We start from the raw sequence: 44676 nt of genomic DNA on the forward strand, positions 1-44676 counted from the left end.
CCGCCCCTCCGCCCCTCCGCCCCTCCGCCCCTCCGCCCCTCCGCCCCTCCGCCCCATCCTTCCTTTGGGGCAATCACGACCTCTGCTTGGTCGGGCTTATCTGCCTTCATCTGGAGGTGAAATGATACTATAAAAACAGTTTAAATTTAAGCTGAAAAATAAAACCAAACCTAATAGCAAACTGATTGGGTGTTTATAAGCGCGTGTTTTTTACCAAATTCTCATGTACAACCCATCCAAAAGCACACCCGGATCGGTTGGGTTAGGAGTTTATAATCAGTCCCAATCATTATTTATCCCCATCCCCTTGATTTTGTATAATCTGCCATGCTAAAGACTTTGTTGGGCGACCCCAACGCTCGTAAACTTAAGAAATATCAACCTTTCATTACAGAAATTAATCTTCTAGAGGAAGACATAAAAGCGCTTTCAGACGAAGAACTAAAGGGCAAAACGGCAGAGTTGAAACAGCGTCTGAAGAAAGGCGAAACTCTGGATGATATTTTGCCAGAAGCTTTTGCAGTTGTGCGGGAAGCAGGACAACGAGTATTAGGGTTGCGGCACTTTGATGTTCAACTTTTAGGCGGTGCTATCCTGCATAAAGGGCAAATTGCCGAAATGAAAACTGGTGAGGGCAAAACTTTGGTTGCTACCTTGCCAAGTTATTTGAATGCCCTGAGTGGAAAAGGTGTACACGTCATCACTGTAAACGATTACCTGGCTCGTCGGGACGCAGAATGGATGGGACAGCTGCATCGCTTCTTGGGATTGAGCGTAGGGCTGATTCAGCAGAGCATGACGCCATCTGAGCGCAAGAAAAACTACGACTGTGATATAACCTATGTTACTAACAGCGAGATAGGGTTTGATTACCTGCGCGATAACATGGCGACAGATATCAAAGATGTTGTGCAGCGCTCATTTAACTACTGTGTGATTGACGAGGTAGATTCTATCTTAGTTGATGAGGCGCGGACTCCACTAATTATTTCTGGGCAAGTAGAAAGACCTACAGAAAAATACTTAAAAGCAGCCGAAATCGCAATAGCGCTGCAGAAAGAAGAACATTATGAAGTGGATGAAAAAGCTCGTAACGTTCTGCTCACCGATGAAGGTTTTGCTCAAGCAGAAGAACTTTTAGGCGTAAAAGATTTATTTGACCCTGAAGATCCTTGGGCACACTTCGTTTTCAACGCGATTAAGGCAAAAGAACTGTTTCTGCTGGACGTCAACTATATTGTCCGCAACGAAGAAGTTGTCATCGTAGACGAATTTACTGGTAGAGTCTTACCAGGACGACGTTGGAGTGATGGACTGCACCAGGCAATTGAAGCAAAAGAACGGGTAGAAATTCAACCTGAAACTCAAACTCTGGCAACAATTACCTACCAAAACCTGTTCTTGCTTTATCCAAAACTCGGTGGTATGACCGGAACAGCGAAGACAGAAGAAGCCGAGTTTGAAAAAATTTACAAACTGGAAGTCACGATTATTCCCACCAACAGACCGAGAAGACGCCAAGACCTTTCTGATATGGTCTTTAAGACCGAAGCAGGCAAGTGGGGGGCGATCGCCAAAGAATGTGCCGAAATGCACAATCTCGGCAGACCAGTCCTGGTGGGAACAACTAGCGTCGAAAAATCGGAATATCTCAGCCAGTTGTTAAGAGAAATGGCAATTCCCCACGAACTGCTTAACGCCAGACCAGAGAACGTAGAACGCGAAGCAGAAATTGTCGCACAAGCGGGACGCAAAGGAGGAGTGACGATTGCGACTAACATGGCGGGAAGAGGTACTGACATTATCTTAGGTGGTAATGCCGAGTATATGGCGCGTCTGAAGATGCGGGAATACTTCATGCCCCGGATAGTCAAGCCGGAAGATGAAGATATGTTTAACATTCACAGAGCGGTTGGTTTACCGTCCTCAGCAAGCGGCGGAGGTCAAGGTTTTGTGCCAGGTAAGAAAGTCAAAACTTGGAAGGCTTCACCACAGGTTTTTCCAACTTCGCTTTCTAAAGAAATAGAGAAACTCCTCAAAGAATCAGTGGAAGCAGCTGTACGGGAGTATGGCGATCGCAGCTTACCGGAACTGGAAGCAGAAGATAAAGTCGCTGTGGCAGCAGAAAAAGCTCCCACGGATGACCCAGTGATTCAGAAAATGCGGGAAGCATACAACCGCATTAGGCACCAATACGAAGAGTTCACCAACAGTGAACACAATGAAGTGGTAGAACTGGGTGGGTTGCACGTGATTGGAACTGAACGTCACGAGTCGCGACGGATCGACAACCAGTTGCGGGGACGTGCAGGACGCCAAGGCGACCCCGGTTCAACAAGATTTTTCCTGAGTTTGGAGGATAATCTGTTGCGGATTTTTGGTGGCGATCGCGTCGCACGCCTAATGGATGCTTTCCAAGTAGAAGAGGATATGCCCATCGAATCTGGAATGCTCACCCGCAGTTTGGAAGGCGCTCAGAAAAAAGTCGAAACCTACTACTACGATATCCGTAAGCAGGTGTTTGAGTATGACGAGGTGATGAACAACCAGCGTCGTGCCATCTACGCCGAACGCCGTCGGGTGCTAGAAGGGCAAGACCTCAAAGAACAGGTCATCAAGTACGCTGAAAAAACGATGGATGACATCGTGGATTTCTACATCAACCCAGACTTACCCTCAGAAGAATGGGAATTGGACAAGTTGGTTGATAAAGTCAAAGAATTTGTCTATCTGCTAGCGGACTTGCAACCCGCTCAATTAGAAGATATGGCAATGAGTGAAATCAAAGCTTTCTTGCACGAACAAGTGCGTATTGCCTATGACCTCAAAGAAGCAGAAGTTGACCAAATTCGACCAGGATTAATGCGGCAAGCCGAACGATTCTTTATTTTACAGCGGATTGACACCCTGTGGCGGGAACACCTGCAACAAATGGATGCTCTGCGGGAATCCGTAGGACTGCGGGGTTATGGTCAAAAAGACCCGCTGATTGAGTACAAGAGCGAAGGGTACGAATTATTCTTGGATATGATGACCAATATTCGCCGAGATGTGGTATACTCTCTGTTCATGTTTCAACCTCAGCCTCAGGCAGTGATGGAAACACCTTCAGAAATGGTTTGAAGTTGTACAGACGTGAAGCTCCTTGTGTCGCGAGGTTATTTCACGTCTGTGACATTGGAAAAACGTTGATTTTAGCTTTTTTCACCTGAAAGTGTGAAACTGCTCGTATTTTATTCATAGTGTTTCTCATACTGTTCTTGGACGGGGGGAAATGGCTAAGAATCATATAGAACTTAGAAGGAAAAAGTACTTCAAGCTCAGTTCACAAATTGCTCAGTTGGATAATGGACAATTGCGTTCTCTGTTTGAGAATAGTGAGTCGAATGAGTCGGGCACGGGCTGGGGAACAAATCACACCATCGTCCTTGGGGAATCCAAGGTCTTTGTGAAACGTGTTCCAGTAACGAATATCGAACATGACAACCTGTTCTCCACCAGAAACCTCTATAATCTGCCAACTTATTGTAATTACAACTTACGTTCCACTAGTTTTGGGATCTTCCGTGAACTTGTGACGCACATCAAAACCACCAACTGGGTGTTGGAAGAAGCAATTGTCACCTTCCCACTAATGTACCATTATCGGATTATTCCATTCTCTGGGTGGCGGACGGATGTGGATATGGAACGTCTAAAAGATTATGTGGAGTACTGGGGAAATAGTGAGAATGCTGGGAATTATGTGGTAGATAGAGCTAACGCCAACTATGAGTTGATTCTGTTCCTTGAATACATACCGCATGTTCTGGAAACATGGCTGCAGGAAAACCCCAACAAACTTCAGAAACCTCTGGATGAGTTACGCACGACGATTGACTTTTTGAGGAAGAAGGGAATCATCCATTTCGACGCACATTTTCGCAACGTCCTCACCGACGGCGAGCAGATATATTTGACCGATTTTGGTTTGGTACTTGATAAGAGTTTTGCGTTGACGAAAGATGAAGAGTCTTTCTTTAAGCAGCACACATTTTATGACTATGGCGAAGTCCTGCGGAATCTTGGACACGTCATTCGACCGTTTTATTATTCATGTTCAGAGAACGATAAACGCAGGATAATGGAAAAATATGGCATAAAAGAAGGTTTACAACCTTATGAAGTGGGATCCATATTACTCGACAACATCGAACAGATCCATGCTGACGGGATTATGAAGTTAGATGAGTTTTTTGTTGCTAGCATCATCAAATACCGCAGCATTATTACGCTGATGCAAGACTTTTTTTCTGATATGTGGGGAAATAACAAGAAAGATACGAAATTTGATCACGCAAAACTACAACAACTGCTCAAAGAAACGGGGTTTATTTCTGATGCTGAAACCAACAGCGGATAGTTACCATCATTTACTGACTTGATTTAGGATCTGCTCATACAAAATTCGACTTTCTTCATTCTCAGAAAGACTTACGCAGCGAATTAAATTCGCAGTGCATTCAGCCGCAAGAAACGCCAGCAGAACACCGTACGGAATATCTTCTATGAAATTTTGTAACTCGTAATTCTCACAAAATTCACCTTCAGTTTCTTCAATTTTCCCTTCATCGACGGATGACTTGGGTGAGGATTTTTGTTAATTCACGTGAATAGGAATGAGCTTCAATGTTGCAGCAGAGTTCCTTGTTATCTTCTTGTGTTGCCACATTGGGTGATATTCAATCTTGCGCCAAGGGTCAATCATATCAGTGTAATGAGTGTGAAAAGCATGACCTGATTGTCCGGGAGTGTGAATCGCAACTGAATTGTCCAAATTTCCCAAATCGACAATCATTCGTAGAGAAGGAATATCTGTCACCTCGAAGGATTTGTTTGCTTTCCAACGGTTCGCATTAATGGTTTCCCCATTACCCGCAGTGGAAAAGGAGCCACGGTTAAATAAAGCTTCTATAGGAGCAACCCCAGATTTACCCAAGGTAGCATTGCGAAAGGTGATGGTATGCAGTTTGCCCCAGTTCCAGCTTTTCGGGTTTTTGCCTTGAAGGTGTTCGAGTTCATTCACAGCTTTGGTGAAAGCTTGACGTAGGATTTGGTCGCGATTTTCCACGGTTGGAGTGTTGTGGTTGTCCCACCAGGAGCTATTAGGTTGTTTGACCAGATTATTTACTACAGCGTACCAGCGATCGCCTCCATCCGGAAAGTACTCTTTTGGCAACTCATCATGAAACGTATCTGCAAGCAAATGCTTCCAAAACACCTCAAACAGCGCCGCCGCTGACGATTTCATTCCTAACTGCAAGTCCCAATCAAGTAGTAGTTTCTGAACTGCTTGCAAGCGCGGGGTATCCAAAGAAAGAGATTGCAACAATGGGACTAGCGTCTGTGCGTTCAAGTTTCGATTATCACCTTGTATCCCCTGCACATCACTTAGAGAAATTGGCTTAGTAGCTTGTGAAATCATCTCGACAATACGCTGTGCACGGTAGCCATAAACCCAGTCGGTGGTAATTAGGTAAGGATAATTCTTAGCTACCAAATTGTTGGCGGTAGCAATATAACCCTGAGATGGATTCAAACTTCTTGGCAATTGCTCAAAATCAATATAGCCACGCCACTCATATTCATCCGTCCAACCAGGAACGGGATAGCGCCCATTCCCCTTTGTCCGCACAGGGATTTTACCGGGCATCTGGTAGCCGATATTACCCTCAACATCACCATAGACCAAGTTTTGGGCAGGTACGTCAAAGTTTTTCGCAGCAGCGCGGAACTCTTGCCAGTTTTGAGCGCGATTTATTTGGGGAATAGCGTGAACGAGTCGGCAGGGTTCTAGAGCCGTCCACCGGAGAGCAACGGCATAGTTTTGCGGTAGTTCTACCCGCTCGTTTGGTTTGAACTGCTTCAGCTTAGGAGAAATATCGGAGAGTATCGGGCCATGTCTGGTGTAGCGTATTGTTTGGACAATCGGCTGACTCCCCGCAACTTGAATCGTCTGTTTCACCAGTTGCATATCCACCCATTTGCCGTTAACCTCATATTGATTGGGGTTTTCTGGGTTGATTTTCTCGATGTATAAATCCATCACATCTGATAGGACATTGGTGACACCCCAGGCAATGCGATCGCTATGACCGACAATCACACCCAGCATTCCAGCAAACGAAAAGCCACTCACATTGTATGGACAATCCGCACCTTTTGGTGTACAATGCAGACCAACCTCATACCAGATAGAAGGCATTTGTACAGCCAAGTGAGGATCATTCGCCAAGATGGGTTTACCAGTCGTCGTACGCTGACCTGATATTACCCAGCTATTGGAACCAATACCGACTCCAGTAGTAGAACCTAGCAATTGTTCTAAAGCAGTCATCGGTTTGGTTATTGACTCTAAGGCAGAGATGATAGTATTTACACCACTCACAGGGGAGAAAACATCTGCTGTACTCACTGCTTTACCCACTTGAAACTCAGGCAAAATCACTGGTAGGTTTTCAGGGTAAGGTGGAAATAGTTCTTCTACCTGAGCAGGAGTCAGGGTTTTGAGCAAGATACTACGTTCAATTTCACTATCAAGATTCGTGCCGAGATCATAAGCCATCACCTTGCCCCATGTGAGGGAATGAAGCGGTTGCCAAGGTTCTGGTTTGTAGCCAGGATTGAGGAATTGCAGCACGCCATATTCCAAACTCAGTGCAACACCTTGGTGATCCTGTAAATAAGCATTCACACCATCAGCGTAAGCTTCCAGGTTTGCCTTCATATCCGTATCTAGTTGATTCACTTCTTGCTGCGCCACCCTTGCCCAACCCATTGTCCGCAGATATTTATCTGTATCGAGCTGCGAAGAACCAAACATTTCTGAAAGTCGCCCAGAGCCAATGTGTCGCCAAAAGTCCATTTGCCAGAAACGGTCTTGCGCGTGGACATAACCTTGCGCCATAAATAAATCATGGGAGTTGGCAGCGTAAATGTGCGGAATTCCCCAGTCATTGCGCTCGACTTTCACCTCAGCTTTCAACCCAGGTATTTGAACCGTGCCAGTTTCTACTGGAAACGATTGCCTGACAGCATAGGTGACAAGCCCCGCTAGCGATAGCCCCAGCACTAGCAGTACAATCACGGTCATCCTGAATGCTTTATAAAACCAAAGTTTATTGAATCTTTTCATTAGCTGGTGGAAGTCGTGCGTTTTATATCGCCGCATGAAATGAAAACAGGACGATTATCTCACGCCAAGATGCCAAAAAGAACTTTGGGACGACAGTATCTGTCTAGTACCGCTGCCTTTGAATTCGCTGCCTGCGGCACGCTGCGCTAACATTCACGCATTCAAAAAGCTTTTATTCGCGTAGCAAAGCTCTCAGTTCTCGCAGCATTTGACTAGTTCCGTCATCAATTGCTTTTTGCACCAGTCGGGGAATAAGTTCAGTTACGGGTAAATTAGGAAAGGTGGGACTGAGGAGAGATTCTATGTAGCCGTCAGCTTGGAGAATATAAACGGTTAGTTGATGGTTGCTGTAAATCCACACTTCCGGAACCCTCAGAGATATATAGGCGTTGAGGGTTGTTTTTGAGGTAACATCAGATTCAACCGCAAGGTCACAGGGAGGATATACGGTTAAATCCATTTGGGTACATCCTTTGACCTCGCTGGCATTTTGAATATAAAAGCAGGTATCTGGTTCAACCCCAGCAATGTCTGGACGTTTAAAAGTTGTCGAGCCGAAGTCTTCCCAGTTGCGTCCTTGTTCCTCCAAAATTGTGGTGATAATGTAAGCAATGATGCGGTGGGGACGCTCATGTAATGCTAACGGGGACATTATTTCTAGGGTTCCTCGGTAGTAAGCAATGCGGGTGTTGCGTTTTTCTCCCAAGTCTTCGAGAAGTCGCTCAAAGTCTTGCCAGGACAAGTTATGAATGGCAATCTGGCTACCGGGAGCGAGTTCTATGGCATGTAAGGGAATAGTTACGCTCATGTTTTTGTCTCCGTTAACTGCTGTCCTGCTTTCTCAATTTTGACTAAAACTAACGCGATCTGCGCGGAGCGCAGCAGTGAAGCTATCGCGCGATCGCCCAGTGCCGCAAGCAGCGATTGTGGATAGATTTTGCATAGCGTCGTTTCCTAACTTAGTATTAAAACACGGCGGAGCAATGTTGAGGATGAGTCAGGTGGGCTGATATGGAAACGATGAAATTACGAACGCATATTGGGGCTGATGGTATATTGCAAATCCAGACGCCCACTGATTTTAAAGAGAGTTTTGTTGAGGTGGTGGTAGTTGTACAGCCGTTACCCAATGCGGAAGTTGCAGCATTAGAGAAACCGGAACCGCAATATAACGCTTGGGGAAAGCCGACGACGAAAAAATCGATTAAGGAAGCGATCGCTCTTATGGAACAACTGCGGCGAGAAGTGGCGTTGGATAAAACGTCAATTCGCTCCATGATTGAAGAGGGGCCAAGATTTTAATGCAGTTTGTTTTGGTCTGAGTTATTGATGGATCGGTTGGATTGATGAGAAAACAAAAAATTAGTTACCACTAGCTCTACAGAAACGTTTTGGGACGACTGAGAATCAGCAACTGTACTCGACCATCACCTGTATTAACTGCCAATACTGGAGGACGCTGATTGGATTTCGCTCCAGAGGGCATTGCTGGGAAGAGGTAAACCCAGTTGTTGTTCTCAATTAGTAATCGCCAAACAATAAGTTGCTTTGGATTTGTTGTATCATTTGTTTCCCGTCCAAAAATCTGTCTGAACTGCTTTACATCCCCAATAATGCGGGAACCCTTGAGGGGGGGATTGGTCAACAGGTCATCCAAATTGCGTCCCAACGCTAACTTATCGCTAGGGCTGACTAAAGTAACGAGAGGTCTTGTAGAGGTTGCGTTAACTGCATCCCGATAAGCATCAGCATTACCTTGCCAGCGTCCTAACCAAAACAAGGCAGCTAAAATCCAAAGAACAACAACGATTTCATGACGTAAGGGCAAGGGGAAAAGTTGAGCAAAGGAACGCAACGGCTTAAACAACCAAAAACTGTGCAATTTTTGCGTAAATCTGCTGATGGGTGATTTTGAGGTACTGGGTGCGGTGCTTGCCTTTGGAGAGCTAATCAACCAGAGAGTAGCTTTCATTAATAAAAGCGTCACAATTAAAACAAATATTGCCCGAAAAAATATCCAAAAGTTTCCCAGAATAGCTTGAAGTGGTACTAGCAAAAAAGATTCTAGGGGTAAGCTTAAGGAAGTAACTTCTATTTGAAAGAATCCAAAGTAAGCCCAACGATATATCCAGCCAAGGAAGTAAAGAAAAATACTAAAAACGCCGACAAGACCAGCGAAGCTTCCAAGAAGATTGGTGCTGGAAGAATTTTGAGAGCTTGGGGACATGATGAGCGACAAAAGCTACTAAAGGAGTGCTTCAAACTAGTATCTCGTTTACAGCCAGTGTTGTAAAAAAGAGGGAGTGTATCTCTTTATTGTTACACACAATTTCAGTATCATCTCAGTACATGGCGATGGCAAGGCTTACCCAAAAATGGCTATTCCTCACTAGCATACGAGAAACAACGAGCGGGTGCAAATACTTACCTTTGGTAGTCTAGTAGTATTTATTCATTAAATATAAAAATTCAGCAAATACCCCCAAAATTACTGACTTTAGCAAACTTTGCCAAGTGATTTCAGACATACTTTTCAACAAATCTCAGAAAATTTCCGGAGCATAGAGTATTTTTTGTGATTTTATACTCATAGTGATAGTTTATTCAGACTGACTTCACTTCTTGCGTATTAATCCCCATCTCGTTAGTCTTACTTGGAGATATGAAAGTTTTTTTTAAGACACTGAGTTTGGCGTTAGTGGTCGCTTTAGCTGGAACAGTAGAAAATGTCAAAGCGGTGAGTGGCACTGTTGAAATAGCTCAAACTCAAAAGGCGACTAATAACAAGCCGATTCCTTTGGCGCTACCCACTACTGCGAATGTGGTGTTAAAGAATCGGAGTTCCATGACGGGAAAGGTAACAGCATTTGACTCAAAAGGGCAAACAATTCAGATTTCCGGCAATAGTGATTCTCGCACACTCCAGATTGCCCAGATTCAACGAGTAACCTTCAGACGAGATGCTCTGGTTCATGACAGCGATGGTCAGCAGGTCATCCGGGGAGAGGATAACGCACAAGCAAAGCAAAGCACTTGGTCGGGTATTCCACTCAATGCGTTTCAGTTACTGGATTCTAAACTGGGACAAGCAAGTGTAGATCTGGCAACAGTGATGAATCACAGACAAATGCGTCCAATTCAGTCAGTCGCTGTCAAGAGTTTATATGTAGCAGATGAGATTCAGTTTGAACCCGCTGGAAAGATGACGATAAAAGTAACGCCTAGTGACCGCTAGCTTTGATGGTGTAGGTGCAATCTACCTACAAGCTACAAGGTTCTAAAAGTAACCAATAGGATTTCCAGACTAAAGGTGCGGTTATGACAAAGCAAAAGGGAAATAAACAGAAAAAGTGGCTTTTCCCAATAGTGAGGCACTGCTACATAACTCTAGGTATTAGTATTCTATTGCTCTCAGAGATGGGCACCGCTGCCCGTGCTTTTCCTGGAAGTTATCGACTACAAAGTGGGCAACTGACAGCAACCACAGAGCAAGATGCAACCCGTGCTGTTGCGAAAAAGCTTTATGATGAAGGACTTGTACTTTTCAAGCAAGGTACAGGAGAATCACTAAAACAGGCAATTGTTAAATGGCAAGAAGCACTTAAGCTGTGGCATCAAGTAGACAACAAATTTCAACAAGCGTTGACTCTCGCTAGTATTGGCAGAGTTTACTCGGATTTAGGAGAAAAACAAAAAGCACTGTATTTTTCCAATCAAGCACTTCTCTTATTCCGTGCTGTGGGCAGCAAAGAAGGAAAAATGGGTGAAGCGACTACCCTCAATAATATCGGGCTACTTTACTCTAATTTAGGAAAAAAAGAGGAAGCACTCAAAAATTTCAACCAAGCGCTTCCCCTTTTTCAGGCGCTGGACGAGAAGTATGGTGAAGCTACTACCCTGAGTAATATTGGACTAGTTTACTCCGCATTAGGACAGACACAGAAAGCAATCGAATTCTACGAGCAAGCACTTCGCCTTAAACGTGCCGTCCGCGACAATAGTGGTGAGGCTATTACTCTGAATAATATTGGGCAACTTTACTCTGATTTAGGAAAAAAAGATGAAGCACTCGAAAATTTCAACCAAGCGCTTCCCCTTGCAGTGGGAGACAAACGTAGTCGAGCTATTATCCTGAATAATATTGGGCAACTTTACTCCGACTTAGGAAATAAGCACAAAGCACTCGAAAATTTCCAGCAAGCACTTCTGTTAAGAGTTAAGGTGGGCGACGAAGGTGGTCAAGCTATTACCCTGAATAATATTGGGCAACTTTACTCCGACTTAGGAGAAAAACAGCAAGCACTCCCTTACTTCAATCAAGCGCTTCCCCTATTCCGTACCGTTAGCGATAGACGTGGGGAAGCTTCAACCCTCAACAACATCGGGAAAGTTTACTTTGATTTAGGAAAAAAACAGCAAGTACTCCCTTACTGCAATCAAGCGCTTGCCCTATTCCGTACCGTTAGCGATAGAAGAGGGGAAGCTAGAGCCCTCTATAACATCGGTCTTGTCTACCAAGATACTAAGCAACCGACTGAAGCCATCAAAAAATTGGAGCAATCTGCTAGCATTTACTTACAATTGCGTAGTGGTGTGGAGCAAAAAAATCGCAAAACGTTTTTAGAAAGCGAACAAAGCACAGTAATTGCCCTAATTAACTTACTTATCAATCAAAACCAACAGGAAAGGGCTTTTGAATGGGCAAACCTTGTTACCACTGCTGACCTTGCTGATTATTCTCGCCTTGTTAAGGTCAAAGTTGCCAATCCACAAGCACAGCTAGCTGTTGAGCAGTGGAATCAAAGCAACATTCAACTGGAAAGTCTGCGAAAGGAATTGCAACAAAAATTTACACCAGAACTATCTCAACAGGTGAATAAATTACAGGAAAAGCTTAATCAGCAAGCCGAAGACATGAGAAGTCGCTTTACGGAAGTGGCGGATTTGTTTGAAACCAAACCCACCGACATTGCTCAACTAAAAGCCATTATCCCCGAAGGTACAACAGTCATTCAGCCTGTCCCACTCAGCAACAGTGGAAATGCCCCAGATACAATCGCTTTGTTTGTTTTAACTAGAGACAAACCGAAAGTAATTAAAGTACCTGTTGACCCCGCTAAATTTGATACCCTATTGACACAAACTTATAATCAACTAACACACCGTAATGATGATACATTCCTCGACAATTTAGAAAAACTCTATGAGTTGCTGATTCGTCCAGTTGAAACTGAAATTCAAGCAACTAATCCCAAAAAACTCAGCATTATCGCCACAGGCAAGCTCCGCTACATTCCCTTTGAAGCACTCTACGATAGTAAAACTGACCAATACCTCATTCAAAAGTATCCCGTTAGCTACTTAACTCGCCTGTCTACTCGTTCCCTTCAAGCTAAAGGAACACAAACCGCTGCATCTGCAAAAAAGGTGCTGGCGTTTGGCAACCCTGTTCCAAACAAACCCTTGGCGCTAGACGGAGCAGAAGCAGAGGTCAAAAGTATTACTCAAATTTTCCCAGGCAGTGAAGCGTTTGTGAACAGTAAAGCCACGCTCAACACTTTCAAGATCCAATCTCCTCGCTTTTCTCTGCTTCACTTAGCAACGCATGGGTGTTTCCAAAAAGGTGGCTGTCCTAAATTGGGACTAGAAGAGAACACTTTGCTATTTGCTGACCAAAGGTTCAACATTAGAGATGCTGCTTTGTTGGGACTGCAAAATGTAGATTTAATTGCTTTGAGTGCCTGTCAAACCGCTTTACAAACCAACTCTAATGGTGAAGAAATTGCTGGACTTGCTTACTTATTTGAACGCGCCGGAGCAAAAGCCGTAATTGCCAGTCTCTGGAGTGCGGATGACAAAACCACTGAAGCAATTATGGTGCAGTTTTACCAGAATCTTAAGAAGGGGATGAGCAAAGATGAGGCATTGCGTCAGGCGAAATTGAGCCAGATTAAGAGCCATCCTTTCTTCTGGTCACCTTTTGTGTTGATTGGTGATGGGCGGTAATGACCATTAATATATCTTGCTATCCAACGGTAGCAGGAGCTTTCGCTAACTTACCATCTTCCATGTAGACAATGCGATCAGCTATGTCCAAAATACGATTATCATGAGTCACTAACAAAATCGTACAAGCTTGCTCTTTCGCTAAATTATGCATTAGGTTCACCACATCTCGACCCGACTTACTATCAAGGGCGGCGGTGGGTTCATCCGCGAGAACCATTTTGGGGCGACTCACCAGGGCACGGGCGATCGCAACCCGTTGTTTTTGTCCTCCTGACAAATCATCCGGGTAGTAATTAACACGCTCCCCTAATCCTACCAACTCTAGCATCTCGGCTGAGCGTCTTTTCATTTCTGCTGGAGTTATACTCTTGTGAAGTTCCAAGCCCATCCTGACGTTTTGCAGTGCGCTTAAGCTACCGTGCAGGTTGTGTGCTTGAAAAATATAGCCGTTATTGCGTCGTGCTAGTGTGAGTTGTTCTGCATTCGCACCACAAAGTTCTCGTCCTAACACCCGTAAACGACCTTCTTGGGCAGAACGCAGCCCACCTACTAAGGTCAGAAGTGTGGTTTTCCCAGAACCAGACGGACCTGTCATAATGATAATTTCACCAGCGTTAATCTCTAAGTTGATATCATATAGCACTTGTTTGCGGAGTTGACCTTTACCAAAGTAGTGGTTGAGATTTTGAATAGAGATAACAGCTTCATTCGTCATAGTCATTAGTCATTAGTCATTGGTCATTGGTCATTAATCATTAGTCATTATTAAAAGGGAACAGGGAACAGGGAACAGGGAATAGGCATACTGAGCTTTTTTCAAAAATCAAATAGGAGTCCTATATTAGTCATTAGTTATTAGTTATTCTCCGCGTCCGGTGCGTCTTTGAGTCCTCTAGTTCTGTACAACATGAATTTAGAACATGTCAGCTGGATCAGCAGATTGGACTTTACGAGTGGCGATCGCCCCAGATATCATACACATAATTATCGTCAGCATCTGTACTTGAATGGCTCGTGCTATTGTCATCAACACTGGTAAGTTGGTAGCGTTGCGAGTAAGAGCATATAGTCCCAGGGATACACTGATGCCAGGTAGAAAACCTAATACTGCCATAATGATTGCTTCTTCAAACACCACTCCTAGCAAGTAAGCGTTGCGATACCCCATTGCTTTGAAAGTGGCGTATTCTTTCATATGTGCATTCACATCGGTAGAAAGGACTTGATATACAATAATCACCCCTACCGTGAAGCCCATTGCTGCACCCAAGCTAAAGATAAAGCCGATGGGAGTACTTTTTTGCCAGTAGTCTTTCTCAAATTGAACAAATTCCTCTTTTGTCAGGACTTTGACATCCTGACTACTCCCCAGATAAGATTTCAAGGTATTTGATACTTTCTGTGGGTCATAACCTGGTTGTAGCTGAATCAAACCTAGATTCACGCTGTTTGCTTGTTGTCTGGGAAAGAGTCGCAAAAAGTTTTGGTCGCTGGTTATCAAACTACCATCAGCAATAAAGGAAGCCCCGACTTTAAATAAGCCACTAACATTGAGTGTCCGCCGTTCTATTTCGGTGGTAACAGATTTCCCTTGCTCGATTTGGGCTATTATCTTGGCGTAATCTCCTTGAGAACCACGGTCAAATAAAACTGTATCCGGTAGCTTGAGAACATTTAATTGACGGTTAACATCCGGTAAATCAAAGGCTGGCTTATTAGGATTAATTCCTATTACAAGAACTCCAGTTTTCTTAAGCGTTTCCGGATTCTTCCAATCAAGAAAGCCAAGATACATTCCCTCCGCTGACTTTACTCCTGGTATATCCATCGCCTGGAATAATCGCCGTCGAGGAAATGTCGTCAAATATGCCAGGTTACGTCCTTGGGGACTGACTAAAAAAATGTCTGCACGCATCGCAGTATGCAGTCTGGTGTTACTGTTAAACAATGCACTTTGAAACCCCAGTTGCATGAACATGAGAACATCAGCGAAGGCAATCCCTGCTAATGCTACTAAAAAGCGCCCTTTTTCGTGACTCAGTTGCAGCCATCCTAGTGGCGTTCGCCCCCTTAGTTGCTGAATTTGCTGGGTTATCAGTCCAATCACAGTGAAATCACCGCCTTGACTTGCAAATTCGAGAATTTAGCTGCTTTCTCGGTAGATGGCTGATCAAGTCTTACGTGCACTTCCACGATTCTGGAGTCAATATTGCTTGTGGGATCACTGTTGATCACATTTTGCCGTAGAACTTGCGAATCAATCCGATCTACAATCCCTGACAATTCACCCGCTACAGAATCACTGAGTAGCCGTACTGGTTGCCCCAAACGTACTTTATTGATGTCACTTTGGTAAACTTCTGCAACTGCGTACATCTGAGCGTTTTGCCCCATCTCGACAATACCGTCATTAGAGACTAACTCTCCAGGACGGCTATGAATTTTGAAGACTTCTCCTTCTTGGGGCGATCGCACAAAAGCCTGTCTTAAATTTGCCTCTGCTTTTTTGACACCTGCTATAGCTTGATTTATTTGTGCCTGTGCTGCTGCAACATCCACAGAGCGGACTTCTGCAATTTTAGCTAAGGTTGCTCTACCTTCGTTGAGTTCTTGATCGCGAGATGTTTGAATCCGTTTGAGGTTTGCTCGTGCTTCTGCCAGTTGTTGTTCTCCGGATGAATCGAAGCGTTTGAGGTTTGCTTGTGCTTCTATTATTTTTTGCTGCGCTGTAGTCAGAGTCAAGCGCTTGGTATCCTGGAACGAGGTAGAAATCGCCCCTTGTTGATAAAGTGTTTGATAGCGTCGGTATTCTGCCAGGGCATTGTTTAGCTGTGCCTGCAGTTCAGCAATGGTTGCTTTTTGTGCCTCGATTTGCGTGTTCTTTTCTGCCTCTAAGCGGGCAATAGTTGCTTGTTGTGCTAGAACTTCTGTGCCTTGTTCTGCTTCCAGGCGAGCAATAGCTGCTTTTTGCGCGTCTATTTCACCCTTTTTGGCACCCGCTTTGGTTTGGGCAAGATTTGCTTGGGCGACTCGTACTTGCTCTTGTGCTTCTGCTAGTGCTGCACTCAGGCGATCACGACTATCCAAAATCGCAACCAGCTGCCCTTGCTTCACCTTAGTTCCTTCGCGCACAAGCAACTGTTCAACCCGACTTCCTTCTGCTGATGCTGGTGCAGAAAGTTTTATGATTTCTCCGTTTGGCTCTAATCGTCCTAGGGCTGTTACTGTTGTTACTTGTACTACAGGTACTGCTTGCTGTTTTGCTGCTTTCGCCTCATTCTGAAATTTTTGTACTGTATAAACACTGATACCACCTGATGTTATAGTTGCAAGTATAACTAAAAGAAAAGGTAGACGAAATGTAGGTTTTAGCTCAGATGAACCCTCTAGGTTCGAGTGTTCAAGCATAGTTATGGTTCCATTGCCTGTCAAACTAAACCGTTTAGTCTAATATGATATCTAAACTAAACCGATCACTTCAGTCTTATTTATAGGGTTTTCATTGACATATATAGGAGTTTTCATGCTGACCTCGCGCAAGTGTGGAAACTTTGTTTCTTTAGACCAAAGAGGAAACACGACGCGGCGTTATTTTTAGCCGTTTAAATATCTGTAAATACCATTACCGCCTTGGGGTTACTCAAAGCCGTGTAGTTTTGTGAGCCAGCGCTGCAAGAGGGTTTCCCTCTGTAGGCGACTGGCGAACCCTTTAGGGCAATCTACTTTCGTTCGGGCAATTACGAACTGACATCTTTCACCCTGTACGCATAACGGTTTGCTCCGTAGAGCCTCCCTTTCGGGGTTAAGTTAGCTTCGACAATGTTATTAGTCGGCATATCCAAAAGACACTGGCTTAACCCATACACCTGTTTAATCTTCTGGTTCTAGAGCCTGGAACTAGCTACGCATTCCAGGGTAGGAACTTCAGCACTTGCCAATAACGTAGTACACGAAGTACTGAGTCTGGTAAGCTAGGGCTTCAGCATTTGCTGAAGCCCCTGGATTCAATCCAGGGGTTGCTTACTGACGACATATTATTAGGGCGCTGCAATATCGGTGATCCTGGTTTTTCAGGTTGTCACTCATTGGAAACGACTTGTTTTGGATACACCCTAGATGGAAACTATATATTAGAGAGGGTATATCAGACCATATACCTTTGGTAAGATTTTGGGCAAATTAACATTTTCGGCAAATGTTGTAGATGAATAATTGAAAAGGAGAGCTTGGAAGTGGCGTTGAAGGAGATCCGAAAATAGTACTACGCCAATTGGTAACCAAAGCTTTGAATCAGATGCTCAAAGATGAAGAGTTTCATGCGTTCAAGCGAGTGGTGATTGGGGAGTCTAATTGTTTTCCGGAGTTAGCCCAGCTTTGTATAATTTCTTTGGAAAAGCCGACGATTGAAACTATTAGTCACTACCTGGCTTCTCATCCTAAACTCAACATACCTGATCCTGAGGCAACGGCACGAATTCTCGTTGGGTCATTGGTTCATTTTGTGATGACTCAGGAGATGATGCACGCAAAGGAAATTATGCCAATCAAGAGCGATCGCCTATGGCAAAGCTACGCTTAACGCCTGATTGATACTTTGATACACTTTATTCTCAAATCGGCTGATTGACACTCTTTGTGTGCTGATTTATCCACTCTAAAATTCTATTCCACGCCCACCACGGATCGGAGTCTTGTGCTTGGCGCTGACACTTTTTACTACTGATATGGCTAACATGACCGCCATGACGAGTCAGCAACAAATCTATCTTTGAGTTACTAACACAAGCGGCTTGCAACTCAGGTATGATTGCTGGTTCAAAAAACGGGTCGTCTTCAGCGTAGATTATTAAAGTCGGTTTGGAGAGATTGGGCAGCAATGGTAAAGCGCTGCTTGCGTCGTAGTAAGCTTCCACTGTGGGAAAACCCAACCGCCCAATCACCAGTTCGTCGTCAAAACCCCAAATACTGTTAGCTCTTTCAATCGCTTCCGGGTCAACAGTTCCAGGATGAGCATCATGAATTTGCCATGCGAGTTTATTCAACTGGCGTGCGATCGCCCTTTCTAAATATTTTCCCACAGGATGTTTGACGAGAAAAGAAAGCGATCGCCTTGAATCCAAACTCGGGCAGATAACAGCAGCACCTCCAATATCGCTATCTTCTAGCTCTAAATCCGCATCCTCTTTGACGAGTTCCATCGCAGCCTTAACTGCCCATAACGCCAATTGTCCACCCAGAGAATACCCCATAAACCAAAATTTTCCTGGGCATCCCATTGCTTTGGCAGTTGCTGCGATGCGAACAAAATCTTCTCCCTCGTACAACCCGTCACTTGTCAACGTTGGCGACAACAGAGCTGTCTTACCATGAGCACGCCAATCAAACAGTACTACAGCATACCCTTGAGCATATGCTTTACGTCCCAATAGTCTGAGGTACCATTGGTTGTCCAAATCGCCTGTAATGCCGTAAGTGCCGACAATAGTGCCATGAGCATTGTCAGGGATGGCTACCAAGCCAAAGATAGGAACCCCTTTGGCACCCACAAATATTTTTTCTTCATAAACCGGCTCTGGATTTTGTGTTGTACGTTCCCAATCACGACTAGCCCACAAAGCGGTGTAGACAGTCTGGACGGTACCGTCTTGCAAAAACCACGGTGGACTGTAAGAGCAGTAACACATTAGGACAGTTTTTTAGTATAGTTTGGGTTTAGCACCACAATCATTTAATTTTAATGTTTATATTAGATTTAAAATATTTTTTATAATCAATACAGCAATCTTTGTATCTACCAAAGGTTCTTAATTATCCTTAATAAGTAGTAATAAGTTTTTAATAATGCCGAGGATTCTTGTCATAGACGATGATGCCGCAATTTCAGAACTCGTTGCCGTCAACTTAGAAATGGCTGGTTATGATGTCAGCCAAGCTGAAGATGGCATCAAAGGTCAGGCGCTTGCTCTCCAGCTACAGCCAGATTTGATTATGCTCGACTTGATGCTGCCTAGGGTAAATGGATTTACTGTTTGCCAACGCCTGCGGAGGGATGAGCGTACTGCCGAGATTCCCGTGTTGATGTTAACGGCTTTGAGCCAAACTCAGGATAAAGTCGAAGGCTTCAACGCTGGTGCAGATGATTATCTCACTAAACCCTTTGAGGTTGAAGAAATGTTGGCACGGGTGCGAGCACTCTTGCGACGTACGGATCGAATTCCTCAAGCTGCAAAGCACAGTGAGATTTTGAACTATGGACCGCTAACCTTGGTTCCAGAACGCTTTGAGGCGATATGGTTCACTCAGACCGTAAAACTGACTCATTTGGAGTTTGAACTTCTGCACTGCTTGCTGCAACGCCACGGTCAGACAGTTTCTCCAAGTGAAATTCTCAGGGAAGTTTGGGGTTATGATCCAGATGATGATATAGAAACCATTCGCGTACACATCCGCCACCTGAGAACCAAACTAGAACCTGATCCCCGCCATCCCCGTTATATCAAAACGGTGTATGGTGCAGGTTACTGCTTGGAGTTGCCCAGTTTACCTCAGTCAACTGAAGGTGCTTCTGCAACATCAGGAGTTCAGTAACAATAGCCAAATAAGCGAGATACTGATTCTGCACAAATCTGATAGATTGACTTGCCCAAAGGTGTCCTTAGATATCGGTTTGGAAGCGAGTCCAAAGGGGGCGTGGTTTCAGTAGATAGAGGATAAACTCATTCTTGCGCTCCCAAGATAGATTGTTAGCCTCAATTGACTTATCGCTTCAGTTGTTCACTCAAAAAATTGACACTCTACGCTACGGAAAATGAGAGAGTGTCAATAGTATGTGGTGTAGCCAATTCGTTTGACCGAAGCTCTAACAGGATCTTAGTTGCGCGATTTTGGATTATGGTTTATCTGTTTGAATCCAAAATCAGATGGTCTCAAGCCCCTGGATTCATCCATGGACGACAAAAAAAATAAATTTATGTCGAGACACGTAGTGCAAGACATAAGGCGTCCATTTAACAAGCCCCTAGTTTTAACTATGGGGTTAATCCAAAATCGCAAATCCAAAATCCAAAATTGATTGACTCTGCGGATATCTCCTCTACAGACGCTACTTTGTAAGTCCCTAACGGACACCCAGCACGCTTACTCACCGCAAGGCGCTGCTGTGGGTACTCCACGAGAGTGAACTGCTCACTTTCCGATAATAAATAGCCAGAGCTTCATACCTCTGGCTATAAACAGGCAAATTACGTATGAATTCACCTCAGCCTATTCTTTTTTTACACCCAAAGATTTCTTATGGGTCACAAGGTAGATGCCTAACACTGATAATCCAACAATACCTGCTGGCTCAGGAATTTGTTTCGCTGGTGTTATCCGAGTCATTCTGGCATAAATCCCTGCCGTAGTTCTATCATCTTCAAAAACGCTAAATTTGTTAACAGGTGTATTTCCACCGTTTTGGCTAAAGCCAATTAAATTCAGTTGATATTCGTTTCCTTCAAAATTGAAACTGCGAGTGCTAAAGTTGTCCTTTATATACACAATATCTGCATCGTCCTCAGGATTTAGTCCTAAGTTCGGTGTATTCACAAGCTGAAAGCCGAAGTTGAAAACTTCCCTGAAAGTACCAGGATTAGTGAATGATAGAGTGAGATTTAAAGGTACGGAATCAACGCTAGTGCTTTCCTCAACCTTGCCATTGTAGTACTCTAAATCGCCCACTTTAAACAGCGAACCAAAATCGTCTGCGGAAAAAGGATTTCCAGTAAAGGTTAGCTCATTTGCAGCAGTTCCATAGTTGTTTTCAAGATCATCTGGACGAGAACGTCCCCAAGTAAATGAGTTCGTTCCCACGCCGGAAAAAACCGGGTCAGTATTGCTCCCTGGATCAGGTGTTCCCCAGATACCACTCGATTTGCCTAAAATAGTTAGACCCTGAGCTTGATTGGAGAAACCAAGTGCTGTGATCAAAGTCACAGCAAAAGTAGACAAAGCAGCAGCAAAAACTGAACTTAGTTTCATAGCTAGGCTTTCACTCCTATCCAGGAGCTTTCTCAAGTTAAGTACCCAGTCTACCTTAATAAATTTGTAGAAATTTTGCCAATAAATTAATAAAGTTCGTGTGAATTTTTTTCATACAATTTTAAAATCTTATCAAAGCAATTTTGTTTGAACATTCGTTGTAATCAGCTTAAGATAAGAGTTTGACAAAATAATTAGTATTAATAATAAATCATTTCGCTTCAGGCTTATTACCTTCTTAAAAAAGAAAATTAAAACTCATATTCACATAATAGTGAACAGTCATCTGTTATCAGTTCAACCAGAGTTTTTTATTTATCCAGAAATTAATTTTTGAGCACTGATTAGCGTTTTCCTGTATCCATTTAGAGGATGACATGATAACTACTTGCTGATAACAGATAACTGTTCATTGTGAAAGTGGCGCAGTCGCCTTTGTCACAAATTTGTCGTTTTCCTTTTAAGGAGCAAGGGCGTTACCGCGAAGTAAGCTAGCAATCGTCTTGGCAGTAATTTTCATCTGAGTGATGGGATTAGCAGGGACGACTGTCTTATAGAGATAGCTATCAAAAGTGAGACGTTGGACATCGCGATCATCACACATTTCTACAAAAGCTTCACGGGTGGCGTCAGAACGATAAAATACGGTTTGCAGAAGATCCAACACCTTGTAGGTGAGTCCGTATTTCTTATCCCAGCGCTTCAAGTACACCTTCAGATCTGCTTCTGTAGGAATGCGGCTACCACCGTTGGACATTTCGACGATAGTTTCGGCACACATCCGTCCGGACTTAGCAGCAAAATAAATGCCTTCACCAGACGATTTGGTCACATAACCAGCAGCATCACCTATCAAAGCGATTCTTCCGACAACGCGACGAGGACGAGGATGTTCCGGAATGGGGTGTGCTTCTACTTTAATAATTTGACCACCAATCAGCTTACGGGCAGCACGGGCGCGGATGCCAGCTTGCAATTGTTTGATGCGGGCTTTGTTAACCTGCATCGTACCAGTACCAACTGCTACGTGGTCGTATTTGGGGAACACCCAAGCGTAGAAGTCAGGGGATACATCGTCCCCAACATACATTTCAGCGAGGTCTTCATAGTAGACCATTTTGTCTTTGGGTAGACGAATACGCTCTTGGAAGGCGATCGCATAATTATAATCCCCAGCATCCATCTCCTTAGCAATGCGGGAATTCGCCCCATCTGCCCCAATAATCACATCTACTTTCAGAGTTTTAGAAATACCCAGAGCACCACCTTCTGTATGATCTAGGTAATGAATGGTATAGGCGTCTGTACTATTGGTGGGAAAATCGAGTTTATGAACAGTGGCATTAATGAGATTTGCCCCTAGTTTTGCCGCGCGATCGCGCAGGTAACCATCCAGCACCTCACGGCGGCACATTCCTATATATTCATCTTCATTTACTAGATTGATATCAACCTCACGATTAGAGGGTGAAATCATTTTCATCTTGCGCACTTGACGATCAATGATATTCGGCGGCAGGTCAAATTCACTCACCATGCACAGGGGAATTGCACCTCCACATGGCTTAGCATTGTCTAGCTTGCGCTCAAAGAGGTAGGTTTCGATTCCAGCTTTGGCAAGCGTTTCTGCGGCTGATGAACCAGCAGGACCAGACCCAACAACAGCAACCCGTAGTGTCAAAGGTTTTCTCCCAATCTTGACATTCACCGAGAGAATGGTATCACGCTCTTTTGGCTAATTTCGCGCTCCGGTTTCCAGATTTGACATAAATGCAAAGTTCCTTAATATTTCGTAAGAGTTTCAATGCCCTCTGGGCAGGGTGTAAGGGTATAAGGGTATGTTAGCGCAGCGAGCCGTAGGCTGGGTGTAGGGGAAAAGAGGGGAAGAGGGGTGGACAACAATGGAAGAAGTAAAATTGTCTTTCCCCCCTTACACCCCTTAGCTTCGATCAGGCTCATCGCTTTTGCTCATTGCTTATTTTGGTAGGCGCTACACTATGTTTATCTTCCTTTGCTGAGACACCTATGTCTATTGCCAAAGACCAAACCGCTGCACCAGATACCCAAGAGCAAGAGTGGGATGATATTGTATTCCCACCAGGCGATTTATGGAGTGATGAGCCTGCTTTGGAAAGCTACTTACATTTACAACAATTATTGCTGCTATTGAAGTGCCTAGATTGGTGGTGGCGAAACCGAAATGATTATTTTGCAGCAGGTAATCTCACTGTCAGTGCTTCTTCCTCTTCCTCTGCGGGTTCTTCAGCGATAACTAAGGGAACGTTCACGTCGTCTGTGGCTTCAATGTAGATAATCGTGTTGTCATCTAGCTGGATGGGTGTGAGTTTGGTCATAGTAGAAATTGCTGACTCAAAGGAATTAAAAAATTATCATTATATTACTGTATTTCTACCGAAATATTGGCTAGGATGTTGTATCTGTTAAGCAATAACTCTGTCAATCTGGAGTGAAGCTGTCTTTTATGAGCCGAGACGCTTTGGTAGTTGAAATTAATACTTATAGTTATGAGCGTTTAACTGCTTTGACAGCACCTGCACAGGATGCGGAGGCGATCTGCCGAAGGCAGCAGCGAAGCTATCGCCACTCTTTTACAAGATTACGGCGAATTTAACGTTAAGCGCCTACCCGGTGTCAAGGATAAGCAGAATAACACAATTCGCGTTGGTCAGAAAACCCAAGTCACATTAACTCAACTCGAAGAAGCGATCGTTCAACTGTTTAAGCCAGAAGGCAAAAATATTCCAGATACTGCGCTGCTGTATTTTTCTGGTCATGGATTGCGTAAAAATAAAGGAATTCAGGAAGGCTTTCTCGCTACCAGCGATGTCAACCCTGATTTGGGAAACTGGGGAATTCGCTTGAAATGGCTGCGCGAACTACTGCAAGAAAGTCCAATCAAACAGCAGATTATCTGGTTGGATTGCTGTTACAGTGGTGAGTTGCTGAATTTTGCTGAAGCTGATCCGGGGGATAGGGGCAAAGGAAGAGATAGGTGTTTTATTGCTGCTTCAAGAGAATTCGAGGTTGCTTATGAGACGATTAGTAGCAATCATAGTGTACTGACAGACGCCTTATTGCAAGCACCCCAGCACTTCAAGAAATGGTTAACCTTGGTGTCTCCCTAGCCAATATCGACCTCATCGGTGCCAACCTCTACAATGCTAACCTCAGCGATGCCAACCTCAGCGGTGTCATCCTCAGCAATGCCAACCTCAGTGGTGCCAATCTCAGCCGTGCCAATCTCAGCCGTGCCATATACGGGCGATCGCTTCTCATCAAAATCGTCACACCTCAGTCATGGATTTGACATAGGCATTTACAAGAGTGTGTTATATCCTAACATTCTATATATAAGATCCCTATTTGATTTTTGCTCAGCTAGGTACAGTTTATGTTAAGCGTTCCCTGTTCTCTGTTAAGCGTTCCCTACCTCAACGAGTTCGTTTATAAACCAAACCGGATTCGTATATTTTACATTTTGCAAACATGATCAAGCAGATATTAAGTTGCAAACATGATCAAGCAGATGTTAAGTAGCTTAACCTAATTAAACGTAAAATGTCATTAATTCGCTCCACACTTCGGGTCGAGCTAAGTAATCGCAAAGACTCTATTTTACGCTTTTCAATGTGGCTTTACTTATCAGAATGAATTTAGTGCATAAGTCACTCTTGCTTTCAGCTATGAGATAAGTAGAGGTGTATTAAGAAAATCTTTTTAATATTGTTTTTACCCCTGATCACTCCCATGATAACTCATCATTGCAAGTCAGTATCTGTATCACTTATGTCCGCAGACCTACCAATTTGGTCTGTTGTGGAAACTCCGGTGACACTGCATCAGAAGGATCGTAATCGATTCCATATAGTACTGACTGCACCACCTGTCACAGATTGTGAAATGACAAACTTTTTCAATCCACAGAGTATAAGTAGCCAAGAGCAAAGTAATGCTGATGTCAACACCAGTCGCCGAATCTTGTGGTTTGAGATTTCTCCAAAACGAGTCGTCATGACTATGCAAGGTAACGCTCAAATGAGTTACCGTCACATTTGGCAACAGGGCGTTTCTGGCACCACTTATTATTGGTTGCCAAATGATTTACAACAACAAAATTCACAACAACCAAATAAACCTATTCGCTTGCGGAATTTTACTCGTCATCTAACAGTGAGCGGACACCCTTTGCCAGAGAATTTATCTGTAGAATATGAATTGTGGGTGGGAGATCTCCAAGTGGGAAGTTATGTCCTCAATTTGAATATTAAACATTAAAAACGGATCTAACAGGGGCATCTTATAAAAGCAGTCACATCAACCGAGATAATAGCGCGAAAGCGCTCCAGCTATTGCGCCAAGACTGATTGCAACAGCTGCGCGAATGACAGGATTTTGCAGCATAAAAATACATTCAGAATCATAGAATGCTTTTTCATGTTATACAATTTTGTTGCTCAATCCGATACTTGTACCAAGTTGCGTTCTGTTATAGTAGTTTGTGATTAAAGGATCAAGTTAAATGAACCAGAACGCTCTTATTGTCCTTAGCCGAAGTCAGTATGAAAAGATGGCTAGCAAGGTTTCTATACCTTGACAACTGAACAATCATGTAGGTGGAAAACTTAGCCTCTTAGTGTCAGAGTGAAAGCCTAATCTAGTTACTAGCTCCGTTAAGAATGAAGGAGCGATCGCCTAATGTCTAATAATAAAGTGTTAATTTTAGCAGCAATCCCCGATGGATTACGTTTGGATAAAGAAATTCGCCAAATAGAAGAAGCTATTAAACGGGCAGTAAAACGGGATTTGTTTGAAATAAAAATTAGAACTGCTGTACGTCCTCAAGATATTCGTCGTGCCATAGCAGAAGAACATCCTCAAATTGTCCATTTTTGTGGACATGGGATGGAGGATGGTAGTTTGGTGTTAGAAGACGATGGCGGGAACCATAAACCCGTATCACCAACGGGATTAGCAGCATTGTTTAAGCTACACGCCAATTATGTTAAGTGTGTATTACTGAATGCTTGTTATTCCGAAAAATCCGCCCAAGCAATTAGCCAACACATTAATTATACTATTGGCATGAATCAGCCGATTGGTGACAAAGCTGCTATTGTATTCGCTATTGGCTTTTATGATGGATTAGGGTACGAAAATCCAGATAGTCAAGATATTATTGAAAGAGCTTTTGAGGAAGGATTAGTTGCTATTCAAATGGAAGATGTTTCACAAAGGCAAATACCAAATTTGAAAAATAAACTTTCTTGGATTGAGAATTATTCTACAGAACCAGACACAAGCATATATATTGAACGACCACCTATTGAAGAGAAATGTTATAAAGCAATTGTACAACCAGGAGCGCTGATTCGGATTAAAGCTCCGCAGAGGATGGGCAAGACTAAGTTGAGTGAGAAATTGCTTGACTATGCCAGAGAGCAGGGTTACAAAACAGCGAAATTAGATTTGAACCTTGCTGATAGTTCTGTTCTCGCTAATTTAAAAAGTTTTTTACAGTGGTTATGTATTAATGTCTCGGATATTTTAGAACTAGAGCCGAAATTGGAGAACTACTGGCAAGATGAACTGGGAATAAATACTAGCTGTACTCGTTATTTTCAAAAGTATTTATTACCCAATATTGATACATCTCTGGTTTTTACTATAGATAATTTTGAGCGACTGTTTAAATGCGAAAATATTTTCTCAGAATTCTGCTTACTCCTCCGCAGTTGGTATGAAACTGCTAAACAGGGTGACAGGATGGGCAAAATTTGGCAGAAACTGAGCTTAGTCGTGGTTAATTCTACAGAAGTTTATCCAACCCTGGACACTAATCGCTCACCGTTTAATGTTGGATTAGCGATTGAGTTACCTGAGTTTAACCTTTCTCAGATAGAAAAAATGGCTCAGCTGTATGAAGTAGATATTCAGTTGGGAGAACAAGGCATAATTAAACTGATGACGTTGCTAGGCGGACATCCCTATCTCATGCAAGAAGCATTCGCCAATCTTAAAAGCCAGGAAATGTCCTTAGAGGAACTATTGACACTCGCACCCACAGAAGAGGGAATCTTTAGCCATCATTTACGAGAACAACTGAAGTGTTTGCAAGATGATTCTCAGTTAGAGTCAGGATATAAAGAAGTAGTAATCGCTCTTGAATCTGTTCAACTTAATCCCGAAATTATGTTCAAACTGCATAGTCTGGGGTTAATCAAAATTATTCGCAACGCTTGCGTTCCTAGTTGTGACTTATACCGTCAGTACTTCTCGGCACGATTGGGGTAAGATATGGTTGAGGAATATATTAACGAATATATCTTTTCTGGCAGCTTACCCGGAAATGCCAGCACATATGTGACAAGGGAAGCTGATAACGAATTGTTTGACGCACTTCTAAAAGGAAAGTTTTGTTATGTGCTGAATTCTAGGCAAAGCGGAAAGTCCAGCCTGCGCGTGAGAACAATGAGCCGACTTTTAGAAGCTGGCGTAGAGTGTGCGTCTATTGATTTATCCTCTGTCAGTATTCAGAGTGCTACACAAGAAAATTGGTATGCAGATTTGATTGTTAAGCTGATTGACAGCTTTGACTTGGACGTCAATTTCAAGGAGTGGTGGTCCCAAAACCAGTTAAACTCATCTTTATTACGATTTGGGAATTTTTTAGAAAAGAAGCTACTTGCAGAAATTAAAGAAAACATCGTTATTTTTATTGATGAAATTGATAGTGTTCTCAGTCTCAAGTTTCCTACAGATGATTTTTTTGCCTTTATCCGTGCTTGTCACAATCTGCGTCCTGATAATCCCGAATATAATCGCCTCAGCTTTTGCTTGTTGGGAGTCGCATCACCCAGCAATTTAATTGAAGATAAACAACGCACTCCGTTTAATATTGGTAAAGCTATCTCTTTGACTGGGTTTCGATTGCATGAAGTTGAACCGTTAGAAAAGGGTTTGCAGGGGAAATTTAATGCTCCTCAAGCAGTCATGAAGGAAATTTTATACTGGACGGGAGGACAACCGTTTCTGACGCAAAAGCTGTGTCAGTTTATGGTTGAGGAGTCTTTTCAAGACAATCCTCGTTCTGTTGAACAGGTGGTGAAATCTCGTATCATTGAAAACTGGGAATCTCAAGATGAACCAGAGCATTTACGAACTATTCGAGCGAGAATTTTGCGGAATGAACAACGGGCAGGGTATTTGCTGGAACTGTATCAACAAGTTCGGCTGGCGGAAGAAGAATCTAAGATAACTGCAGATGATACTTTAGAGCAAAGTGAGTTACAACTTTCAGGATTAGTTGTTAGGCAGCACAACAAGTTAAGAGTTTATAATTCCATTTATCAAGAGATTTTTGACGCCAACTGGATTGAAAACCAATTAAAGAATCTGCGTCCTTACTCCGAAAGTTTTAGGTTTTGGGTGGCTTCTGGAGGAAGCGATGAATCACGATTGTTGAGGGGGAAGGCATTACAAGAAGCTGAAGAATGGGCAAGTGATAAGAACTTAAGTTATCAAGATAAACAGTATTTAGCAGCTAGTAAAGAGAAAGAGATTCAAGAGGAAATCGCTGCAAAAGAACAAGAAGCTGCTTTGGAGAGAGAAAGGAAGGATAAGGAAGCGGTTGAGTCAAGAAATCAGGTACTAGCTGAGGCTAATCGCAAAGCTCAACGGCGGATTCGTGTTGGTTCTGTTGTTTTGGTGATGACGTTGGTAGGAGCAGCAATTTCTGTAATTTGGGCAGGTAGGGAGCTTGACGAAATACGAGAAAAGACTAACTATCTCTCAGATTTATACGATTTATCCAAACTAAGTGAAAGACTCGACAAGGAAAACAAGTTATCGGAAGCAAATCAGGCTAGGCGAGAAATAGGTTTATCTTATGTAATTGAAAATCAGGAATTTAAAAAAGCAATGATATTTACTTCTATATCACAAGCATATCAGCAACTGGGAGAGTTGAATAAAGCAGAAAATGCAATTACAAAAAGTCGAAATATTTTAGAAGCGAGTAGAGATATTATTACTTCTAATGAAGGATTACAAATTAAAGTATTGACTCATAAAATCCAAGGTGACTTGCTAGTACATACAAAACAAACAAGCCAAGCTATAGAATCTTATCAAACAGCATTTAATATTATTAAAAAATACTCACAACAAACTAGCCCCTTTACCAAAAAACATCAATTACTGATCACACCCACAGATATTGAATCTGTCCATCGAAGTTTAATAAAGGTGCTTTCCCAAAGTGACACAGAAGAAGAATTGAGAAAACGGGTTGAAAAATCTCTTACCCAACATTTCTATGCTCAACTTGAATATTCTTTGAAATCAAAAAATTGGGAAGCAGCAGATAGACAAACATACCAACTCATGCTCAATATTGCTAAAAGAGAAGAAGAAAGATATTTAGAAGAAGACAACATTAATAGTTTTTCTTGTCCGGACTTGCGAAAAATAGATCAGCTTTGGATCACCAATTCAGACAAACGTTTTGGCTTTAGTGTACAAAAAGAAATATGGATTAAGACTAGGAATAGACTGGGTATAAAATTAAAAGACTGGACTAGCGAAGATGAAAAAAATTATTTTCGGTTTGCCAAGGCAGTTGGATGGTCGGATTCGGATAAAGAAACGGGAGACTTAGACTTAAGTTACTCTAAAGTGAACGAGCGTATAAAAAAATACCCATTATTACGGGGATCATACCCTATACTACGGATAATAGATCCTATTAATTTTTTTTGGCACCTTTTCCTCAACCTTTTCGTCTCGCGTTGCGACTTGTAAACTTTAGCATATAAGCGTTTCCGAATTTTGTAAAGATTTATTACAACGCCCCTTTCCACGATAGAATCAGCATTCCACAAATCCGATACCTGGCACAGGCGGTAGATAGCAGTTCGCTCGAATAAATTTTTCTGCTACCTCTCGCACTTCCGTACATTCTGTGACTCTTTGCTTGTCCCAAGGTAAACTCATCTGTCCGGTAGACTTCTTTGCTTTGTTCTTACTTTTTAATAGTGACGGCAAAAAGCTACTGCCCCAGTAGTTTCGTTTTTCTGGTTTCGCCTGCGGTCGATATTTTTGGCAAAACCGTCGATATTTGGCAGCACATTCTGATAAATTTCTCCCGAGTTGTAAAAAAGCTGGGTGCAATTGAGTGATGCCATGTCCGGCAAAATACTTGTGATATGTCATTGCGAGTGGAACGAGGTGAGACGAAGCAATCTCCTGTCTTTGCGATCGCTTCGCTTCGTATGCCCTCCGGGCACGCTGCGCTAACGCTGCGGACATTAAATATATCTGTCCACTTATACCAAGTTGCGTTCTGTTGTGGAGTGAAGCAATCTCCTGTCTTTGCGATCGCTTCGCTTCGTATGCCCTCCAGGCACGCTGCGCTAACGCTGCGGACATTAAATATATCTGTCCAGTTATATCAAGTTGTGTTCTGTTGTAGTAGTTTGTGATTCGGGGAGATTGCTTCGCTCCACTTCGTTTCGCTCGCAATGACATTTTACGTTTAATTAGGTTGACTCAGATCTTGCACCTCCGGCTGAGTACGCCCAGAACTCAAGTTCTGGGCTAATAAACCAAGTCCGTTAAAACGGACTGAAAAACTTACTCAGTCCGTTTTAACGGACTTAGACTTTGAGCCAAGAAATTTATTTCTTGGCGGACGAAAAGTATGATGCAAGATCTGAATTGAGCTACTTATTATGTTCATTGCTACAAAAATAGCGAAGGAGCAGTGAAGCTCCTGAAATCAGAGGAAAAGCTTCACTACTCCTATAAATTTGGTGATTTCGCATCAGAATCCTTCTTTACTGACAATGAAGGATTAGAAGCGGTAACCAACTCCGGCTTGTAAGCTGAGGGCATCAGCATCGCTGCCTCTATAAGCGTCAATACCCCACTTAGCATCACTATAGAGAACGGTGTTTTTACCTACTTGTGTTTCCGCACCAACAGTTAAGACAGGTGCATTCTTATTTCCCAATTGGCTTGCATAACCTTCATTAGTCTGAAAAGCGTAACCACCACCGATGTAAACGTTAGTGTTTTTCGCGATGGGTGCATCGTATGTTAATGTTGGTATAATTGCAGTTGAATCACCACCAAACAAAACAGAACCGCGAACAGAAACAGGCGCATTAGGAACAGCGTACCGTCCTTGAACATTTCCACCGAAGGTAGCCGCATCATTTTGTCGTCCGCCATTGGTAACGCCAGCAGAAACACCAGCACCAACGTAGCTACCGTTCATACCACGTGCTGCAGTTTCTTGAGTTGGAACGTTTTGAGCTGAAGCAATTCCTGCAGAAAGAACAACAGAAGCAACAGCAATTGTAGAAGCTAATAATTTTGTAAGTTTCATAGGTTTCTCTTAACTAGAGTGAATAAGTACAATCAATCTTCTCTAGTACTAGAATCCCTTTTTTAACAAAATTTAACCTCACGCACTTAGGCGATCCAAGTGGGTGAAACTGTTTCACCCAGCCAGATGAGCCTACGCTCACATATTTGAGGTATAATAGAGAGCAATATGTGAATATAAACAAATAACACATATCAGTAGGGTGGGCATTGCCTCAAATAGTTTTTCTGCAATGGTTACAAGCTTTTGGTAGGCAATGCCCACCATTAGTTTAGTTTTATCCACCCACTTAACAATATTTATCTTCTTAAAAAGCGCTCACGCAGACGAGATACAAAAATCTCGATCTCCGGTAATTTCATCATGGCAACAATCACAGCAAAAACGCCGATGCCGACTAAACCAGCAATAGATATTTGCACCAGTTGAATTTGTAAAGCATCTTCACCTAAAAACTTCTGCAAAACCTCAAGAGTGCCGTAGCTTGCTCCTCCAGCTACCAAGCTTGCAGTAGCTAAACCTAAAATTGGCAAACTCCACTCGCGCCAACGTAAACCATCCAGCCTGCGATCAAGCAACCATAACAACATTAATAACGAGATGAAATTTACTCCAACTGTTGCTAGTACCAAACCAGGAGCACCGAAAGGTTTAAACAAAATCCAATCTAGCAAAGCGTTGAATATGATGTTAATCATACTAACGCGAAATGGTGTCTGACCATCACCCAAAGCATAAAACACGCGCACCAAAACATCTCGCCCCAAATAGACGAACATTCCCAAACCAGAAGCAACTAGTATGGAGGAAACCAGCGCTGAGTCTCCTTGCTTAAAAGCACCGCGTTCATAAACCACTCGTACAATGGGATCAGACAGCGCCATCATTAGCGCTCCCATTGGTAACATAGTGAAGGCAGTAAGTATCATTCCTTGGCGAATTCGCAATTTTAGCTCTGTCCAATTTTCCGGTGCAGCTAGTCGAGAAAATATTGGTAATAAAGGTAACAAAATGATATTAGAAATAATTCCTAAAGGAGTTTGCACCAAGATATTGGAATAACGCAACCCAGAAGGAGCAGAGGGGATGAACGATGCAAAATACATATCTGTGTAGAGATTAATTTGCAACATCCCAGAAGAAAAGGTTGCTGGTGCCATAATTTTGAGTACGTCGCTCACCCCTGGCTGCTTAAAATTAAATCGCAGGCGCAATGTACCCAACCCTGCTCGTGCTTGGGCAATTTGCTGTATCAACCATTGCAGGAATGCTCCGGCTAGGGTGCCTCCTGCTAAAACCATTCCGCCTAAAATGGCATATTGAGGAGAGCTAATTTTATGACCTAGTTGCAGAGCGAGGATACCCAAACCTAGAATTAGAATAATGCTGGAAAATAAAGGACTCAGAGAAAGTAGCCAGTATTGATTCGCTGTGTTGAGAGTCCCAAAACCAATACCAATCAGTCCTGCTAAAACTGCCATCGGTGCCATTATCCTCAGTTGCACAATGGCGCTTTCTTTCACGAATGCTCCGTTAGGAACGGTATCCAAACCTGGTGCTACTAAGTCAATCAAGTTAGGAGCAAATATCACCAGGAAAATCGTTACCAAAAGCAGCAAACCACCCACAAGGGTTGTCATTGTTTCCACCAAGGGAGCAGCTTCTTCTTGCTTGCGCCTGGCTAGAACGCTGACGATCGCACTATGGAATGGTCCATTAACCCCACCTAGCAATATTAGCAGAAAACTAGGGATCATGTAAGCGAAGTTATAAGCATCGACAACACCCCCCGCACCAAAAGCGGCGGCGATCGCTTGTTCGCGTACCAGCCCAAAAAATTTGCTGATTAACGTAGCAACGGCGATAATGCCAGCAATTCCGGCAAAAGAACGAGAGGCTTTTTGTTCTTGTGTCACAAATAGTACCTGACCACTTTCTGAAGGCGCATATCTTGAAACATTTAACTTGAAATTTAGCAGTTTGTCAGGGTAGTTTGGCAAAAATCAAAAATCTCAATGTGTGAAATAATTTCTTAATGGACACCAAGCTTGAGGAAAGGTAGTCCACTTGCCAAAGCGTATTCTAATTCTAAGGTACTGTGTAATACGTTGATATTGATGGGAGGCTTAGGATTCGGTGTTCGCGGTTGCAGAGATAGCTCATACCACACGACATCATGCCACGCACCACACTTGTATCCCACACCTTGATATATTCCTATGAACTGGAATCCCATTACTTTATGAAGTCTTTCACTGGCTGTGTTTGGGAGAGTGACACCTGCGTAGGCGCTGTAATAACCTTGAAGTACGAGAATTTTAAACAGCGATGTATATAAAGCTCGTCCTACGCCCGAGCGACGCACTGCTTCATGGATATAAACAGATACATCAACAGCCCACTGATAGGCAGTTCGGTCTCTATGAGGTGTAGCATAAACATATCCTAGAACTTCTCCATCACGTTCGCACACCAGCCAAGGCAACTTCTGTAGAACTTTTGCAATCCGCTGCTGCATTTCATCGTAAGTTGGTGGTTGAACTTCAAAAGACACAGGTGAATACTCGCAAAAGGGGGCGTAAATTTCCAAAACTTGCTCAGCATCTTGTTCTGTAGCAAACCTGATGATGGATGACATAGAAACCACACTCCCTTTTTCTGTTGTTGGAATTATATACACAATGTGCGATCCAGCAGCAGTCATAAGATAAATGCTCACCTCGCCCCTGAAGCTGAGAGTTCAGTCAGCAATTAGGGGTGTAGGGGGATAGGGGTGTAGGGGATCAATTACTCCCCTTTGTGCGTGTAAGATTACCGATGTAATTTCTTCTCCCTTGCACCCGGTGCACCGAGTGCTACCTAAACGGTAATCTACCCTACGGGTTCTCCTACGGATTACGGGCACATAAAGGAGTAGTTTTGGTCACTTGACGCTATTTTTTCCAAGGTAACTTTGTGCCCATTTCAGTTAACGCAGAGAAGATGAGGTAGAGGATGAAAACACTGGCGCTGACAAGAAAAAGAACAACCTCGTTATCCATAATTGACTCAGAGGGGTGATGACTAGTACTGGTAAAATGACATTTTATCAAAATGAATGCAACTCGGGATTAATTAAATTTTAGGTGGTTGTGCAAAGCAATACGCTTTGTGCAACCACCCGTCAAAATAATCATGCTTTGTGCGATCTGCCTTTGGCAGCAGCGCCTAGCTCGCCTCTGGGAGCCCTACGGGGATGACCTATGCCCTGCGGTCACGCTGCGCTAACGGGGGGTCGCAATCGACGGGAAGCGGAGCCACTCTGTTGGGGGGGGCAATGCCCGACTTGTAGACGCGTTTGCGCAGCGCCCCCTTAGGGGCTAGCGGCTTCCCGTAGGGTAGGAAGTGGCGTCCAAGACTGGACCCCCTCACCACTACGCGCAATTCCCGATTCGTGCGCTTGCGCTTACGCGATCGCATCCCCATATTCACAAAATTGCTTACACTCTTTGGGCGTGACCTTCAAGACTAGCTTTTAATCATTTGCTGCACTTTTTGCTTAAGTGCCGGATCTTGGCTGACTGCTACTTGAATTTGATTAAAACGTTCTAGGCCTAACCCTTCCTTTTGCAAGACTTGCTGCATGTTTGTATCAGCTTTTTCCTGAATTGACTTTAAACTTGTGACAGCTTTTTCATATTGTTGTTTTTCCTGTGGGGTCATTGCTTGTTTTAGCTTCTCTGGAGGATTTTGCTGTGATTTATATATTTCCAAAAATCGTTCTTGACTCAGACCAGACTTACTTATAACATCCCCCATCTGCTGAACTGCTCCCTGCTTTATCACCCTCAACTGTTTTATGGAGTTTGCAAATTTCTGAAGTTCCTCTGAACTAACTTTGGTTTGGGGTGTTCCTGGAACTTGAGGGGATGGAGAAGAAGATGGAGATGTAGGTTTTGGTGCTTGTGCATGAGCCGACAGGCTGCTGACAAGAAGAAATACAAAAATATAGCTACCTGTCAGAATTTGCTTAAACACGTTGAGTTCCTCCTTTACAATTTCGGTGTCCGGTGTCAGAAGAGTTTGTTGAATTTCCTCAACTGAGCCTCGGTTTCCATCGATTTTTCCGGCATATCTTTAGGCAGCATTTAGACAGCAAACAAGAGTTACTGTTTATCGCTAACGACTCTGAGTATGCTCTATCCTGGTAAGCGGGTGAAGTACCTACTAATAAAACGGAGTATCGTTTATAGTTAGAGCTAAGCACTAAGGTGCACGCTCTACAAACGCGTCTCATTCGCTGCTGCCTTTTTGTATTGCTACAAATTGGTCTTACACCGCGTCTGGAGGTATTTTTACCTTTATCCTCACAAAGAGGAACCCGCGCAGCCGCCCTGCGTATTCCAAGGCAGTTTGATTGTGATTCAAGAATTCACATGGACTGTGCATACACCTTCCAGCGGCAAATTCTTTCCTTTGATCTACCGATTTTTCTGCGGCAAGGCTGTTACGCCTACTTTGATGTTTGCCTGTCTGTTCAATACGGTCAGATAGGTCATTGAGCAATACCATTATACAAAAATGACCTGCGACATTCCGGAAAGATTGACGAGTTGTCCAGCTTATATCCTACCACGCCCACGGAGTACCCTACGCCCTTACACCCATGATCCCCCTATACCCCTACACCCTTACACCCCTACACCCTTATGTTTATTGAAAGTAATAACCAAATAACTCTCAAACAGTGCCCACCAAGCTCTCATAAATGCCATCATAGTTATGATTAGAACTCATTGGAGATAAGACAACGGTTTACGCACGCCCTCTAGCACGTTTAATTGAACAACTCCAACGCTTACCTGGAGTTGGTCCTAAAACTGCCCAGCGTCTGGCATTACATATTTTAAAGCGACCAGAAGCAGAAGTTGAGGCTCTGGCGCAAGCTTTGATTGAGGCAAAAAAACAGGTGGGTTTGTGTTCTGTTTGTTTTCACTTATCTGCTGAACCAGTTTGTGAAATTTGCCGCAACCCAAACCGTGACAATACGACTCTCTGTGTGATAGCAGATTCCCGTGATTTGATTGCCTTGGAAAAAACTCGTGAGTTTAAAGGCAAGTATCATGTCTTAGGTGGGGTGATTTCTCCTATTGAGGGCATTGGTCCAGAACAGTTGACTATCCAAGCTTTGGTGCGAAGGGTGAGTCAGCACAAGCCTGAAGAAGTTATTTTGGCAATTAGTCCAAGTGTGGAAGGTGAAACAACAACACTGTACGTTGGTCAATTGCTAAAGCCATTTACCAAAGTAACGCGGATTGCTTTTGGTTTACCTGTGGGTGGGGATTTGGAGTACGCCGATGAGGTGACTTTGGCAAGAGCTTTGGAAGGTCGCCGAGAGTTAGATTATTAACAACAACTTATAGGAATCTGGTTTGGTTTATGAACTTATTAGTTAAGGTAGGGAACGCTTAACGCTTAATGGGACTTAGACAAAAAACACAGCTAAAAAAGCTTCAAACGTATATCCTAAAAGACTTTGACATTGTTTTACTTAGTTTGTTGATATATCTGGGTTTTAGGCATTTTTGGGTATTTGGTGTATTTTCCTTGCCCTGTAAAGATTTGAGGCTTGTTTTGACAGGAAAAATGTTTAAGTCCCGTTAACAAAGAAGGCTTAACGCTTAACGATTAACATAAACTGTACCTAGCTGAGCAAAAGTCAAATAGGAATCCTATATATTTCATTGTCGCCCATTTACTCAGTACCTTAGTTCCAACACGCATTGATGCGTGCAAGCAATCTATCCAAATTGATGGGCTTACGGATAAAATCATCAAACCCTATATCTAACTCTTGCATGGTAGTCATCTGTTGAGTACCCGTAATGAGCAGAATAGGAATGAAAGGTAACTTCTCATTTTGGCGGATACATCGGGCTAACTCATAACCGTTCATCTTAGGCATGATCACATCTGACAGGACTAAATCAGGTGGCGAAGCCTCTATTTTTGCTAAAGCGATACTCCCATTGTTGGCTATATCAACGTCGTAGCCCTCTTCTTCTAAAGCACTTTGAAGCAAAGCCAGATTGAGTTCACAATCGTCCACAATTAATATTCGATGAGGCCGAGATGATTGCATAGATGCACATCCTTAATTCATGCAGTGACAAAATTTTAGTATTTATACTCAGATGTATTGAGTTTGACAAGAAATCTTAACATTTCAATCATTTTTTAGATAGGTGATTAAAGTTTGATGACTTGCGACAAAGTCCAGAGTCAGAATAAAGCAACAACAAGTAAATTTGTTAAATTAGTGACCAGCTACCGACGCAGTTATCAAGGTTACATAACGAGATTTCTACGCCGACTGAAACACAGCAGTTTTAGAAGTGAGAGACTCTAACTCCCTTAATACCGTTTCACTTTAAGATTAATACAAATAGCCAGCAGTCAAGCAAAATTTTCTCTTGCAGGGGTAAATAATTGTAGAAAAATCATTTGTATCAGGCATATCATCAATTTTTGTATTACAAATCACAAGAAATCTTGACAACTGATAACTGATAACTGTTGAGTTGTGTGTTCAAAATAAGCTGGTTTATTGATTGTGAATCATGACGGTCATCACTAGAAAAGATGCAACTTCTAGGTGTTTTAGCTTAATTATTCCTTTTGATAGTTGCAAAAATACTTCTGTAGTCAGATTTTTGATCATAACTTTAATTTGTCCACAAAGATTACAGCATTTTACCCTATTTTCTCGCTATAGTCGTTTTCAGTATTGATGATGCAATTACAGTGGAGCTGTCACGTTTCACAAAACTCACAAAAAGTAGTTCCATAAACACGACAATTTCCAGTAACATAATTTTGTATTGTTTGAAAACCAATTTAAACTTATTTGACTAACCCTGAGAAACTGTAAATTGCTAATTTAATTACCCACTTTAACTAACAATACTGGTAACGAGTATGACGCGCTCTCCAAATTCAGAAAATGAACAAGAGCCTAAGAATCGTCGTTTGTGGCTCCTTCTGTTAGGACGTACTAGTATTGTTTTCGGAGTAATTTTACTAGCTGGAATTGCAGGTGGTGTTTTGTGGGCGAGGAACTATGTGTATAAAGATTTGGCACCATTAGTAGAAAAAAATCTTCAGCAACTGGTTGGAAGACCAGTGAAAATAGGAGCAGTTGAGCGATTTTCCCTTTCTAGCCTGAGATTTGGCTCACTTTCAATACCAGCAACTTCCACTGATCCAGACAGAGTTGCAGCAAAAGCTGTGGAAGTAGAGTTCTCACCCTTAGAAGTTATCTTCAAACGGACATTGGGGTTAAATGTCACTTTAGTTCAACCTAATGTCTACCTTGAACAAGATAAACAAGGGCGTTGGGTGACAACTCAAATTAAGACAGGAGAGGGAAAAAGTGTTATTCAAACTGAGTTGCAGACACTAAAAATTCAGAATGGCGATGTGGTGTTAGTGCCAAAATCAACACCAAATACACCCAAAGGTTCAGTTGCTTTAGATCAAGTGAGTGGAACTGCACGATTTTTGCCGAAAAATGAAGGAGTTACCTATGACATTGGTGCTCAACCAACCAGCGGAGGGACAGTTAAAATAAGCGGAGACACACGACTGAAATCACAACAAACGAACCTCAAGGTACAAACGCAGAATTTTCTAGCATCTGATGTTAGTCGATTAATTCAGTTACCAATTGTTTTGGAAGCAGGTCGTGTGGGTGCTGACTTAACGGTACAATTAGAGCCAGATCCCCAGCAAGGCAATAAGCAGAACATTGCGATTAATGGAACGGCTGTTGCTAATCAAGTCACGGCTCAAGTTCAAAAGGTTCCCCAAAAGTTTATCAATTCCAATGGCAAATTAACCTTCCAAGGGCAGACAATTACTCTAGAAAATCTCAGCACGAACTATGGCAAAGTTCCGACTTTGGTCAATGGATCTCTCAATACTCAAACAGGTTTCAACATTTCAGCCCAGGTAAAGCCGGTTAGTGCGAAAAATGTTCTCGATTCGCTAAAAGTGAATTTACCCGTTCCGGTTGCTGGAGAAATACAATCAAACATTCAGTTGCAAGGATCAATTCAACAGCCAATTTTGAGCGGAACAGCAAGTAACACAAAACCCATTCAAGTTGACCGCGTTGTATTTAAGACTATTAGCACTGGCTTTCGTCTAAGTGTATCTCAAACTGCATCTACTATTGCCGTTTCTAATCTGCAGATAATTCCTGCAACAGGTGGACAAATTACAGGTGGCGGTGAAATTCCACTCGCAGCTAATCCCCAACAAGCTGGAGCGAAATTTAACATTCAAGCTGAAGGAATTTCAGCAGATGCACTGGCAACTTCGTATGGCTTTACTCTCCCCACAACTATTGGTAATGTATCAGCAAAAGCTGCAATTTCTGGTTCACCAAGCGGTGGGAAACAACCTTTGGTGCTTGATATTGCCAGCGTTCAAGTAACGCCGCCAGCCGGAGGACAAGTCACCGCAAACGGTCAAGTTCAACTTGTCCCTCAAGGTAACGTTTCGTTAAATGTTCAAGCTCAAAATTTACCAGGAAATGCGATCGCCCAAGGTTATGGCGTTTCAGTTCCCTTCAATATTGGTGGTATCTCCGCCAACGCCAAAGTCTCTGGTTCTCTTGGTTCTGGTTCACTTGGTAAGCAGCCGTTACAAGTCAATATTGCCAGCGTTCAAGCCACGCCAGAAATCGGAGGCAAAATCACCGCAAACGGTCAACTTCAATTGGCACCTCAAGGCAGAGTTTCGTTAAATGTCCTAGCTCAAAATTTACCAGGTGATGCGATTGCCAAAGCTTACAAAGCTTCACCCAATTTTACCATTGGTAATATATCAGCAAACGCTAGGACTTTTGGCTCACTTGGTAATCTCCAAACAGTCGCACAGGTGCAAGCACCCACAGCCACTTATCCCACCACTGGGCAAGTTGTTGTAAATCAACAGGGTAATAGTATTCTCTTGCGAGATGCTGTTGCGAAAGTGGCAGGTAGTACAATTAGGGCGAGAGGTCAGCTAACACAAGGTCGCTGGCAAGCTTTTGTTAATGCACAGCAAATTCAATTGAATCGTTTTGCACAGGTACCACCCCAGCTTCAAGGGGGAGTCTTAAGCAGTCAGTTGAATTTATCTGGAACAACTGCTTCCTTTCAACCGTCAAACATTCAAGCTTCTGGACAAGCAAACCTCAGTGGTGTGGCAGGCGGTACGGTTAACGTCAGAAATATTAATCTTGATAACGGTCGCTGGCGGGCTTTTGTTAATGCACAGCAAATTCAGTTAAGCCGTTTTGCACAGGTACCAGCCCAGCTTCAAAAAGGAGTCTTAAACAGTCAATTGAATTTATCGGGAACCACCGCTTCCTTTCAACCGTCAACGATTCAAGCTTCTGGACAAGCAAATCTTAATGGTGTGGCAGGAGGTACGGTTAACGTCAGAAATATTAATCTTAATAATGGTCGCTGGCAAGCAGCTGCTAATATTTCTCAAGTTCAACTCAACCGTTTCTCCCAACAACTGCAAGGACGACTTAATAGCAACTTACAGTTAGCAGGAACAACTGAATCTTTTGCGCTTTCAAATATTCGAGTTGCAGGGCAAGTCGGCTTATCACAAGGGTTATCGCTGCTTGCACAACCAATCACAGCACAAGTTCAGTGGAATGGACAACAGATTATTCTTCAACGTGCAACTTCTCCCGGATTGAGTGCTAACGGTGTTGTTGCTGTTCAAGTACCAGAAACGGGTACACCTCAAGTGACTGGTTTCAATCTCAATGTCCAAGCGCGGAATTACAATCTCCAGAAAGCGAGCGGTAATCTTCCTGGTAAGATAGCGCTGAAAGGACAACTTGATTTTACTGGACAAGTTACAGGTACCCCAACAACTCCTAACGCTTCTGGAAACATCCGGCTGGAAAATTTAAATGTCAATAATTTAGCATTTGACCCAGTGTTAGCTGGGAATGTAAGATATCAGGGAGGGCAAGGAGGACAATTGCGACTGGCAGGTAGGCAAGACCAAGTTGCAGTTGATATTAGTCCGAACAATCGCCCAACTTCATTTTTATTCAGACGTGGTGAGGCAGTTGCAACCGGTAGAACTGAAGGAGACAACTTGCTCGTCAATGTGCGGAGTTTTCCTATCGCTCTTGCTGAGGGATTCATTCCTAACAATACGTTAAAACCCCTTGCAGGACAAGCATCTGCTAATTTAACCGTCAATCTTAATAACTATAGTGCGGTGGGAAATGTGGCGATCGCCAAACCCCGCGTCGGTCGAGTCACAGCAGACGAGTTTCGAGGTAATATCAGTTATGCCGATGGTGCTGCTAGCTTAACAAATGGTCAATTGCAGATAGGAGATGGCAGCATTGCCCTAAATGGAAATGTGCAAACAGGAAACAACCCTCAATTTAAACTCCAAGCTAACTTTGACCAAACGAAAATCCAAAGACTCCTAGAAGCATTCAACGTTTTTGACTTTGGGGATTTTGGTGGAGGGTTGCAAGGTCCAAAATTGGCGAGGGCAGAAGTTTTGCAAACAAAGCCTGTTACTTTGCCAGATGCAGATTTGCTAAAACAGCTAGAGTTTTTCTCAAAAATTGTCACCCTAATTGCACAACAGCAACAACAGCAAAATGAACCAACGACTTTGCCCACACTAGCAGAATTACAAGGTACTCTTAGTGGAGGAATTGAAGTCGCTGGTTCTTTACAGTCAGGGTTGAATGCTAGCTTTAATTTTGGTGGCAATAACTGGAAATGGGGCCAATACTCCATTAAAGATGTCATAGCCAGAGGCACTTTTGCAAATGGTATTGTGACATTATCACCATTCAGTGTGGACTTGAATCCAGGAGTTTTGGCTTACTCAGGACAATTAGGAACAGAACAACTGTCCGGACAGTTGCAAGTGACAAATTTACCTTTATCACTTGCACAGCCTTTCATAGACAAATTACCAGTTGATGTCACAGGGAATGTGAGTGCTGTCGCTACACTGGGTGGTAATTCAAAAGACCCCAGCGCGATCGGAGAATTGACACTGGTGGATGGTACGATAAATAAACAGCCAGTGCAGACAGGGCAATTAAATTTCAACTATGACAATGCTCGTTTGAATTTTGGCAGTACCTTGTTGTTAACTGGGACACAGCCTGTTAATGTTACAGGAAACATACCTTTTGCATTGCCCTTCGCTTCAGTTCAACCAGATAGCGATCAAATTAGGATCAATGCCAAAGTGCAGAATGAAGGCTTAACACTGTTAAACTTGTTTACCAATCAACAAGTCAGTTGGGTGGATGGTCTAGGGGAAGTTAATGTTGATATTCAAGGAACTTTAAAGCAGCCAATTATTAACGGAGTTGCCAGAGTCGATAATGCGACTATTGAAGCTCAAGCCTTAACTGAACCCTTGACAAATGTCACAGGAACGCTGCAATTTAATGGCGACACACTATTGGTTCAAGGTATTCAAGGGCAATACAATAAAGGTAACGTGACTGCTGCAGGAATTCTTCCCATTTTTGCAAATCGAGCAGCACAGCAGCAAGCTGCAACAAATCCCCTGACTGTGTCGGTGAACAATCTGAATTTGAAAGTTCAAGGGTTGTATCAAGGCGGTGTCACTGGTAATGTTGTCATTGGTGGAACAGCACTATCTCCTAATGTTGGTGGGAAAATTACGCTGAGTGATGGTCAAGTTGTCATTGGACAATCGAATACAGCCAGTACAAAATCATCAAGTGCAAAAAAGACAACCGATAATGCAATAAAGACTTTCACTGTCCAACAAACACAAACGGCACAATCTAACACACCTGATGGTACAACAACAACCTATGGCATAGAACCAGAAGGTACACAAGGTAACACCGCAGCCACCCCGACTCCACCAAATTTACCTGTAACGTTTAATAATTTACAGCTTGTTCTAGATAAAGGTATTCGTGTCTCCACTCAGCCGATACTCGGCGGGTTTGTACCAGGAGGGCAACTCAGTCCTTCTATACTCAGCTTTGACGCCAAAGGTGATCTGACTATCAATGGTCCATTAGCCAAACCTCGTCCCGAAGGAGTTATTCGTCTGACGGGAGGACAAGTGAACTTATTTACAACTCAGTTTACCTTAGAACGGGGCTACGAACAGACTGCAGAATTTACACCTAATCGAGGACTCGATCCCGAGTTAGATGTCCGGCTTGTGGCAATTGTACCAGAGGCAAGCGGGGCAACGAGTAATCGCATTTTGACCTCTCCTTTTTCTAGCGAAATTAGTGATGTTTCTGCAACTAACTTTGGGACTTTACGTACTGTTCGTGTTCGCGCCACAGCAACAGGACCAGCGAGTCGATTGTCAGCTGGTAATCTGGAACTAACTAGCGAACCTAGCCGCAGTGAAGCAGAAATTATTTCTCTGTTAGGCGGTTCTATTATTAATAGCTTCGGTCAATCAGACGCAACAACTGGAATTGCTACCCTAGCTGGTTCTACTATATTCGGTAGTTTGCAAGGAAGTATCACTGCGATCGGACAGGCGATCGGCTTTAGTGAATTTCGTATCTATCCTAGCTCTGTTTCTAAGCAGAGCAAAAATGAACGAGAAGCATCAAATTCAGTTCTCGGTTTGACAGCAGAAGGTGTATTTGATTTAAGTAAGAATTTCTCCGTTTCCCTATCGCGGGTTTTCTTAACCGATGAGCCTTTCCGTTATAACATTATCTATCGAGTCAATGATGATGTTCTTGTACGAGGTTCAACAAGTTTCTCAGACGACAGTCGTTTGCAACTTGATTATGAGACACGGTTTTAACTTGATTGTCCTCAGGTTCGTAGAATCCCTTTCCGCCGACAACACCGGAGGGTAGGGGTGGGGTGTAGGGGTGTAGGGGTGTAGGGGTGTAGGTGGCTTACGTTGTATTGACGGAGTTTTTTATATTCATTACACCCTTAACCTCCTCCTATTTCTTCCCCCTACCCCCTTATACCGTTTCACTTTAAGGTTGATACAAATAGGCAGCAGAGGAGCA

Annotated in this window: 28 protein-coding genes and 3 pseudogenes; 15 read left to right on the forward strand and 16 right to left on the reverse strand. The window is 43.1% G+C overall.

From position 1 onward, the window contains the following. Nucleotides 1–327 precede the first annotated feature (327 nt). Together secA and AC5JM2_RS06125 are read left to right on the forward strand one after the other, a co-directional pair. The gene (secA, locus tag AC5JM2_RS06120; RefSeq protein WP_495834019.1) at nucleotides 328–3123 is read left to right on the forward strand and encodes a preprotein translocase subunit SecA; all 2796 of its coding nucleotides are present in this window, start codon (nucleotides 328–330) and stop codon (nucleotides 3121–3123) included. A 151-nt stretch (nucleotides 3124–3274) separates the two neighbouring features. Further along, nucleotides 3275–4402, forward strand: coding sequence for a BUD32 family EKC/KEOPS complex subunit (locus AC5JM2_RS06125; RefSeq protein WP_495834020.1), 1128 nt, complete (start codon nucleotides 3275–3277; stop codon nucleotides 4400–4402). Between the two features lie 237 nt (nucleotides 4403–4639). On the opposite strand, the gene AC5JM2_RS06130 is transcribed toward AC5JM2_RS06125, so the two are convergent. Both AC5JM2_RS06130 and AC5JM2_RS06135 read right to left on the reverse strand, forming a co-directional pair. After that, nucleotides 4640–7174: a penicillin acylase family protein gene (locus tag AC5JM2_RS06130; RefSeq protein WP_495834021.1), complete on the reverse strand. Its 2535-nt coding sequence runs from the start codon at nucleotides 7172–7174 to the stop codon at nucleotides 4640–4642. A 172-nt stretch (nucleotides 7175–7346) separates the two neighbouring features. Further along, nucleotides 7347–7982, reverse strand: a complete 636-nt coding sequence (locus AC5JM2_RS06135; protein WP_495834022.1) for a Uma2 family endonuclease — start codon at nucleotides 7980–7982, stop codon at nucleotides 7347–7349. A 203-nt stretch (nucleotides 7983–8185) separates the two neighbouring features. On the opposite strand from AC5JM2_RS06135, the gene AC5JM2_RS06140 reads away from it, so the two are divergent. Continuing rightward, nucleotides 8186–8476: a hypothetical protein gene (locus AC5JM2_RS06140; protein WP_495834023.1), complete on the forward strand. Its 291-nt coding sequence runs from the start codon at nucleotides 8186–8188 to the stop codon at nucleotides 8474–8476. 76 nt (nucleotides 8477–8552) lie between these two features. Here the strand turns inward: AC5JM2_RS06140 and AC5JM2_RS06145 are convergent, their stop codons facing one another. Further along, complete coding sequence (locus AC5JM2_RS06145) at nucleotides 8553–9401, reverse strand: hypothetical protein (protein WP_495834024.1); 849 nt, start codon at nucleotides 9399–9401, stop codon at nucleotides 8553–8555. A 435-nt stretch (nucleotides 9402–9836) separates the two neighbouring features. Between AC5JM2_RS06145 and AC5JM2_RS06150 the strand changes: the two genes are divergently transcribed. After that, complete coding sequence (locus tag AC5JM2_RS06150) at nucleotides 9837–10409, forward strand: hypothetical protein (protein WP_495834025.1); 573 nt, start codon at nucleotides 9837–9839, stop codon at nucleotides 10407–10409. 83 nt (nucleotides 10410–10492) lie between these two features. Next, complete coding sequence (locus AC5JM2_RS06155) at nucleotides 10493–13180, forward strand: CHAT domain-containing protein (RefSeq protein WP_495834026.1); 2688 nt, start codon at nucleotides 10493–10495, stop codon at nucleotides 13178–13180. Nucleotides 13181–13199: 19 nt separating this feature from the next. Here the strand turns inward: AC5JM2_RS06155 and AC5JM2_RS06160 are convergent, their stop codons facing one another. The 3 genes from AC5JM2_RS06160 to AC5JM2_RS06170 all read right to left on the reverse strand — a co-directional run bounded on the left by AC5JM2_RS06160 (nucleotide 13200) and on the right by AC5JM2_RS06170 (nucleotide 16591). Continuing rightward, nucleotides 13200–13898: a DevA family ABC transporter ATP-binding protein gene (locus tag AC5JM2_RS06160; RefSeq protein ID WP_495834044.1), complete on the reverse strand. Its 699-nt coding sequence runs from the start codon at nucleotides 13896–13898 to the stop codon at nucleotides 13200–13202. A gap of 198 nt (nucleotides 13899–14096) precedes the next feature. Beyond that, nucleotides 14097–15290 carry an ABC transporter permease DevC gene (gene devC, locus AC5JM2_RS06165; protein WP_495834027.1) on the reverse strand — a complete coding sequence of 398 codons (1194 nt, stop codon included), beginning with the start codon at nucleotides 15288–15290 and terminating at the stop codon, nucleotides 14097–14099. Beyond that, on the reverse strand, nucleotides 15287–16591 hold the full coding sequence (locus tag AC5JM2_RS06170; protein ID WP_495834028.1) for an HlyD family secretion protein: 1305 nt from the start codon (nucleotides 16589–16591) through the stop codon (nucleotides 15287–15289). The genes devC and AC5JM2_RS06170 overlap by 4 nt, the downstream gene beginning before the upstream one ends. An 829-nt stretch (nucleotides 16592–17420) precedes the next feature. On the opposite strand from AC5JM2_RS06170, the pseudogene AC5JM2_RS06175 reads away from it, so the two are divergent. Further along, nucleotides 17421–17762, forward strand: a pseudogene (locus AC5JM2_RS06175) (TetR/AcrR family transcriptional regulator C-terminal domain-containing protein); the annotation flags it as partial. A gap of 31 nt (nucleotides 17763–17793) precedes the next feature. Here AC5JM2_RS06175 and AC5JM2_RS06180 read toward each other — a convergent pair. Further along, nucleotides 17794–18867 (reverse strand): YheT family hydrolase, encoded by a 1074-nt coding sequence (locus AC5JM2_RS06180; protein ID WP_495834029.1) that lies wholly within the window; start codon nucleotides 18865–18867, stop codon nucleotides 17794–17796. A gap of 157 nt (nucleotides 18868–19024) precedes the next feature. On the opposite strand from AC5JM2_RS06180, the gene AC5JM2_RS06185 reads away from it, so the two are divergent. After that, nucleotides 19025–19771 carry a two component system response regulator RpaA gene (locus AC5JM2_RS06185; RefSeq protein ID WP_169263989.1) on the forward strand — a complete coding sequence of 249 codons (747 nt, stop codon included), beginning with the start codon at nucleotides 19025–19027 and terminating at the stop codon, nucleotides 19769–19771. A 675-nt stretch (nucleotides 19772–20446) separates the two neighbouring features. Here AC5JM2_RS06185 and AC5JM2_RS06190 read toward each other — a convergent pair. Together AC5JM2_RS06190 and chlP are read right to left on the reverse strand one after the other, a co-directional pair. Further along, complete coding sequence (locus AC5JM2_RS06190) at nucleotides 20447–21202, reverse strand: choice-of-anchor K domain-containing protein (RefSeq protein WP_495834030.1); 756 nt, start codon at nucleotides 21200–21202, stop codon at nucleotides 20447–20449. Between the two features lie 460 nt (nucleotides 21203–21662). Then, on the reverse strand, nucleotides 21663–22883 hold the full coding sequence (gene chlP, locus AC5JM2_RS06195; RefSeq protein WP_495834031.1) for a geranylgeranyl reductase: 1221 nt from the start codon (nucleotides 22881–22883) through the stop codon (nucleotides 21663–21665). A 344-nt stretch (nucleotides 22884–23227) separates the two neighbouring features. Here chlP and AC5JM2_RS06200 point away from each other — a divergent pair. The 4 genes and pseudogenes from AC5JM2_RS06200 to AC5JM2_RS06215 all read left to right on the forward strand — a co-directional run. Then, a pseudogene (locus AC5JM2_RS06200) lies at nucleotides 23228–23434 on the forward strand (Uma2 family endonuclease); the annotation flags it as partial. 329 nt (nucleotides 23435–23763) lie between these two features. Continuing rightward, nucleotides 23764–24348: a caspase family protein gene (locus tag AC5JM2_RS06205; RefSeq protein ID WP_495834032.1), complete on the forward strand. Its 585-nt coding sequence runs from the start codon at nucleotides 23764–23766 to the stop codon at nucleotides 24346–24348. Next, nucleotides 24324–24530: a pentapeptide repeat-containing protein gene (locus AC5JM2_RS06210; RefSeq protein ID WP_495834033.1), complete on the forward strand. Its 207-nt coding sequence runs from the start codon at nucleotides 24324–24326 to the stop codon at nucleotides 24528–24530. The genes AC5JM2_RS06205 and AC5JM2_RS06210 overlap by 25 nt, the downstream gene beginning before the upstream one ends. Nucleotides 24531–24970: 440 nt before the next feature. Then, on the forward strand, nucleotides 24971–25498 hold the full coding sequence (locus AC5JM2_RS06215) for a hypothetical protein (RefSeq protein WP_495834034.1): 528 nt from the start codon (nucleotides 24971–24973) through the stop codon (nucleotides 25496–25498). Nucleotides 25499–25543: 45 nt separating this feature from the next. Here AC5JM2_RS06215 and AC5JM2_RS06220 read toward each other — a convergent pair. Further along, nucleotides 25544–25624, reverse strand: a pseudogene (locus tag AC5JM2_RS06220) (fluoride efflux transporter CrcB); the annotation flags it as partial. A gap of 294 nt (nucleotides 25625–25918) precedes the next feature. Between AC5JM2_RS06220 and AC5JM2_RS06225 the strand changes: the two are divergent. Both AC5JM2_RS06225 and AC5JM2_RS06230 read left to right on the forward strand, forming a co-directional pair. Further along, nucleotides 25919–27514 (forward strand): AAA-like domain-containing protein, encoded by a 1596-nt coding sequence (locus tag AC5JM2_RS06225; protein ID WP_495834035.1) that lies wholly within the window; start codon nucleotides 25919–25921, stop codon nucleotides 27512–27514. 3 nt (nucleotides 27515–27517) lie between these two features. Continuing rightward, nucleotides 27518–30022, forward strand: coding sequence for an AAA-like domain-containing protein (locus AC5JM2_RS06230; protein ID WP_495834036.1), 2505 nt, complete (start codon nucleotides 27518–27520; stop codon nucleotides 30020–30022). Between the two features lie 66 nt (nucleotides 30023–30088). Here the strand turns inward: AC5JM2_RS06230 and AC5JM2_RS06235 are convergent, their stop codons facing one another. The 5 genes from AC5JM2_RS06235 to AC5JM2_RS06255 form a co-directional block, all read right to left on the reverse strand. Continuing rightward, the gene (locus AC5JM2_RS06235; protein WP_495834037.1) at nucleotides 30089–30748 is read right to left on the reverse strand and encodes a hypothetical protein; all 660 of its coding nucleotides are present in this window, start codon (nucleotides 30746–30748) and stop codon (nucleotides 30089–30091) included. Between the two features lie 325 nt (nucleotides 30749–31073). Beyond that, nucleotides 31074–31610 carry an outer membrane beta-barrel protein gene (locus AC5JM2_RS06240; protein ID WP_495834038.1) on the reverse strand — a complete coding sequence of 179 codons (537 nt, stop codon included), beginning with the start codon at nucleotides 31608–31610 and terminating at the stop codon, nucleotides 31074–31076. 299 nt (nucleotides 31611–31909) lie between these two features. Beyond that, complete coding sequence (gene murJ / locus AC5JM2_RS06245) at nucleotides 31910–33526, reverse strand: murein biosynthesis integral membrane protein MurJ (protein WP_495834039.1); 1617 nt, start codon at nucleotides 33524–33526, stop codon at nucleotides 31910–31912. A gap of 116 nt (nucleotides 33527–33642) precedes the next feature. Continuing rightward, the gene (locus AC5JM2_RS06250; protein ID WP_495834040.1) at nucleotides 33643–34248 is read right to left on the reverse strand and encodes an arsinothricin resistance N-acetyltransferase ArsN1 family B; all 606 of its coding nucleotides are present in this window, start codon (nucleotides 34246–34248) and stop codon (nucleotides 33643–33645) included. Nucleotides 34249–35117: 869 nt separating this feature from the next. Further along, a complete protein-coding gene (locus AC5JM2_RS06255) occupies nucleotides 35118–35627 on the reverse strand; it encodes a DUF4168 domain-containing protein (RefSeq protein WP_495834041.1) in 510 nt (169 codons plus the stop codon). Between the two features lie 757 nt (nucleotides 35628–36384). Between AC5JM2_RS06255 and recR the strand changes: the two genes are divergently transcribed. Further along, on the forward strand, nucleotides 36385–36999 hold the full coding sequence (gene recR / locus AC5JM2_RS06260) for a recombination mediator RecR (RefSeq protein WP_210615678.1): 615 nt from the start codon (nucleotides 36385–36387) through the stop codon (nucleotides 36997–36999). A 357-nt stretch (nucleotides 37000–37356) separates the two neighbouring features. Here the strand turns inward: recR and AC5JM2_RS06265 are convergent, their stop codons facing one another. Continuing rightward, the gene (locus AC5JM2_RS06265; RefSeq protein WP_495834042.1) at nucleotides 37357–37731 is read right to left on the reverse strand and encodes a response regulator; all 375 of its coding nucleotides are present in this window, start codon (nucleotides 37729–37731) and stop codon (nucleotides 37357–37359) included. 836 nt (nucleotides 37732–38567) lie between these two features. On the opposite strand from AC5JM2_RS06265, the gene AC5JM2_RS06270 reads away from it, so the two are divergent. Continuing rightward, nucleotides 38568–44459, forward strand: a complete 5892-nt coding sequence (locus AC5JM2_RS06270; RefSeq protein ID WP_495834043.1) for a translocation/assembly module TamB domain-containing protein — start codon at nucleotides 38568–38570, stop codon at nucleotides 44457–44459. Nucleotides 44460–44676 lie beyond the last annotated feature (217 nt).

This window comes from Brasilonema angustatum, from assembly GCF_059505445.1.

Excerpts from the sequence above, each read along its gene's own strand:
- AC5JM2_RS06145 (WP_495834024.1), bottom strand. The coding sequence starts at position 9,401 with ATGTCCCCAAGCTCTCAAAATTCTTCCAGCACCAATCTTCTTGGAAGC.
- AC5JM2_RS06180 (WP_495834029.1), bottom strand. The coding sequence starts at position 18,867 with ATGTGTTACTGCTCTTACAGTCCACCGTGGTTTTTGCAAGACGGTACC.
- AC5JM2_RS06150 (WP_495834025.1), top strand. The coding sequence starts at position 9,837 with ATGAAAGTTTTTTTTAAGACACTGAGTTTGGCGTTAGTGGTCGCTTTA.
- AC5JM2_RS06215 (WP_495834034.1), top strand. The coding sequence starts at position 24,971 with ATGATAACTCATCATTGCAAGTCAGTATCTGTATCACTTATGTCCGCA.
- AC5JM2_RS06185 (WP_169263989.1), top strand. The coding sequence starts at position 19,025 with ATGCCGAGGATTCTTGTCATAGACGATGATGCCGCAATTTCAGAACTC.
- AC5JM2_RS06135 (WP_495834022.1), bottom strand. The coding sequence starts at position 7,982 with ATGAGCGTAACTATTCCCTTACATGCCATAGAACTCGCTCCCGGTAGC.
- AC5JM2_RS06250 (WP_495834040.1), bottom strand. The coding sequence starts at position 34,248 with ATGTCATCCATCATCAGGTTTGCTACAGAACAAGATGCTGAGCAAGTT.
- AC5JM2_RS06155 (WP_495834026.1), top strand. The coding sequence starts at position 10,493 with ATGACAAAGCAAAAGGGAAATAAACAGAAAAAGTGGCTTTTCCCAATA.
- AC5JM2_RS06230 (WP_495834036.1), top strand. The coding sequence starts at position 27,518 with ATGGTTGAGGAATATATTAACGAATATATCTTTTCTGGCAGCTTACCC.
- AC5JM2_RS06130 (WP_495834021.1), bottom strand. The coding sequence starts at position 7,174 with ATGAAAAGATTCAATAAACTTTGGTTTTATAAAGCATTCAGGATGACC.
- AC5JM2_RS06240 (WP_495834038.1), bottom strand. The coding sequence starts at position 31,610 with ATGAAACTTACAAAATTATTAGCTTCTACAATTGCTGTTGCTTCTGTT.
- AC5JM2_RS06265 (WP_495834042.1), bottom strand. The coding sequence starts at position 37,731 with ATGCAATCATCTCGGCCTCATCGAATATTAATTGTGGACGATTGTGAA.
- AC5JM2_RS06170 (WP_495834028.1), bottom strand. The coding sequence starts at position 16,591 with ATGCTTGAACACTCGAACCTAGAGGGTTCATCTGAGCTAAAACCTACA.
- AC5JM2_RS06160 (WP_495834044.1), bottom strand. The coding sequence starts at position 13,898 with ATGACGAATGAAGCTGTTATCTCTATTCAAAATCTCAACCACTACTTT.
- AC5JM2_RS06225 (WP_495834035.1), top strand. The coding sequence starts at position 25,919 with ATGTCTAATAATAAAGTGTTAATTTTAGCAGCAATCCCCGATGGATTA.
- AC5JM2_RS06210 (WP_495834033.1), top strand. The coding sequence starts at position 24,324 with ATGGTTAACCTTGGTGTCTCCCTAGCCAATATCGACCTCATCGGTGCC.
- secA (WP_495834019.1), top strand. The coding sequence starts at position 328 with ATGCTAAAGACTTTGTTGGGCGACCCCAACGCTCGTAAACTTAAGAAA.
- AC5JM2_RS06140 (WP_495834023.1), top strand. The coding sequence starts at position 8,186 with ATGGAAACGATGAAATTACGAACGCATATTGGGGCTGATGGTATATTG.
- AC5JM2_RS06190 (WP_495834030.1), bottom strand. The coding sequence starts at position 21,202 with ATGAAACTAAGTTCAGTTTTTGCTGCTGCTTTGTCTACTTTTGCTGTG.
- AC5JM2_RS06205 (WP_495834032.1), top strand. The coding sequence starts at position 23,764 with ATGCGGAGGCGATCTGCCGAAGGCAGCAGCGAAGCTATCGCCACTCTT.
- AC5JM2_RS06235 (WP_495834037.1), bottom strand. The coding sequence starts at position 30,748 with ATGTCATTGCGAGCGAAACGAAGTGGAGCGAAGCAATCTCCCCGAATC.
- AC5JM2_RS06270 (WP_495834043.1), top strand. The coding sequence starts at position 38,568 with ATGACGCGCTCTCCAAATTCAGAAAATGAACAAGAGCCTAAGAATCGT.
- AC5JM2_RS06125 (WP_495834020.1), top strand. The coding sequence starts at position 3,275 with ATGGCTAAGAATCATATAGAACTTAGAAGGAAAAAGTACTTCAAGCTC.